The sequence below is a fragment of the Larkinella harenae genome (genome assembly GCF_054780515.1).
In genome coordinates, this window is the sequence record NZ_BAAGWE010000011.1 from 1 (window position 1) to 57,671 (window position 57,671).

37 protein-coding genes (1 of these 37 running past the window's edge) are annotated in these 57,671 nt (G+C 50.8%); 11 read left to right on the top strand and 26 right to left on the bottom strand.

Annotated features, from left to right (window positions below; genetic code table 11):
• Together ACYVH9_RS28065 and ACYVH9_RS28070 are read left to right on the top strand one after the other, a co-directional pair.
• A partial coding sequence (locus ACYVH9_RS28065; protein WP_460639851.1) for a fasciclin domain-containing protein occupies positions 1–154 on the top strand: 154 nt, incomplete at its 5' end.
• 64 nt (positions 155–218) lie between these two features.
• Complete coding sequence (locus ACYVH9_RS28070; protein ID WP_460639761.1) at positions 219–1,070, top strand: hypothetical protein; 852 nt, start codon at positions 219–221, stop codon at positions 1,068–1,070.
• A gap of 402 nt (positions 1,071–1,472) precedes the next feature.
• On the opposite strand, the gene ACYVH9_RS28075 is transcribed toward ACYVH9_RS28070, so the two are convergent.
• The 3 genes from ACYVH9_RS28075 to ACYVH9_RS28085 form a co-directional block, all read right to left on the bottom strand.
• Positions 1,473–2,648 (bottom strand): hypothetical protein, encoded by a 1,176-nt coding sequence (locus tag ACYVH9_RS28075; RefSeq protein ID WP_460639762.1) that lies wholly within the window; start codon positions 2,646–2,648, stop codon positions 1,473–1,475.
• A gap of 261 nt (positions 2,649–2,909) precedes the next feature.
• Entirely contained in the window at positions 2,910–6,935 is a 4,026-nt protein-coding gene (locus tag ACYVH9_RS28080) for a hybrid sensor histidine kinase/response regulator transcription factor (protein WP_460639763.1), read from the bottom strand.
• A 529-nt stretch (positions 6,936–7,464) separates the two neighbouring features.
• A complete protein-coding gene (locus tag ACYVH9_RS28085; protein ID WP_460639764.1) occupies positions 7,465–7,821 on the bottom strand; it encodes a winged helix-turn-helix transcriptional regulator in 357 nt (118 codons plus the stop codon).
• A gap of 158 nt (positions 7,822–7,979) precedes the next feature.
• Here ACYVH9_RS28085 and ACYVH9_RS28090 point away from each other — a divergent pair, with 158 nt between their 5' ends.
• On the top strand, positions 7,980–8,852 hold the full coding sequence (locus ACYVH9_RS28090) for a pirin family protein (protein WP_460639765.1): 873 nt from the start codon (positions 7,980–7,982) through the stop codon (positions 8,850–8,852).
• Positions 8,853–9,355: 503 nt separating this feature from the next.
• On the opposite strand, the gene ACYVH9_RS28095 is transcribed toward ACYVH9_RS28090, so the two are convergent.
• The 8 genes from ACYVH9_RS28095 to ACYVH9_RS28130 all read right to left on the bottom strand — a co-directional run bounded on the left by ACYVH9_RS28095 (position 9,356) and on the right by ACYVH9_RS28130 (position 21,107).
• Complete coding sequence (locus ACYVH9_RS28095) at positions 9,356–12,556, bottom strand: ATP-binding protein (RefSeq protein ID WP_460639766.1); 3,201 nt, start codon at positions 12,554–12,556, stop codon at positions 9,356–9,358.
• Positions 12,557–12,596: 40 nt separating this feature from the next.
• Positions 12,597–13,793: a hypothetical protein gene (locus tag ACYVH9_RS28100; RefSeq protein WP_460639767.1), complete on the bottom strand. Its 1,197-nt coding sequence runs from the start codon at positions 13,791–13,793 to the stop codon at positions 12,597–12,599.
• Positions 13,790–15,469: a dynamin family protein gene (locus ACYVH9_RS28105; protein WP_460639768.1), complete on the bottom strand. Its 1,680-nt coding sequence runs from the start codon at positions 15,467–15,469 to the stop codon at positions 13,790–13,792. Before ACYVH9_RS28105 ends, ACYVH9_RS28100 begins: the two co-directional genes overlap by 4 nt.
• A 28-nt stretch (positions 15,470–15,497) precedes the next feature.
• A complete protein-coding gene (locus ACYVH9_RS28110) occupies positions 15,498–17,483 on the bottom strand; it encodes a dynamin family protein (RefSeq protein ID WP_460639769.1) in 1,986 nt (661 codons plus the stop codon).
• A gap of 42 nt (positions 17,484–17,525) precedes the next feature.
• Complete coding sequence (locus tag ACYVH9_RS28115) at positions 17,526–19,046, bottom strand: hypothetical protein (protein WP_460639770.1); 1,521 nt, start codon at positions 19,044–19,046, stop codon at positions 17,526–17,528.
• A 1-nt stretch (position 19,047) separates the two neighbouring features.
• Entirely contained in the window at positions 19,048–19,593 is a 546-nt protein-coding gene (locus ACYVH9_RS28120; RefSeq protein WP_460639771.1) for a hypothetical protein, read from the bottom strand.
• A 26-nt stretch (positions 19,594–19,619) separates the two neighbouring features.
• A complete protein-coding gene (locus ACYVH9_RS28125) occupies positions 19,620–20,351 on the bottom strand; it encodes a hypothetical protein (RefSeq protein WP_460639772.1) in 732 nt (243 codons plus the stop codon).
• A 69-nt stretch (positions 20,352–20,420) separates the two neighbouring features.
• The gene (locus ACYVH9_RS28130) at positions 20,421–21,107 is read right to left on the bottom strand and encodes an RNA polymerase sigma factor (RefSeq protein ID WP_460639773.1); all 687 of its coding nucleotides are present in this window, start codon (positions 21,105–21,107) and stop codon (positions 20,421–20,423) included.
• A 1,084-nt stretch (positions 21,108–22,191) separates the two neighbouring features.
• Between ACYVH9_RS28130 and ACYVH9_RS28135 the strand changes: the two genes are divergently transcribed.
• Positions 22,192–22,458, top strand: coding sequence for a hypothetical protein (locus ACYVH9_RS28135; protein WP_460639774.1), 267 nt, complete (start codon positions 22,192–22,194; stop codon positions 22,456–22,458).
• Positions 22,445–24,226, top strand: coding sequence for a sensor histidine kinase (locus ACYVH9_RS28140; protein WP_460639775.1), 1,782 nt, complete (start codon positions 22,445–22,447; stop codon positions 24,224–24,226). Before ACYVH9_RS28135 ends, ACYVH9_RS28140 begins: the two co-directional genes overlap by 14 nt.
• Here ACYVH9_RS28140 and ACYVH9_RS28145 read toward each other — a convergent pair.
• Positions 24,221–24,880, bottom strand: a complete 660-nt coding sequence (locus ACYVH9_RS28145; RefSeq protein ID WP_460639776.1) for a response regulator — start codon at positions 24,878–24,880, stop codon at positions 24,221–24,223. The two genes, ACYVH9_RS28140 and ACYVH9_RS28145, sit on opposite strands and share 6 nt — an antisense overlap.
• Before the next feature lie 234 nt (positions 24,881–25,114).
• Between ACYVH9_RS28145 and ACYVH9_RS28150 the strand changes: the two genes are divergently transcribed.
• The gene (locus ACYVH9_RS28150) at positions 25,115–25,789 is read left to right on the top strand and encodes a hypothetical protein (RefSeq protein ID WP_460639777.1); all 675 of its coding nucleotides are present in this window, start codon (positions 25,115–25,117) and stop codon (positions 25,787–25,789) included.
• Between the two features lie 130 nt (positions 25,790–25,919).
• Positions 25,920–26,465, top strand: coding sequence for a hypothetical protein (locus ACYVH9_RS28155; RefSeq protein WP_460639778.1), 546 nt, complete (start codon positions 25,920–25,922; stop codon positions 26,463–26,465).
• A 507-nt stretch (positions 26,466–26,972) separates the two neighbouring features.
• On the opposite strand, the gene ACYVH9_RS28160 is transcribed toward ACYVH9_RS28155, so the two are convergent.
• The 3 genes from ACYVH9_RS28160 to ACYVH9_RS28170 form a co-directional block, all read right to left on the bottom strand.
• Positions 26,973–27,200 carry a helix-turn-helix domain-containing protein gene (locus tag ACYVH9_RS28160; RefSeq protein ID WP_460639779.1) on the bottom strand — a complete coding sequence of 76 codons (228 nt, stop codon included), beginning with the start codon at positions 27,198–27,200 and terminating at the stop codon, positions 26,973–26,975.
• Positions 27,201–27,203: 3 nt separating this feature from the next.
• The gene (locus ACYVH9_RS28165) at positions 27,204–27,683 is read right to left on the bottom strand and encodes a DUF2975 domain-containing protein (RefSeq protein ID WP_460639780.1); all 480 of its coding nucleotides are present in this window, start codon (positions 27,681–27,683) and stop codon (positions 27,204–27,206) included.
• Between the two features lie 205 nt (positions 27,684–27,888).
• Entirely contained in the window at positions 27,889–31,173 is a 3,285-nt protein-coding gene (locus tag ACYVH9_RS28170; RefSeq protein WP_460639781.1) for a family 78 glycoside hydrolase catalytic domain, read from the bottom strand.
• A 645-nt stretch (positions 31,174–31,818) separates the two neighbouring features.
• Between ACYVH9_RS28170 and ACYVH9_RS28175 the strand changes: the two genes are divergently transcribed.
• The 3 genes from ACYVH9_RS28175 (at position 31,819) to ACYVH9_RS28185 (ending at position 38,568) form a co-directional block, all read left to right on the top strand.
• Complete coding sequence (locus tag ACYVH9_RS28175) at positions 31,819–34,521, top strand: glucosidase family protein (RefSeq protein WP_460639782.1); 2,703 nt, start codon at positions 31,819–31,821, stop codon at positions 34,519–34,521.
• Between the two features lie 427 nt (positions 34,522–34,948).
• On the top strand, positions 34,949–36,766 hold the full coding sequence (locus tag ACYVH9_RS28180) for an alpha-amylase family glycosyl hydrolase (protein ID WP_460639783.1): 1,818 nt from the start codon (positions 34,949–34,951) through the stop codon (positions 36,764–36,766).
• 38 nt (positions 36,767–36,804) lie between these two features.
• A complete protein-coding gene (locus ACYVH9_RS28185) occupies positions 36,805–38,568 on the top strand; it encodes an FAD/NAD(P)-binding protein (protein ID WP_460639784.1) in 1,764 nt (587 codons plus the stop codon).
• A gap of 374 nt (positions 38,569–38,942) precedes the next feature.
• Here the strand turns inward: ACYVH9_RS28185 and ACYVH9_RS28190 are convergent, their stop codons facing one another.
• Entirely contained in the window at positions 38,943–39,281 is a 339-nt protein-coding gene (locus tag ACYVH9_RS28190; protein ID WP_460639785.1) for a cupin domain-containing protein, read from the bottom strand.
• Between the two features lie 132 nt (positions 39,282–39,413).
• Between ACYVH9_RS28190 and ACYVH9_RS28195 the strand changes: the two genes are divergently transcribed.
• On the top strand, positions 39,414–39,806 hold the full coding sequence (locus ACYVH9_RS28195) for a barstar family protein (protein ID WP_460639786.1): 393 nt from the start codon (positions 39,414–39,416) through the stop codon (positions 39,804–39,806).
• 101 nt (positions 39,807–39,907) lie between these two features.
• On the opposite strand, the gene ACYVH9_RS28200 is transcribed toward ACYVH9_RS28195, so the two are convergent.
• From ACYVH9_RS28200 to ACYVH9_RS28245, 10 genes are all read right to left on the bottom strand, one after another.
• On the bottom strand, positions 39,908–40,843 hold the full coding sequence (locus tag ACYVH9_RS28200) for a helix-turn-helix domain-containing protein (RefSeq protein ID WP_460639787.1): 936 nt from the start codon (positions 40,841–40,843) through the stop codon (positions 39,908–39,910).
• Between the two features lie 21 nt (positions 40,844–40,864).
• Positions 40,865–41,605 carry an SDR family oxidoreductase gene (locus ACYVH9_RS28205; protein WP_460639788.1) on the bottom strand — a complete coding sequence of 247 codons (741 nt, stop codon included), beginning with the start codon at positions 41,603–41,605 and terminating at the stop codon, positions 40,865–40,867.
• A 498-nt stretch (positions 41,606–42,103) separates the two neighbouring features.
• Positions 42,104–43,885 (bottom strand): glycoside hydrolase family 71/99 protein, encoded by a 1,782-nt coding sequence (locus tag ACYVH9_RS28210; RefSeq protein ID WP_460639789.1) that lies wholly within the window; start codon positions 43,883–43,885, stop codon positions 42,104–42,106.
• Positions 43,886–43,940: 55 nt separating this feature from the next.
• A complete protein-coding gene (locus tag ACYVH9_RS28215; RefSeq protein ID WP_460639790.1) occupies positions 43,941–45,677 on the bottom strand; it encodes a hypothetical protein in 1,737 nt (578 codons plus the stop codon).
• 11 nt (positions 45,678–45,688) lie between these two features.
• Complete coding sequence (locus tag ACYVH9_RS28220) at positions 45,689–47,458, bottom strand: RagB/SusD family nutrient uptake outer membrane protein (RefSeq protein WP_460639791.1); 1,770 nt, start codon at positions 47,456–47,458, stop codon at positions 45,689–45,691.
• 12 nt (positions 47,459–47,470) lie between these two features.
• Complete coding sequence (locus ACYVH9_RS28225) at positions 47,471–50,587, bottom strand: SusC/RagA family TonB-linked outer membrane protein (RefSeq protein WP_460639792.1); 3,117 nt, start codon at positions 50,585–50,587, stop codon at positions 47,471–47,473.
• A 30-nt stretch (positions 50,588–50,617) separates the two neighbouring features.
• Positions 50,618–52,516, bottom strand: coding sequence for a RagB/SusD family nutrient uptake outer membrane protein (locus ACYVH9_RS28230; RefSeq protein WP_460639793.1), 1,899 nt, complete (start codon positions 52,514–52,516; stop codon positions 50,618–50,620).
• Between the two features lie 9 nt (positions 52,517–52,525).
• On the bottom strand, positions 52,526–55,987 hold the full coding sequence (locus ACYVH9_RS28235) for a TonB-dependent receptor (protein WP_460639794.1): 3,462 nt from the start codon (positions 55,985–55,987) through the stop codon (positions 52,526–52,528).
• Between the two features lie 58 nt (positions 55,988–56,045).
• Complete coding sequence (locus tag ACYVH9_RS28240) at positions 56,046–57,122, bottom strand: FecR family protein (RefSeq protein ID WP_460639795.1); 1,077 nt, start codon at positions 57,120–57,122, stop codon at positions 56,046–56,048.
• A gap of 86 nt (positions 57,123–57,208) precedes the next feature.
• Positions 57,209–57,671, bottom strand: partial view of an RNA polymerase sigma factor gene (locus ACYVH9_RS28245; RefSeq protein ID WP_460639796.1) — the 3' portion only. 137 nt of this gene lie beyond the right edge of the window; only the last 463 of its 600 coding nucleotides appear in the window; the start codon falls outside the window, past its right edge; its stop codon occupies positions 57,209–57,211.

The following is a 57,671-nucleotide window of genomic DNA, read 5'->3' on the forward strand; positions in this document are numbered from 1 at the left end:
GGCGCAGGGGGGCAAGCTCCAGGCGAATGTGTCCAACAGCGGGGTGAGCTTTCTGGGGAGCGGCAACAACAATCAGGCGGCCAACGTCGTGAGTGCGAATTTGGTGGCGACCAATGGGGTGGTTCACGTCATTGACCGGGTCTTGCTGCCGTAAGGTGGTCGGGTAGCGCTGCCATTTTTGATTTGCTTTTTTTGTTCGACGTTTAAATTTCCTGACTATGTCCACTTTTCGATTAACCAGTTGCCTGCTGCTGTTTACGGTTTTCGGTTGTCAAACCGAACCCGAAACACTCCTGCCCCAGGGTACATCACCTTCCAACGCTCAGCGGATAGCCGCCACGATACCGGCAACCAATCTGCGGCTCAAACAAATGGTCGCCAGCGGGAATAATGGGGGCCTGGGGCCGCTTTTCACCACCACCTACTTTACCTATGGCCAGGGTCGCAATCTTCAGAAAGCTGTTGTTCCCGAACCCTCGCCAGGTGTTAGCGGGCTGACCTACGAATATACCTATGACCCGCAGGGCCGCTTAAGCGCCTACCGGATGCTGTCGGCGAAGCCCAATGATGCCGGTATCATCGGTAAGCAGAGTACCTTCTCCTTCGGCAATCGCACCGTGGAAGAAACCTTTGCCCAAGTGCGGGTGGATGGCCAACTCCTGCCCCCTTACCTGGAACCTAACCTGCTTACCATTTACCGGTTTAATGAGCAGGGCCAGATTACCGAGCAGATCCAGGAGGGCATTCTTCGCTTCGGTTCCGAGACTCGGCAGCGCTTTGTATATACCTATGAAAATGGCAACGTTGTGAAACAGACAATGCTGAATGCGGCTGATCAAGTAGAGTTCACCATTAGTTATGAGTACGATGACAAGGTGAATCCGTATTACCAATGGACGTATCTGCCCGATCCCGTCCTCTACAGCAGCCGCAATAACATTGTAAGCACCCGGGTCAATAATAATCAACCCCAACGAAGAGCGTACACTTACAATGAGCAGGGGCTGCCGCTGACCCAGACCTATGTGAGCTCAGGGGCTGTGTTGAACTACGAATACGAAACTTACTAAAGGTTTTTTCTCTGCCTAATCTATACCTTGGCAACCAGGATTGTGAAACAATAAACCGGCCGAGGCCCATAAGAACCCCAAAGGGTGACATTGCATGTCACCCTTTGGCGTATGGTACTTCAATCAATCTCCTTGATGTACCCGTTTTGACAGAAGAAGCGTCGATACAACTGGTGTAACCCTGCAATCTTTTCCCGGGCATCAGCGCGTGACCCGGGGCACCGGATCGATGAGGTTTAAATACGCGTCGCGAAAATCACCAAGGAAAGACTGCGCGGGCAGCCCCATATCGTTCCCGATTTTTGCGGCCGTCAACCAATCGATCAGCTACCATAGCCATGCCGGTACAACGGACCGTTCCAGTACGGCCGGGCCGCCCTATCGATGAACGGTAGACCACCTCTATTTCTGTTTAACTAGCATGGGAAAATCTCCTCCTGTGAACACTACGTTATCGGCTGTGGGATCAAAACCAAAGCTTTTATCTCCGGATGTAGATCCTTTCGTTTTAAGAAGGTCTTTTCTCAGTTCGTAGTACCCAAACCAATCCGGGCTTTCCTTATGAAATTGTTTAAATACGTAATCACGAGTAAACAAACCATCCGGATTGATGATGTGCCCCGGCGTGTCGTCCTTGAATAATTCTTTTGCAGCCTCAGGTGATAATTCGCGATCATCGAACTTAAAATAAAAATAACGGTAATAGAAAAGACCTCCCCACCAATCATACCAGCCCCGCAAATAAGTCGATTTATACCTGGAGTCGCTGTAATGTACATCTCGTGCGTATTGAGTGGGAGAATCGTAGGCGTCACCACTCCTTGACCATAGGGCACTATAGGTCATCGTGCCTGCTTTCATGATCATCACATTCCAGATGTATTTTCTGAATCTGTCGAATGCCGCGGTTCGTAAATCGGTATATTCGACTCCTTTATCTTTGGTTGGAAATTGTGAGTTTGCCAAATCGCGTAGGCTGTATTTTTGACCATTAAATTCAATATTTGTCTTAAATCCATCCCGCAAGTTCTTGTAATCGTCCGTTTCATCGGCCAGTTTTAGTAACATATCCGAGATTGCCTTTTGCATTTGGAGGTGTCCAAGCTTAAATTCTGCAAATTCAGCATCTAAATTTGCTGGGTTATCGCTGGAGGTCCAGTGCTTAATATTTTCACCCGCAATGGCAATTGCGGGGCCCGCTCCAGGGATTTCACCAGCCGCTACTTCTAAGATTCCAATGGCTATTTCAGTCAAGATGTCGATAACGAAATCTTTCCATTCCGTGGGCTTTTCGCCTGATTTTAAAATGGCTAATACATATTGTTCATAATTACCAGTGAAGAGGTACACGTCCTCTACCCATGCGTTCATATGCAGTAAATTTTGTGCCGCGCTATACAGCTCAAAATTTGTTAAGGGGACATCTCCTGGGCCGCCTGTTCCCACACCCGGAGGTATCCTATGATCGCTACAGCTGGTTAAAAAAGAGGGTAGCACCGTGATACTCGAAGCCGTAATGACGGCATCCCGCAGCCAGCTCCTTCTGCTAAATTTGTGCGGTGTGTGGGGTAACTCCATGGCAGTTTTGTTTAAAAGCTTCTCCTGTGAGCAGCAGATTTGTTATTTTTGTCATCGTTGGCTTCAGGCAATAGTCCATTATCCTTCAGCCCACCTTGCAAATAGACCACTGATATACAGCTAGTTAAAAGGAAATTAATTCGAACGAAGGCAAAACTAAGAAACTAGACCTCCAGGGAACAATAAAAAATGATCCATTTCCCATAAGGATTGGTCCAAGGGAGGCTGAAAACCAAAATGATGAGCGGGAAGGCTGCTTAATTAGCCTTGATTGACAAATTTACTGGGACTCATCTGATAAAGTTCCCGAAAACATTTACTGAAATAAGCCGGGCTCTCAAAGCCAACCCGATAGGCCGTTTCACTGACCGGGACGCCTGAACGAAGCAAGTGAGCCGCCTGTCTGAGCCGGTAATTGCGCAACAGTTCGTGGGCTGTCAGACCCGCCAGGGCTTTTACCTTCCGGAACAGGTTGGTGCGGCTCATGCCCAGCTCACTCATCATTTGCTCGAGGCCAAACTTGGAATCACCCAGGTTCGCTTCAAACAAGGCATACAAACGCGTGAGGAAAGGATCAGTAGAGTCAACGGGGGCTACGGAAGCTGAATCGGGATTCTTCAGGCTGGCTTGTACCCACTCCCGTTGGCGCTGTTTGCTAACAAGTTGGTTCCGAACTCTAAGTTGAAGTTCCGTTACCTGAAAAGGCTTGGTCAGGTAATCATCAGCTCCTAATGAGAGCCCTGCCAGCCGATTCTCAACGGAGGCTTTGGCCGTCAGCAAAATAATGGGAATATGACTGGAGCGCAGGTCGGTTTTCAATTGACTGCATAGTGTAAAGCCGTCCATCAAGGGCATCATGACATCCGAGATAATCAGATCTGGTAAATGTTCCAGCGCCTGTTCCAGGCCGTCGCGTCCGTTGACGGCTCGCCGAATGCGATAGGTTTGGGGCAGACTATCCGCAATAAAGCGAGCCAGTTCGTCATTATCTTCCACAACCAGCAACCGGGGCTCATCGGATTTATCGGTTGCAGTCCAAGCATCCGAGCTGGCTTCCCGGTTCCAATGAACCATTCCGTCCGGTGCCGCTTCCGGCGAAGATACCTTTCGGTACGGCAACTCAACCACGAACGTCGTGCCCTTATCCAACTGGCTCTCAACCGAAATTTGTCCACCCTGCAGGTGCACCAGTTCCTGAACCAAAGCCAAACCGATACCCGTTCCAGGTGTAGCGTTTGTATGACTAACTTGATAGAATCGGTCGAAAATATGGGGAAGGTGCTGAGCCGAAATGCCAATGCCTGTATCGGCAACCGTCAGCCGGGTACGTCCCGAAGCAGGGGTCAACGACACGGTAATCGTGCCAGTTTTCGTAAATTTCAGTGCGTTAGCCGTCAGATTATAGACAATACGCTCGAGCTTTTCTGCATCGAACCAGTAGTCACCAGTTACCTCGGAGGTAAACAGTAGATGGATACCTTGGGTTGTTGCCTGGTTACTTAAAGGATTCAGCCAGTGACTGATAAATTGGGTTAGATTCCCTCTGGATTCGTGAATGGGCATGACACTAGCTTCCAGTTTTGATAAATCCAGAAGCTGATTGATTAAGCCCAGAAGCTGATGAGCATTCTGTTCAATCGTTTGCAGCCGTTGCTGATTTTTAGGGTCTGGATTCTCACTCACCATCTGTTCGGTAGGGGCAAGAATGAGCGTCAGGGGTGTACGAAACTCATGGGTGATATTGGTAAAGAAGTTTGTCTTTATTGCATCCACGGCCCGGAGCTGGTCGGCTTCCTGCTGGCGGAGCCGAATAGTCTGATTTAGCCGAATCCGATTTAAATAAATCTGAAGCCCCCCCCAGGCAATGCCCAATCCTAGTAAACAATAGAGAATGATGGCCCACCAGCTCGCCCAAAGAGGGGGATGGATGGTTAAGTCTAGTTTGCGCACATGACGACTCCACTGCCCCATTGTGTTGGACGCATTGACAGCCAGCACATAATCACCCGGTGGCAGGTTGGTATAAATGGCTTCAGGTCGGACCGTTTCCGTCCAGATCGTTTCAAGTCCTTCCAATCGATAGCGATACCGATTTTTGGCCGGTCGATTGAATTGCAGGGCAGCAAACCGTACAGTCAGGTAATTCTGAGTATAATTCAAGGTAAGTTGATCAGTAGCCTGAATGGGCAACGTGCCTACTACAGATCGGTTGGCTGAGGTCGTTGTGTTTATGTGGTCAGCATCCGAAATCACCGGCTGAACAATTTGATTATCAATCAGGAGCTCGGTCAGTTCGACGACAGGTTCAAAGGCATCCTGACCGATCCGCTGGGGAGAAAAATAGGTAAACCCTTCCAGACCACCCATCAGGATTTTCTCGCCAGCGGTTCCATACGTTGGAAAATGGACATAGTGATACCGGTTAAATTCGTCTGCCATGATGCCGTCATCATGCGTAAAAGTCTGGGTCGCAAATGTCCGGCGATTCATGCGACATAATCCTTTATTGGTACCGATCCACAAATACCCATACTGGTCAGGTATTACGGAATAAACCACATTATTGGGCAAGCCATTAGCCTGATTAAACCGGCGGAATCGACCGGTTCGCTTGTCGAACAGACACAGGCCATTGCCAAAGGTGCCAATCCACAGCCGATTGGAGTCAGCCTGATCGGCCGATAGGCAGTATAGGATGTTACTGCTCAGTGAGCTCTTGTCGGTGGAGCGATTGACAAACTGTCGTCTTTGCCCGGTTTTACGATCGATACGCCACAACCCTCCTGCCTGACTAGCCAGCCAAAGAGCCTGACCATCTACCACAAACTCCATAACAGCATTTCCGGGTTGGTACGGTATTTCGAAGGGGATACGGGTCCAATCGCCTGTCTGTTCATCGTAGGAAAAGGCAGCAGGGCCATAGATGGCCCAAATACCGCCCTGTGGGTCAGTAGTTATTGGACAGGGAACATCACCCGATTTGTTCTTGACAAGTTGCGTCGGCAATGGGAAAGAGTCGGTCTTGTTCGTTTTACCATCCAGCCGGTACATCGTCAAGGTGCCTACGTTGAACCAGAATCGGCCCGAGGCATCGAAGGTTGAGCGAAAATTGTAGCTGCTTAAGCCACTCAGGGTGGCTTGGGTTGACTGAGAAACAGGCGGTAAATGAAGCGACAGTGACTTGTTAGCGAGTAGATCCTGATAAAATCCACGATGATACCGGAGCTTCTGGAAGGGATTTGGTTGTAGATCGTAAGTCCGGATACCAGCCCCGGCCGTGCCAACCCATAAGACATTGGTTCGATCAATAAGCAAACTGCTGCAACCTTCGTTAAGCTGATTCCAGCGGGTGACTATTTGGACGCCCCCCTGTTCTGTGAACCGAAACAGAATGTTGTTCTGGTCGAAATAGACGGTACCGGTCCGATCGATAGCCACTTTATGACCCAGCCATTCGTCACCCTGAGCCGGCAGCCGATAGGAGCGCAACTGGCCCGTCTTAGGCTGTAACAGGGTAAGGTATTGCCGAGAGAACAGCATGAGTTCCCCAGTCGGACGGAGGCATACTCGGGTTAAAAAGTCTTCCGGCAGCGACTGCGGATTGCCAGGTTGGTGTCGCAGGTGCTTAAAACTGCGGGTAGCTTCCTCAAATTGATTCAGCCCCTTGGCTGTAGCCAGCCAGATTGTCCCATCCGCCCCTTCCGACACATTGTATACGCTATCGGAGCTGATGGATGCGGCTTGCTGAGGCTGGTGACGAAACCAGTGCCCCTGTTGTTTCTTGGTGTCCCAACAAACAACGCCAACACCAATGATCGTTAGCCACAGTCGGTCCTGCCGGTCGATGAACAAACTGTAATACGTAGTGCTGGGTTTTACCAGTCGGCGAAAAGCCGCTTGGCGGGAAAAGTTTGAAAACGTTTCAGTCCGAGGATCAAACACATCAATTTCCCCACGCTCGGAAGCGATCCAGATCCGTCCGTGCCGGTCCAGTTCGATTTGGTTCAGTCCGGCAAAGGAAAGAGAAGGGCGACCATCGGGGTCGGGCTGGAAGACTTTAAATCGGTATCCATCGTATCGACATAGACCGTCACGGGTAGCCGCCCAGATGAAGCCTTGCTTATCCTGAAGGATAGCAGGTACAAAGGCCTGTGGTAAACCCTGCCGGTCAGTAATGAGTTCGGGCTGAGGAAAATGAACCGGCTGTGCTCTTAGGCATGCTGTTGAGGCTAGCAGGCTCAGCAAGCAGGCCAGAACGCGTATAAGGGACGGTATATACGTATTCATACCACAAGGAGGTGCTCAGTCCACTTCGTTTACACGGAAGTGCGGTTTGTAGCCATTGCCATTAATTGACAGATTGGTTGTGACAAGTTCATGGCAAAGCTAACTCTTTATTCTAAAATCGATCTCTCGCCTACAAAAATGTGTTGGATTCACCAACACGGTCGGGATCAACCCCAATAACTCCAGGAGAATCGTTTTAAAACCGTTTAGCGAGCTAAGCGGCTCCACCCGCTTCTCAAGCTGGTTCCTTCATCCGTTGTTCCGAGCGTGCTTTTGTGTTTACCTGTTATAGTAAAGCAGGGGGCTTGTTTTCAATTCCTTGATGAACCCGACGCTCATTGCAAAATGGTATGAAATTGTCAACAGCCATCTGGGCCGCGTCGGCCAGCTGATTCATCTTACCTGTTTTAAGGGTTCAGGAAACGTTAGCATTGCCTCCTGGCGATCACTTGATAAAATGGCAAGAAGGTCTACGCTCTAGCCTGAGCCAGATCGGCGTTACCTCAAGCTAGACGTACCAACTGGAAGCCTATATGCCGTTGGACCGGATCTTTTTGCGGTGCAATTCTCCCCAGCTACGCAGGGAGTCAATGACGCCCCCCAGGGTCTGGCTGTGGGGCGTTAAAGCGTAAGTCACTTTTACCGGATAGGTATCATGCACCGTTCGTTTTACTAACCCGTTGGCCTCCATATCCCGCAATTCTTTTGAAAGCATCCGGTCGGTAATGCCGTTTACTTCTTTCGAAATTTCGCCGAACCGTTTCTCCCCAAATGTCAAGGCGACAATAATGGGTAATTTCCATTTGCCGTTTAACACGTCCAGTGCATCCCGTACAGGACGCAGAATACGGATACATTCTCCGTGATTTAATTCACCCGTTTCCATTTTTATAGGCGCTACATGCTACTAACAAGGTTCCCGGCTTACTATACTAAAGTATATCTCTATACTTTAGTATAGTACTTACAAAAGTATAGCAAATAAAAGTAAGTTTGTAGCATCAACGAAAATAAAAATTCAAGGATTATTTAAATCAACTTGCCATGAATCCATTTAGGAAACTTCTCCACGTATATACTCCTCCTGTCCAACCCGGTTTTCTAGGCCCCGGTCATCTAGCCAGACCGGTCATCCAGGTCGACTACACTCAAAGTGATCCGTTCATTGTGCTGATGGATGATCAACTAAACAAACAAAACGAGCAACCGGTCGGCGGTCCGCATCCACACGCTGGTTTTGAAACAGTTTCCTTGCTGCTAGAAGGTGAAATGGGCGATGATGCACACCGGATGAAAGGGGGTGATTTACAACTGATGACCGCTGGAAGCGGTATTATTCATACCGAAACCATCGATCAGAAAGCGACGATGCGGCTGTTACAGCTTTGGCTTAACCTACCCAAAAAAGAGCGCTGGGCTACCCCGCGCGTACAGGATCTTTCTTCGGAGAAAGTGCCCACCATTACCCAGGACGGCGTAACCGTAAAGGTTTATAGCGGATCACTGGCGGGACTGACTTCACCCATTCATAATTATGTACCACTTATCATCGCCGATATCCAGTTAGAGCCGGGCGTATCCACGCTGCAACACATCCCAGGGTCGTATACTGCTTTTCTGTACGTTCTAGCCGGGAGTGTTCGGGTGGGCAACCAGGCTGGGGAGGTAGGCCAGAATCAGGTAGGCTGGCTAGATCGGCACTCGGATGAAACCCCAAGCGGGCTTGAACTTACCGCCGGTGAAACAGGAAGCCGATTCATTCTTTACGCTGGTGAACCACAGGGCGATGCCATCGTATCGCATGGACCCTTTATTGGCGATACGCAGGAGGATATTCGGCGGCTCTACCAAGAATACAGGCATGGTAAAATGAATCATATCGCCACCGTTGGGCCTTCACAGCGAATTTTCTGGTAAATCGATCTTAAAAGGTTTTACGAGCGGCATCGAAGGTTCGCCTGTTCAGCAGCGAATATTTGATGCCGCTCGCGACCTTTTGCAACCGATCGGCGGGCCGAAGCCCCTTGAACAGAAAATAGAATGGACTGGTGCCTGAGCAGCGATGCTACAGTGCGGTTATGACAAAATCAATTCGTACCCCCTGAGGTATGATAGTGAATCCTATAGCTCTTTTTTGGTGCTATTGGCCTTATCCCATATTATTTGGTGAGTCAAAACTGGAGAAATGGGATAGTCCGACGGCGCGCTGTATAATAAACGCTGAAATAGAATCACTGTACAAGCTCGCTGGGTAGTTCCCAATTGTCATTCATCAGGGCTTTCGCCAATTCTCGTTTCTGAACCGCACTGCGCCTGCAGCCCGGTCGTCGTTCGACTACCGAAACCCAAAAGAGTTAGAACGGGAGTCCTATTCTACGCTGACAAATTCATTGTGCCGCTCAATCAGACACTCAGGAGGCTTACGAAAGAGCTGGCAAACCAGATAGGGCCAGAGTTAAGGCATCCTGGCGTTTTTCATCGTCTGTTTCGAACAACCAACTATGAAATAGGGAGGACAAATGCCCCAGAATGTTTTCTACCACCAAGCGGGTAGCAGGAGGCAATGGTGGTTGAATATTCAGAATAGGAGAGGCATCCCGTGGGGAGTCTGTAGCATGTAGGCTGCCATCCTGCTGTCGCTTGCTGTTTTCCTTCTTGACCATTAGGTTATCTACTAAATAACTTTCTGCCTGCTGAATACTAAGGCAAAACAAATAATGTCGCTGGTGGCTACCAACGGCGGTTGGCACAGCCGCTTTCTGGTTATTTAACCAGGACATCCAATGCACGTTGAACGTTTTCTGGTAACTATCCTTCCTGATAATACTGAGCATTACCATTTCCAGCGCCTTGAATCTTTTGAGTGATTCACTTTCTTCTACCCGCTGATAATGCTGACATACTTCTTGGCAGACCAAGCATCCGGCATGGCGATGGAGGTATTGTTTGTCGGCCGGAATGGCCGAATGAAGGTAATAATTTTCATCCCGACGAGTAAGCGAAAATAAATTCTGTTGCTTAAACGGATGGACTTTGACCAGCAATCCATCCGTTATATTTTTATCCTGAACGACTGCAAAGCCGTCGGGGAGAACCGCCAATGAATGGATTTGATCGTCACTCAGATTGATTGAACGTCCAGCGGCTTGACGCTCATCGGGATCGGTCAATCGGTGAACAATTTTAAGATTTGTATTTTTGATCACTTCACGGGCAAGTTTGGTGGGAGTCTGATCAGCCACAATGATTCCTTCCCCATAGGCACGTAATTCGGCCAGCATATCGGTGAACATCGCCACGGCCTTACCTTTGGGATCCCCAACTTCCTCACTAGCAGCCTGGGGCTTAGCGGTCAGCAATTTATGGGCCTCTTCAATCAACAAGATGTGTTGCAGCTTTTCTTTCTGGCTGGGAGCCAGCAACCGTTGGCGAACTTCGGCGTATTCATAAATAAAAACATACATCAAAGCCGCTAAAAATGACTTTTCATCATCATTCCCAAGGTGCTGCATTTCTATGATACAGGGCCGATCCATTAATTCCCGAAAAGGAATTGAACGCCTGGTATTAAAAACCAACCCTTTATTACCGATGAGTAAGCTTTGAATCCGAGAGCGTAAGGCAGCACTAAGATTTTGGTGAATCTCGCGTCCGTAATTTTTGCGTTGCAGAACAACCTCAATCTTAAAAAGCAAATCCACCAACGTGGGCATCAGGGCCGAATAGGCTTCCTCTGTCGCGTCCTCCTGGAGAAATCGGTTTGATGAGTGATGTAAACTCCATCCTCTCTCATAGTATATTTCATAAATGGCATCTTCTAATACATAACTCATACCCCCAAACATGGGGAAAGTGGCATTAAATACACTTTTCAGTAAGTCAATATGGCGGGCGATCGTGATGCCGGGAACGGGCTCAAATGGGTTAATTCGCAGCGCGGGCGCATTGGGATTTCCGACCGCAAAAACCCGCAGGTGTTCTTTCAGCCCATCGACTTGCATCAGTCCCCGGTATTCTTCTTTGGCCGGCTCAATGACCATAAAGGGTATTTTGAAATTTCGGTAAGCCTCACTCAGAATCTGCATACAGGTGTTTGTCTTACCGGAGCCAGACTTTCCACTGATAAAAGCATGCGTATTAAGGCTCTCCAAAGGTATTTTCAACTCAAATAGCGGTTTATAGAGCCCTTGTTGTGCTTGACCAAGCCGCAAGGCCCGGCTTTCTACCGAACTGGCCGTTAAGGCAAATTGAAGCATTTTTCGGGTCTGGATACCCGGTAATGGCTGGTAAGGCAGGTGCATTAGAAGGGTCAGTTCATCAGAGCCGATGCAGGTACCTAATGTATCATATAACGATCCGAAGGGATGAGTTACCTGATCACGCGCGGGGTACAGGGTCAGTACCTGCCCGCTCCTTGCTGCCTGCCGAATCAAATGAGTAGAAACCCGAATTTCCCGTAAGGGATCGAGGTGAGTATCATCACCCGACGCTAAACTGCGGATCACGTTGCTTACCTTACGGAGTGTTGCCTGGTCATCTGCAACAAGGTAGGTAACGGTATTCCAGCAACCATAGCTCCTAGCCCGTCTCAGCCGGTGGAGATATTGATCGATCAACTGTTCACAGGATTCAGCATGGGCATTGAGTAAGTCCCTGGACTCGCCGCTCGACTCCCCTTCCCGAACCGAAGCCAGCGCCTGTCGGGATGTAGCTTGAGTGCTGTAGTTTTTTCTAAGTAATAAGTTGGATGCATTGTTTGCCAGCCCGGCTATTCCTAATACCGAAGAACTTGGGGTTAATAGGGCTAAAGCCTGAATGAATAAGGAGGTATTCGCTAAAAGCCCAGGCAATCGGTCGTCAAACGAGTGGGAGGTTTCGTGTTGTTGTTCAGCCAGTGATTTTGTTTTGTCAGAACTGGAGCCTACTTGCCGGTTAACCCGGACAAAACCATGTACATCACTTTTTAACCGTAAGCAGGCATCAATCGTCTGATCAATCTGAAAGGAAGAAACCGGTTCGGCCACCGTTACCACGGCAGCCCGCTGGGAGCCAATGGCCAGCGCAACCCGGTCTAAATCCCTCAGGTGCAATCCTAATTTTCCATGACGTGCAGAAGGAATACCGGTCAGTAGCGCTAAAGACGGTGCTTCCCTTAAAAAATTATCTAGATCCTGTAGTTTTTCGTGATCCAGACGCACCGGGTTGTCAAGCTTTACCTGATTATCAACCGCTTGTAATGCCCCCTCCAGGCTAAGTACATGCTCTTCGGTCGAACTTTCCGCAGAACCGGGCATTCGTTTTACCCCCCAGAACAACTTTTGTTGCCCTTCCTGGCTAAATTGTATAGTGACCAAGGCATGACCCGGTTGATGACAAGAGGACAAAAAGCCTGCCATGAGTTGGGTAAACTCCTCCGGATCGTCCTTTTTACCCGCCAGAAGTAACTCCCGCAATACCGGCAAGCCATTTCCTTCGTCCCTCAGACCCAAGTCCCACTTTGACGAATCAAAATTTGCCAGGTATCTGCGCTCCAGAAGTGAAATCAGCAATTGGGATAGTGCTTCCCCTTCCTCAAAAGGGCGGGATGGTTCAGTATCACGGCTTAGCCTGTTTTCTGCCATTCGTATAGTCTGTTCAAATAGAAATCTTATCCTGGGCTATTCACCGTTCCCAGGGAGGAATAAAATCTCCATTACGTGCTGGAGTCGGTGGCTCCTGGGTGTTAGAAGCTGGAAAACCGTTTTTTCCTTCGTCCAACGCTTCGTGGTAACGAAGCGTAATAAGTCGGTCAGCCATCAATGGGTTTTTTACGCGTAAGAGGGGCCACCAGGTTGCCCCAATCGCGACATCCTCTAATGGATTCTGGCTTCTCCAGACCCGGCCTCCCAAACGATCTGCCAGTTGCTGATCAATAACCGGAAACACGGAACCGGGTCCCCCAAACACGACATGAGTAGGGGTAGCTGCGCCAATACTTTTCATGGCAGCCTGAATCAACTGAGGCAAGGACTCCAGCACCTGGGCACTTGGCAGCACGGCTTTAAACTGGGCGGATCGCCAAAAGGGCAGTTTTCCCCTGAGCTTTAGCGACCGACCGCCTACGCCCCTCCAAATCGACGGCTGGGAGGCACCTTGAAAAGGAAAACTGGCGGCATACTCCAATACATTCTCAATCCAGGCATGTGCAAGGTCTTTTGGCTCAAAGTGACCATTCTCTATGAACCATTGTTTCAAATCAGCTAGCAAAAAAAGAAATCCAGCCTTGGGAATTTTAATCTGATCCCCAATGCGCAGTACGCGCACCGAATCACTTGTGGTTTCCAGGTCAAACGCACTGAGCAGAATCTCCCGTTCACCAATAAAACAAACCGCGACATTGCCGGAGATTTCCGGAACATGAGAATCTGCGGAATGTAGAAAACGGGCCAAAAGGGCATACGTGGCCGGAATGACTTCAATCGTGGTAAAGCCTGATTGCTGCAGTATTTGCCGGGCGTTATACCTGGATGAGCCTTGAGCATCCTGATCACTGACGAGCACTAATTCATAGCCATTCGTTGCGTCAGGCTCACTATACCCTAAATACGTATACAGGCGTTGGTACATACCACGCCAGAATACGCTGGCTTGACTCACCGACATGCCGGATATGGAGGAGGTATTACTTAAATATCGGCACCACTCAACCGCAGCCCCCGGTGCCTGTAAAGCCCGTGAACCCCACAAATGCTCATGCACTACATTCGGAATGATGGAACGAATCCCATCCCCGACTAAAACCGCCCCTCCGCTATTTTCCCGAACCGCTGCCTGGGTAAAAATAGCGTGATGGTCAAACCCTATTGCGTGGGGATTCATACAAAATATGGTAGGCTAGCCTTTATTTCTGTCAAAATCCGTTTCGTGGCCTTTAACTCTGAATCATCCGGCAAAGCCGGTAGTACCTTGCTGGTGGCATTAAAACTGAGGGCCTCTTGAAATTTTTTTTCGTAGCTCCCAAGGGTGCTTGCCACCGAATCAGCTTCTTTGGTAATGGCGTTCTGAACATTCTCTACATCTTTTTTGACAGCCTCTGTTGCCGCTTTCGCCACCCCAGCCGCTGCACCGGCCACGACTCCCCAAAGTGTCCCGATAATGGGTATGATAGACCCGGCAACCCCTCCAGCAGCGGCTCCACCGGCCACGGCCTCACCAAAGTTTGCCGGTGTGTCCGTCACCGGAATGGTAATCTGAAAGTGACTCCCCGTTTTCCCGGCGACTTGGGATAATTTAGTTTGAGTCAGTTCTAAATTGAGAACGCTACCGTAGGTATTGGAAAAGGCTTTCACCTCATTCGACAGGGTGGTAACCAATTGATTAAAGCTGGTGGTTACATAGGAAGTCAGGTCATTGGAATAGGTGGCGTCTCTTCGGATCGTTGACCCCGCAATTTTTTCAGCATACCCTTTAAAATACTGCCTGATTTGGGCCTGAGTGGCCTGGAGCCCATTCGCAACTACCTTTTCATAATCCGTTTGAATCCGATAAAACTGTTGATCCAACACATCATTGTCTTGAATGGCCTTTTGATAAGCATCCCATTGCCGATCCAACACGGTCTGATGATGGTTCACCCACCCCTGAAGCTGCTTTTGGATAGCATCCAGCTTGACACGTGCCCGGAAAAGACGCGGTCGTAGACTAAGCAGGTAACGGGTGGTGGTAATTTCGGTTAGATATTCCCGGGTTTTTTCCAGCAGGCTCTGGCTAATGGATGAATTTCCCATGGTCGCTGAAAAGCAGAAAAGGGGTGGTACAGGTATACCAGCTTCCTGGGCAAACTCATCCAAGGCCTGTTTCACCCGGGGCATTCTAATTTCAAAAAAATGCTGCCACTGATGGTCGCTGTCCTCCTCCAGATAACAGTTCAAGACAAAAACAACACTATCAGGTCCATTAGCGCTCATGTATTCCAGCAGAAACTGCTTTTCCGTTTGGGAAAGTACCTGCTTGGACGTCAACACCCATACCACCAAATCAGCACGCTCAGTAGCTTTTTGGGCACACTCGTCCATTTCATCCGTGTCCCCGATACCGGGTGTATCCATCCAGATTGTCTTTTCGGGAATCGGAACACGATCAAGTGTAATACGCAATTCATGAATTTCTTCGACTTCAATACGTCGTTTTCCCCAATCATTCAGCAACCGACTTTCCTGCGCAAGTCCCGTTTGAGTACAGAGAACCGGCCGACAGCTCCCATCCAGATAGTGAATTGTGGCCGTATCGGAATCGCCCAGAACAATGGGACAGAGGACCCCTGTTTCCGGATCATCACCAACCGGTAAGATAGGACGACCCAGCAGCGCATTTAGTGAGCTTGATTTTCCCGCTTTGAAATACCCTCCAAACATTAACGTAATATGCTCCCTGGAAAGTAGATTCCGGATTTCAACCAGTTGGGAATACACGGAGTCATTATTCAAAGAGACCTTAATTACGTCATTGACTGCCTGGTGGCATTGGTGAAACTGTTGATAGAGCATTTTATCCATGATTGGGTAAGACTTCAGCTTGCTTGCGTTAGATATTCAACTGGACTTCATTCAATACCTTTTGATTCACGAGGATATCCTCTCTGTTGCGTTCCAATAATTTAATTTTGAGGCTTTTTTCAGCCTGATCCCGTTCATTATCCGTCTCGATTTGCCGGATTTGCTCAATTTGTTGGTTGATTTGCCGCTGTAATTTATTCAGGAGAGGAGCCCGCATCTCTCGAAATTCCTTGACTACTTCATTTTCCAGGTTACTGAGGATTCCCGATAAGTTTTCCTGTAAGCCGTTAATAAAACCATCTGCTACCGACTTGCGGAGCCGCGTACCAAACGTTTCACTGCCCCATATGAACGAAACGATAGAACCCAGTAAGATAGCGGCAATCACGGCGACTGGTCCCGTGAGCCCCAGGAAAACGAAGCCAATGGCAGTAGCAATCCGACCGCCCAGGCTAATGGCCAAACCTCGCCAACCGAAGGTGGCTCCCATGAGGGCATGGCCCGGATCCAGCAAGATGGTACCCACAACCCCGGCGCCAATTGATTCTCCCTGACTGATCATCTTTTTTTCAGGGTTAGTATCCAGCGCAGCGTCAATGGCCAGGCGGATCGACTTAAAGTCTTTGTCTACTTTCTCGACGATGACTTCTACTTCCGCTCCCAACCGCTCCATGTGCGATTCGGTAATGGTGACAGCCTCCTGCTGGCCCCACTCCGCAATCTTACTTTTTATGTAATCATTGCAGGCTTTCTTGGCTTCTTCTTCACAACCGGTTCGGTTCGTTATTAAGTTACCGGTTTTTTTCAACAGTGGCAGATCAACCTTGTCCATATACTCTGGAATCGATTCGCGTAGGCTGCGAAGGAGGGTTTCGAAGGAATTTTTTAAATTATCCACCAGCAATCGCTCCCGAAAATCAAATACCCGTTCGAGTTCAGTGGGCCGCTTTTTCAACTTTTCAAGAACTGGCCGGGATTGATCAATTGCTTCCCTTATTCTGGCTACATCCGCCGACAGAACCTGTTGATTTTGCTGAAGGTCTTCGAGGAGTTTTTTCGTAATATTCTCCGCCAGTTTAATAAAGCGTAACAAGTGTACCTTAACACGGTCACGCGTCAGAAAGTCAGAAACTACCCTTTCAAACTGGCTTAAGCCAGAATCGACCATCAACGGTGGATTAGCGTTCCACTTTCCATCAAATCCTTTGAGGGCATCTACGAAATGGATTCCGTATTTGCCCAGATCCTGGCCGGTATAATCCTGATCCGTGGCATCGCCGATGAGACGGTACCAGGTCAGCCCCTTGAAGCGTTCATTTACCTCCCGGCCATTAAATAAATTGATAACCGAGAAAATTTTAACCCCCGAATATTTTAGCTGATCTTCCACGAAGCTGCGTTCCCCTTTGCCGGCAAGCGCATCGCTTCGGAACAGCACAATAGCCGCGTCAACTTTAGCGATGGCTTTCAGCGTGGTTTCTGTACGCTTATCGTCTTCATCCAGACCCGGAGAGTCGATAATGGTTAACCCTTCCTTCAGCAATGGTGAAGGATACCCCATCTCGAACTCCCGGATTTTACTAAAGGCGGCTTCCGTTTGCCGTTTGTTAATCCGAACCTGCGCTTCCTCCAGATAACGGTCTAGTGACCATTCTTCCCGGGTCCCGTCAAAGTGCCAGGCAAAAATATAGGGCTTTTCGGCATACCGAATTCGCGTGAGAATAGCCGTACAGGGATCCGGAGAGACCGGTATAGGGCCGAGTTCATTGGAAACGGCATACCCATTGGAAGGCTTCCCCAGCAGCGCATTGACGAAAGTCGATTTACCATTACTGAAGCGTCCAACGATAATGAGGTTAAACGTATCCGACTTAAGGCTCTCTTTTGTATCGCCCAATTCGCTGGCCATTTCAATTTTATCCAGTTTGACGGCAGCCGCCCGCAGGTTGTCGATTGCGCTTACCACTTTCTGAACTTTAGCACTGTACTCTTTAAGGTCTTTCTCGAGTGTCATAATCGGCAAAGGGAATGATGATGGTGTTGGTGAACACGAAAACTAAAGCAGCTGTTGCCGCATTTCCGATAACTGAGTTTGAATGAATTGCATCTCGGCATCCGACGCTGTTTCGTGCGCAAACCGTTGCCGTTCGAGCTCCGCTTCGAGTCCCTGCCTTAGCCTTTTGAATTCGGTATTGAAATGCTCTTCCAAGGGTTCAAAAATTTCCGGCATCCGGCGATTGACTTCATTGATTTGCCGCCGAATCGACTCTTCAATATATTTAGTTCCGATTGCGGTTCGATTATTTTCCGAAATGCGACGTTCATTCCACTCCAAGGCGGCAGAAGCTAAGCCACCGGCAAAGATGGTCGGTAAAATGGCCCGGGATATAAGACCGACCCCCGTAACGACGATCCCGGCGATCAGTATCCGCTGAAGTCGCCCGCTTGGCAATGCATCGGACTGGGTGGAAGAGCTTGAAGGACCCTGCGACGAACTTTTAACCCACTCCCGAAGGAGGTTCGATTCGCTGTTCGTCAGGTCGAACGCCTGTGGATAGGGACCGGTTTTACCCCCCAGCCATTTATTGACCAAATCCCAATCGGTTGATTCGATCGGTTCCAGTAAATCTTTTATTAACTGATCGATCCGGGCGTTCAGGCGAATGCTGTCGTTCCATTCCTTTAGGCCCCGGTGTAACAGGGCGTCGAGGTTACCTTTGGCATCTCGCGTTGTGTACGCTTCGTGGTGCCATTCCGTTTTCAATCGTTCCTCCAGTCGGTATAACGTGTTGGTGAGTTCCCGAACGGTATTCAACCGGGTCTCATCCATCCGGCGCATGACCCTGACCCGTAGATCGTTTATCTCTTGGATGCTTTCACTAAGTTCTACCGTCGACTGAGCCTGGGGTGACGAATGGAGGGTGACTAATTCCAATCTTTCTTCGGCCATATGCAGCAGGTTACTGACCTGCGCTTTACGCAATTCGTTCTGCGAACCGGATTCCGCCAGGTGTAACCAATGCTTAAGAGAAGCCTGATCGGCTTTTACCCGCTCCGCCAGGAAGGGTCGTCTTTCGGCAGGCCCCCATAGATAACAGCCGAAGTCGAGCGGGTTTAGGCTGGTATTGAAAGGATAGGCCGAACGGCTAAAAAGCCGTTGCATCCGTTCATCCAAATTATGCAGCTCCAGGTCATCATCAATGGCTTGGGTATTCCCAAAAACAATCGCGTAAGTTGTGAGCGGTCGCCACAGTACGGTGGCCCGGAGAAATTCCATATCCTCCCCCTGCAAAATATAGTCAGGTGTCAGGTAGACGAGGACCTTGGAGACCAACCGGGCATCCCGCCCTGCGGTTTCTCCCCCAAAATGATCTACCCGGTACGAGATGGCCATTTCCGCTAGCCATGCTCCGAAGTCAGCTGAATCAAGGGAAGCGGGAGTCAGTACCAATAGCGCGGGTTCAGCTTCATCGTGGAACAACTGACGTATCTGTTCGCCGATATCGGGCCATTTCATGCGCTGGGCGATTTGAGCAACAGAATCTAATACTTGTTGTTGCGAGGTTGCTAATGCCATACTAGTAGGATGTTAACCATTGAAAAAAGTCGGGAACCAAGGCATCATAGATGTGCAATTGCTGCGGAGGTATAAATTCCGTTAAAGCCTCATGAAGGTTTTTCTTTGTTTCTTCGGAAACAGGCGACTTTTCAAAGAAAGCGGGCACTATCGTTTCCAGGTACTGCTCAATCGTTTTGAGCAATTTTTGCACCTCGACCAGTGAACGGGTATCCGTGACACTGAAATGCTCGAATGAACGGTCGGTGAAATTCAGGAGTGAACACATGGTGTATTGAAGCAGGTATTGCCCCCTGGCCGATAACAGCCACCACCGATCGGGAGGGCTATAGGTGATTCGGATTGGGGTGTTGGAATCCGCTTCGGGGATCTCCCGGATAAATGCTGAAGCAAAGCAGGCGAATGCAGGTATCCCCGCCCGCAACGTTGGTAAAGGAAGCGAAACAAAATAGTCAGTCGGAACCTCAGCCTGCCGGATGTAATGCGTGCTTACTGTCCGACGAATGGTTTTATAGGTAAGCCAATTGGTAACTTGTGGGAGTTCCATGGAGGATTTCAGTTTGATTTTTACAACTAGACGACCAAATCGGTAACGACCATACTGCCGCCTGTATCGAGCCAGGCGGCATCAAGGACATCCATGGGCACGAAACGACCGGAATCGCTGGGATACCCGCGCCCACTGTCATTGATGTATACCCCCATCATGGATCCGGTTGCTGGGTCGCGGGCAATACCCGTGCACACAACCGCGTGGTTTCGGTCGCCGGTGCCATAGGCTGTTGCGTCATTCCACATGACGCCCGCATTTACGGATAGAATTACCCCACGCCCCTGTTCGATATTAGTCGCCAGGGTTTCGGCGTCATTCGCCATTTCAAAATGAGCCGGCACCCCGTTTTTCCGGAGGATTTCAATCTGACTAAAACTTGTCGTCGCCCCGTTCTCACCAGGGTTAAACCCTACGTGGCATAAGTCATTGGCCACGCCGTAGAGGATAAGAGTCGCTTCACTAACCTCCCGAACGGTTCCGTCTGCAAATTGAATTCCCGGCACCTGAAACTGCTGGAGAATATCTTCACAAGCCACCAGGCCGCAGGTTCCTTTGAAAAGGTCGCCATACTCGGTCTGACCCTGAAGATGATTATATGCCTTAAATTCATCCACATACCCAATCCGAATAACTTCACGACCATCCTGGAGCATATCGGTCACCACGGGTACATCCACGTAGCGATTAAAATCCGATAACCCGTCATGGAAGTCGCGGAAACTATCCCCAAACAGATCATTGTTGTTGTCCATAGCTTGAATTTTCGTTAATGACCCCACGCAGTAGCTATATCTTACAGGCGGAGCATCTTTTTTTATGGTTCAGAATAAAAAACTGTCCCGAATAGCAGGCACCTGGATCATTTTCTGGCAAGCTGCCTCAAATGCGTTACCGGTTGGCCGGTACTTTCGATTGCGCATAACCGCCAGTTGGGTAAAGGCTTCTTTCTCGGATCCGGTAAATTCGGGAGGGGGATTTTTAAGGACATGCTGAAAGATGGCCTCAATGTGAGCAGGCCCGCCTAAATACTTTGCAAACCGGGTAAAAAAAGCCAGGATTATTTTTCGGATTCCGCGCAGATACAGGACATCGCAGTTGGTTCGGGTAATACCAAGCTGATCTGCGATTTCCTGGCGGTCTTTGAAGAACCCACTCAGGTCGTATCGGATTACATCGTATTCGCGGTCGGAGATTACCTTTTTACGGAAGGCTTCCCTTAATAACAACGGCCCCTCCATCGGGCTGGCGGCCGATTCCTCCGGTAAAGCAACCTGAAGGCCGGGCTCGTGTTCCGGTAATAGGGATTCCAGACGGTGTCTATCCAGTAAATCAAGCCCCCTCTTTACCTCATTCCGGGCGATGGTATACACCCAGGCTTTAAAATTTTCAATTTTTTCATTAGCCGAAGTCTTTCTCAGGTAAGAACTACGGGTTCGCTCTTCAATCCGGATCAAAGCTTTCTCAACTTCAACTGGGTCTTTCAGGATCCGATAGCAGAACCTCTTCAATTCATTCGGTGAAAGATGCTTTTGCCAAAGGGGGTAGAAACTTTCCTCTATATTCATAATAGATTGTATACCTAACTAGTAATCACACTGTGATGGAAATTTGAACTACTTATAATTAGGAGATGAAGTTTCTTGTGAGCAGTCTACCGGAAATTACGGGTCCCGATATTAAGTATAATCACTGATATTTCGTAGCAGCGGGCGCTTTTTTTTGTGCCGTACCCTTTCTAGCTCCCATTCTTGCTTTTTAAGCTATTCTCATTCTGATCCTGTAAGAAATCCCGATGAAAAAAGGTCCTGTCATTGAATCCGCCAAGCAGGGCTGATCAGCCCTGAAAACGGACGGGGTTTCTCCTGGATGACCACCAGGACGACCCGGTTAGCCTAACAGTCTGCGCAGGAGGAATAGGGCCCATCCTCAATCACACATTTCGATAATCTTCCAAAAACGCGCCAGACGGCGCTAAAGATTTCTATTGCCTGAACGATGCTATCCTCCCGACTCATCACCCAGTTGGATGAACTGGCTATTTTTAGCACTACCTCGTACCGATTAAGTCTCGGAACACCCGCTGAAATCGATTACCTCAGCCGTAGTGCTGTACGAATTTTCTTTCAGGAAGGGGAGCCTACCACCTTCCTGGCCGGTTACGCCATTAACCAGCAGCCCCCTTTTCGTTACTTAACTGCTCTGGAGCAGCTTAAGCAACTTCAACGAGTCGAGTGCCCTACTAACCCGGGGCCCCACGATCTAGCCGAAATCAGTTGTCTATGGATGAATAAGTGTCGTATTCAACCGCATGATCGCATACGTATATATACTCAGTTACTAATCGACATGATACAGACCGACAAGTCTTTCTTCATAGCCGGAAGTTTGATCAAAAAGTACCAAGGCATGCTAGAATACTTTTTTCCAACTACCCTTTTCGAGGGTGCAATACGGATTGGAGACCAAATTCATGATGCCAAGATCTTTGCCATTCACCGCAGCGAGCTGGTCGGTCGTTTTCTAAAGACACTAATTCGGCTCCTAATCCTACCCCGCTCACGTCCTCAATAGTTCTTTTCGGCCCGCAACTGAATGCAGTATCCAGTAATTCAAATTTCGCCGGGAATGCAACCGAAAAAAATCAAAAATTTCTTGAATCACTCCAGAGTGATTGGAATTTTTACAGATGCCCAGCAAAATCTCTTTCTTTTTTGGCTTTTGACTTTTACAAACACTGATTACTTTTCTGTGTCTTTATTCCAGCAACTTCTCGATGCAGCAGTCAGTGGCCAGGCTATTAAACCCGTACCTTATTTTTATAGTAGTGCTTGCCCCAGCAAGCTTGATGGCCCAGATTGAGTTAACGGGTCAGGTTGAAAAGCTCCCAATCAGTCTACAGGCCGAATTTCTAGAAGATTCATCCTGTAGACTGACGCTGCGGGATGTTCAGCAAGCCCCTTATAGCCACCGCTTTGTACGGGTTTCTCAAAAAGCGCCAAATTTTGGATTTAATACCTCTCCTTTTTGGATACGGTTTTCCGTACACAATAACGCCCGGGATTCGTTGCGCCAATGGGTTTTCGAACAGGCCTTTCAGGGAATGGGGACAATTGATCTGTACCTGATCGATCAACAAGGGAAGATGATTCATAAAAGAGGAGGTGACTTAGCCGGTAGGAAAAGCCGTGAAATTGCCAGTGCCTCCTACTCGTTTCTGCTCCCGTTGAAACCAGGAAGTCGGACCACGGTCTATGTGCGAATGTGGCCTTACAGCGGGCAGGCTTTTTTTCCCATTTACATAAAAGAGCTGCTTTATTTCGAACACCATAACCAGTTATCCATTCTGATCTGGGGAGCTTACTATGGTTTGTTGTTAGCCGCTTTTTTGTACCATATTTTATTGTGGCTCTTTACCCGGCAAAAGGGTTTTTTGTTTCTGAGTGCCTATCTGGCCATTTATTTTATCTACGAAATCAATCGGGGTTTCAGCCTGGCGCAGCAATACCTGTGGCCGACGAATGAATGGATGATTGTGCATGGATTGGGCACCTTCTTTACGCTAATGGTCATGGCCTGTGTTTTGTTCTACACCTATGCCTTCAACTACCGCTCCTTATTTCCGTATTCAACGAGATTCCTCACCGGTTTGCTGGTCGTCATCGGGCTGTTACGGCTGATTCCTCTTCTTTACCCGACCGTTTCGCAGAACCTCATCGGAATCTGTCAATTCCTGCCCGCTTCCAGCTATTTGCTGTTTACCGGTATCTTGAGTTTAAGGCATCGGCACTTGCATACCCGGCTTTACTTTTACTCGCTCATCTGCATTATCGGCGGGGGAATGCTGTTTACGCTGAACCGATCCGGAATTCTGCCAGGTGATGATTTCCTGGTCCATTACACCCTGAATTTAGGTTCTATCCTCGAGATTATCTTCATGTCTTTTGGCGTTGCTTATGCCATGCGCCAGGAACAGCAGAACCGGCAGCTAACTGAGCACAAGGCACAAACAGCTTTCATGGATGGGAAAGCGGAAGAACACCATCTGGTTTCCATGATGCTCCACCATGAAGTAGGGAATAATTTGATTACCATGCAGCGTTCAATTGAAAAACTAGTAAACAAGCTAGACCGTCCCATCACCAAAAATGAAATTAAACGGCTGGACGCAAGCCTGCAGGAAACCTATAAAGTAGTCCGCGAATGGTCTTACTTCCTTACTCCGGAAACCGTGCTGAAACACGGATTGACCCAGGCGCTGAAAAGACTGGTTGAACGCCTGAATCAGAATCAGCCCGTTTCCTTTTTACTGCTGCTTTCGGACCGGGAAGATCAATTGCCCGTAACGACCCAGTTTGAACTATATTATATCTGCCTGGAGTTGACCAATAACATTATGAAACACGCCCAGGCAACCGAGGCCAGCATTCATTTCTTTTTTTCTAACCAGCATCTGAATATGGAAGTACGGGACGATGGCGTCGGCTTCACGGCCCAATCCGCAGCACAAACCCAAGGCGCCGGTTGGTCGTTGATAGAAAATCGAATAAATCGGATTAATGCGGTCTATACCATTCAGGCGTTGCCGGAGCAGGGCACCAAAATCACGATCAAACTACCCCTGTTATAGCAATTGGTGCTTATGGGCAAATAACGCAATGCCCACATCCCCTTTTACGTCAAGTTTCTCGGCAATTTTTTGGGTTTGAGAATAGATAGCGGCCGGAGAAAGCCCTAGTCGAATCGCAATCTCCTTTTTAGGCAAGTCCAGCCCGATCAGGCGAATAACTTCAAGTTCATGCCGGGTTAATGCCTTAATTGGATTCGGCTGTTCATCCGGCTGCTGCCGATTCTTTTCCAGCTTCGTCAATATGCGCACAATTAAAGGGGAAAAATAATCTTCACCGCTGAGAAGCTGGCTAATCGCCGTACGTAACTGGTTTTCGCTTTCATTTTTGGTAACGTAGCCATTAATGCTGACCAGCATACAGGACCGAATCGTCTCCGCATCGTCAAATTGCGTATATATGAGTGATTTGATGCGCTGGTTGATGGATTGAGCGGCAAGTAGAAGCTGAATACCGGCCTTTCGATCCTCTTTTAACTGGATATCGGAAATTAGCAAAAAAAAATCACGCTGCGAAAGCCTGATTTTAGCATCCTCTACACTACTGCTGCAAATTACCTCAATCGTTGAATCTAGGCTTTTCACCAGGTCAGCAATGGCACGCAGCATAATCGGGTGATCTTCAACAATCAGAACGGAGGTAGTAGAGCTGGACATGGGTTAGAAGAAACGACAATTCCTGCCAGGCTAAAATACCATAAGAAAGTAGAATTACAAAATAGAAGGGATGGGTTCTTTTTCCGGTTATGAAGCCGTAAAACCGCTAACACTTATCTTTATTTCACCCATTTAATTTTCAGGATGGCTGTAAGATTCCGAGTGTTCGAATGGTCAATACAATAGAAGCGACCAGGCTACCGATCAGTGGTCTTATCCCGCTCCCAACCCATCATGGAACCGATTCGTAATATCCAACTCATCCCTACGCACGACCCGGCTTATCAGATGTTTCTTAAAAACCGGATCGCCTTCAAACGAAAGAAGTTTCAACAGCCTCAAAAAGCAACCGCACCCATCCCGGCTTCCGTAACCGCTCCCACCGTACCGAATCCGCAGTGGCTTACGCAGCAATTGAGTCGCCAAGCAGAATGGCTAGTACGTCAATGGCTAGGCTCCTCCGTTGGGGTTCACAACGACCGGATCTTATCATACGAAAAGTATAATCCCACTCAGCAAGAATATATCCGTCAGTATCGGGAACTGGATGCAATCAGCCTGGAGGTGGCAACGAACACTTGGATTGTGACAGAAGTAAAGCTGTCTAGAAACCCCCAAGCAGTCGCTACGGCGGTGCAACAGGTTAGTCAATCCAGCCAAGTCTTAGAAACAGCGGGCTGGCAAACCTCGCCCCTAGTCGTCTGGCTAAATTATTCTCCTTCCGAGGCTAACCACCCCTACCCAATCAAACCGTTTCATCCTGATTTCTTCCGTGTGCCACGGAGCAACCTCAATCAGGTATCCATTCTTTCCATTTGCCCTAAATCTTTATTCCAGTGGGGAGCCTACAAAGGCTGGGTCTCGCCAAGGGTATTGAAAAGCATGGTTGCAAACTGGCCGAACGGATAATCTATAAAATTTAATAGGTATACAGAAGGGGATGAATATTCTCCATCACATAAAAAAAATCTTCCGCCTGTAAGATCGATGACCCATCGAGGGTCTTGTCAATAGTTTAACAATTTAAACCATCCAACTCATGCAATCAATCATTACACCTTCGGATCGTCAGGCACAAAATGGGGCCAGGCTTTCCGCCAAATCAATCCGGGTTATTAAGGTCGCTGTTGCCTTGCTGCTCATGAATAGCGTTGTTTGCAACGGGCAGAAACTAATGAATTATTTTAAATATCAGGCGGTCAAATCGCTTGCTGAGTTTGCGCATCCTACGAATGATTTCAAAAGCGGATCGTATCAGGTTTTTTCGAATTATTTTGGCGCTAATGACGACATGATTATTGTCGATATTTACTACCAGGGGAATATTTATACGCAGCTGGCACTCAGAAAACAATACGGAATGTTTACGAAAATAGCCGTGGTCAAAGACACTGACTTCATCGCTCCTTTTTCGGCCGTTGCGTTTTTAAAAGATCTCATGTTAGAGGCCATGAAATCGGTGGATAATACGTCAAAAAGTGAGGTAGAAATTCAACTGGAAAAGGCCTTACAGCGGCAGCTCCAATTCTCTAATGGGCTGGATATTGCACTGTATTCCCTGAACTTAAATTGGCTCATGTACTGAAGCGAAAGAATAACTAGGCCGGAAGACCATCTCTTGATGGGATGGTTCTCTGGCCTATTATTTTTAAGTGGGCCGCACAGAGTCGATAAACAACACACTGACTATCAATTTGACCCAGTAGAGCGATATTGCTTTGTGTCGTATACTAAAAGTAGATAACTGGGGCCGGCTGCGGTTAATACATTTAGAGAACGGTGTGGTCTAAAGTGGTGGTCCCCCACGGCGCGTTACATTCCTACCGAAAATCTTCTACCACATGTCTTGTTCTGCGGGGATGTCAATTTGGGTGAGGCTACGCTGGCCATTGATCAGAAAACGGTTTTACAAAAGCTAGTCTATCCAGCGATCAAAAACCTATTGGGCGCGTCGTCGTACTGTTGTGGAACGCCCCCCTACACGTGGAAAGAAGGAAAGAAATAATTCATCTATTGAACCTTTAGAGATCGGATTAAATCCCATCACTTCACTTACCCCCTACTGACACAGTTTTCCCCGCACTTCGGCTATTTAGCCGGTTGGTATTCTTTTTTCGTCATTTACATATTCCAAAATATCACCCGGTTGGCAGTCTAGCGCTTTACAAATTGCTTCTAAGGTGCTAAAACGAATCGCTTTAGCCTTCCCGGTCTTTAGGATGGATAGGTTCGATAATGTCAAATCAACTCTGTCAGAAAGTTCATTCAGCGAAATTTTTCGCTTTGCCATCATCACGTCTAAGTTTACGGTAATGGGCATCGCTTAAATTGTTAAGTCATTTTCAGATTTCATATCGACGGCCGTTTGCAGTAGTTTTTTAAATATGGCCGCAGCCGTTGCCACGACAATCGAAGCAAATGTGGCCACGATACACATGGCAATGAACCCTGCTGGATCATCCTCTTTGTGGTGTGCTACCCGTATGTATAGGCCTGCCGTCACGATGAAAATACTGAGGACAATTGCACAATACTTGATACTTGTTAAAGTCTTCACCGAGTTCGATGAGAATACTTTATTTTGTCCGATGTATCCCAGAAATTTGACGGCCTTGTAAAGCGCAACAAAAAAAGCGATGGATGCTGCGTATCCATACAGAATAAGCGGGTCAACGTAAATGCTGAACAAGTCTAAATTGGTGGCTCGACCCTCCGTTAAGGGAAATCGAATCAAAATGGCAAGTGCCACCATGCCTATAAGCACGATGACTGCCTGGAGAAATACGGTTGAAATTCTCTTCATGATAATTTTTTTGAATTTATACCATGTCGCAATAGTAACACATATTTATTGATTATCAATAAATATTTAGCGATTTTAGAAAATTTCACCCCCCAAGCGTTTGCCGATTCAACCAACCCTATTTGCGCTTTTACAGTATGACTTAGGGTCAGCAGTGAGACGACCCGTAAGGTTACTTTTCTTGATCCGATCGTTTTATCTTACTTCACAAGGCTACGCGAAACGTATAGCTACCGGATTGAACGAGTAAGGCCGTACCTGCATCCGTGGCCTCAATAATCCGAATCTCATGCGATCCCGTGATAGGTTGCCCGCTTTCGTGTATACTTTTCCCGGTTGGCAGGAACACGGTGGCCGTTGTGTTCGCCGGAATCTGAACGGCTAACTGGAAGGTGCCGTTGTCTACTTTCCAGTCTACGGCAATTTTCCCGGCAATGGAATGGTAAGACCCTTTGGCCCAGGTGAGGCTGCCTCCCAGGCGCGGTTTAATGGTAAAGTGCTTGTAACCGGCCGAATCCGCGTTGATGCCCAGAATGCTTCGGTACATCCATTCGCCTACGGCTCCGATGGCGTAATGGTTGAATGAATTCATGCCTACGTTCTGAAAACCACGGCCCTTGACGTAGCCGTCCCAGCGCTCCCAAATGGTGGTTGCGCCCTGATCGATCGAATAAATCCAGGAAGGAAACCGGCGGCTTTCAAGCAGTTTATAGGCCACATCGGCGTACCCATATTCCGACAACTGATTCATCAGCCGGATCGTCGATTGAATGCCGGTTGAGATCCGGTAATCATACGCCTTGATGGCCTGGACCATGTGAGCTGCGGCTTGTTTCTTCAGGTTCTCGGGCACCAGATCAAACTCCAGCGCCAGGGCGTAAGCCGCCTGCGTATTGCCGGCAATAGTACCGTCTTCAGCCACGTATTGGCCCACAAACCGGGTTTTGATCGCGTTGGCCAGCGAGTCATAGAATACATAATCGCGCTGATGGCCGAGCAGCTTAGCAACCTTGGCGACGACCCGGGTTGAATGGCCCCAAAAGGCCGTCGAATAGATATCGTTATCGACCTTCCCCCCTTCTTTCGGATAGTCATCCGCAACAATGGTGTTTCCGTTCAACCAATCGCCGTACATGTTCCCTCGCTCATTTTTCCACAACAAATCCGGATTGGTTTCGAGAATGTGCTGGATATACGCTTTCATCGACGTATACTGGCGGGCTAAGATGGCCGTATCGCCATAGTTTTCATAGAGTCGCCAGGGGACTAAAACACCCGCATCGCTCCAGCCGGGGGCATTACAATACCGATTCCATTTATCGAGCTGTGGTGTATAATCCGGGTACCGTCCGTCGGCTCGTTGACAATCGGCCATATCCCTCACCCACTTGGTGAAAAAGGCACCCATGTCTAGATTGAAGATAGAGGTCTGAGCAAACACCTGGGCATCGCCCATCCAGCCCGCCCGCTCATCGCGTTGCGGACAGTCGGTCGGTACCGAATGCATGTTTCCCCGCTGGGTCCATACAATATTGGTCCACAATTTATTAAGATCAGGCGACGAACTTTCAAATGTACCTGCTAATGGTGCAGCCGACGCAACCACCTTTCCCGTTACGTGGGTTAGTTTGGGCTCCTGGGTGAGGCCGGAAATCTCAACGTATCGGAAGCCATGATAGGTAAAGCGCGGTTCGTAGTCGATGGTTTTTTCCGACCCGGGTGTATAGACATCGATCTGTTTGGCGGCCCGCAGGTTACTAACGTAGAGCTGTCCCTGTTCATCCAGCACTTCACCGTGCCGGAACGTAATGGGTTGAGCCGGATTGTACGGAATTTTAAGATTTACCCAACCTGCCATGTTTTGCCCCAGGTCAAAGATGTACGTGCGGTCCTTTACCTTGAACACCTTCACCGGTGTAATCTCCTGGATCACTCGAATCGGTTCGTTGAGCTGGGCGTTGAGTGTTTTTGAGATGGTTTTGTCAACGGTAACCGATTTCCAGCCAGCGTCGTCAAAATCCGGTTCCATCCACTTGGCGGGCAAGAGTTTCGCATTGAAATTTTCACCGTCGAAGAGGGATGCCATCTGGATTGGCCCGTTTTCCAATAGCCGCCAGCTGGCATCGGTTACAATCTGCGTTCGGGTACCATCGTCAAACAGCAGTTCCAACTGCGCGATCAACCGCCTGTCGAATCCATACGAACCCCGATCAGGATGGGAGAAGAGGCCGCCTGCATACCAACCATCTGCCAGCATAGCACCCAGTACATTAATCCCTTTTTTCAGGGATTTGGTAACATCATAGGTCTGGTATTGAACGCGTTCGTGGTAGTCGGTCCACTCGGGTGCCAAAACCTGATTGCCGGCTTTTTTGCCGTTTATACTCATTTCATACAGCCCCAAAGCGCTCGCGTAGAGGATAGCCTGCTTAACTTTTTTCGTTACTGTAAAGGTCTTCCTTAACAAAGGCGAAGCGGGGATGGCCGATTTGAAGGGCTTACGCGTAGCCGAGCTGCCAATATAAGCTCCATCCGTTAGTTTGGCCGGAGTCCAGTTTGCGGCTGAAAAGGCAGGATAGGTAGCGTACGGAACGGAGGCAACAACCGGTTTTTTCAAAGCCACATTTTCGGAACGGGCATTGAAGGCTTCCAGCTCGGCGATGGCGTAAGCGTACTTTCCCTCGTCCGTTTTTTGGAGTTTGCTGACGACGACCCGAAGGTACCGGCCTGTAGTGGGCGCTAGTGATTTGCTGTACGGCTCCAGCCCCTTCTGGTCGTAATCCCGGGCACTTTCGTCTGCAACAACCGTTGCCTTTTTAAAGTCAGCCGTAGCCGACACCAAAATTTTGAACCGTTTGGGGAATAAGTATCCGTTGGCGTGGAGCTTATAATTGACGGGGTACAGTTTGATTTGACGAACTTCCTGCTGGGCACCCAAATCAACGGTAACCCATTGATCCACGGCCTCCTCCCTGGGGCTGGAACCCGACTGAAAACTGCGCCAGATGTCGAATTTGGCACTATCCGGTACGTTTTCGGCCGGCGCGCCAATCCAGTGTGCCTGCCAGTCCGCTTTATTGAGCAGCCCCATTGACCAGCTCGCGATAGCACTCCATTCACTCACGTTCTTGCTGGCATCCCAAACGCGGACTTTCCAGAAGTATTTGGTTCGGGAAACCAGCTTGCTGCCCGAATACCTCACTTGGCTGGCTTTGTCAGATTCCACTTTTCCCGAATTCCATACAGTCGCGGCATCGTTTACCAGGGATAGGGAGTCCGTACTAATTAAGATCTGGTAAGCCGATTGAGCCTGTGCTTTCTTCGCCGAAACCAATTCCCAGCTCAGGCGGGGCTGCATGACGTCAATCCCAACCGGATTGACGACATATTCTGTCCGCAGATTACCAATTTTCAGATCTGGATTTTGATGGCTACCGTAGGCCAAAAAGGTAGATAACAGAGCCAGGAAATTAAACCAAAAAATCCTCATAGGCACAGTTTGAAAAGTAGTGAATAGCCAATCAGTGTTACAAGCCGAAAAGTTACTGTTTCTAACCATCAGGGTTCTGTATGGGATACTTATTAAATTTTCTACAAAAATTGATAATTTTAGAATTCAAACGTACTACTTTGAAGAATTCGAAAATTCCGTTTTAATAGCAATAAATGATGCTTTTGTACCATTTTCGCTTTTTGTTACCACTTTTAGCGAACGATAAGTAGCTTTATGGGCAATAACTCACCCGAAGTGAACCCGTAAGTTCACTTCGCCCGAATTGAATATCCAACCAAGCCTGAACAGGTACGAGCCGATTCGGTGCATCCTGATGGGAGCGGATGGGTGATTTTGCTACTTAACATTTATTGCCCTAACCCACTTTCATAGTCCATGAACTACTTAAAAACCGCTTTGCTTCAGTTAGAGGCTGGTCTGAGCGAGCACTCCAACGTTTACCCAGCGTCGCTTATGGGCGTTTATTCGGGGTACTGCACTCAACACGCATGTTAGTTCGTACACTTTCACGTAGCTTCATTCAAATGGGAACGAACGGCTGGTGCTCGGGTGAATCGGAATGGATCACAACCCCAATTATTGAACGTTTTACCATCAAATTGTCACCAATAAATTCAGTTTATGAATTACAAATGGGTTTTTAGTGCCTTTATTTTTTTGCTGGCGGTTTTGGGTTCAAAGGCCTTTTCTCAAAAAACAGTACAGGTCCGGGTCGAATGGAAAGAAGGTACATCGCTCTCCGGTACGGTTCAGTTGCAGCACGGCGTTCTGCGTAAACTCGAACGACCAGGCGGAAAAGGGAAGATAAAAGCCCACGCATTTCAGGTGGGGCCAAGCAATCGTCCGGGCATCCTGGTATCGATTGATAGCGCCCGGATCGAACACGGAACCGGAGCTACCGTTGTGTCAATTAAAACCACTAAAAACCCTTTCTCATTTTTTCTTCGGGATGTTACGGCCCGTTCTCCCATCTACATGCCGGATTATGGCGTCGTGGTACTGCCTGCTACGGATAAACGGTCTTACCAGGAGGTCGAGACCACCATACGTTCCCGAAAAACAATGACCAAGCTCCAACGCATTGAAAAGGAGACAGAAGTGTCCTTTTCCTCGGTTGAGAAGAAGGTCCGGAACATGACCGTACCCACCTGGCTGGGTACCAGCAGGGATTTTAGAATCTTTCAGATTACCGAAAACCTTTCGGACGCATCCCAGGGAGAAGCCTCTATTATCTCACCCAAACTGTCGTCGACGGCTTTGCGGCTGGCCGAGACAAAAAATGAACCGGTAAATTATCTGTACACCTATGGCCGGGGGGTTGGCGTAAAGGAGAATGTCTCGCGCCAGCTGGAACAGGGAACGTTACCGATTTTACACTCAACGCTGACCGACGATGAGGTTGTCTATAAATCGACCTTGTTTGTAGCCCTCGAAAAATCACCCCTGACGGAACTGAAAGGAACCGATTTTTGGGTAGCCGACAAGTACAGTGGCGGTCATATGTTTACCAAAGAGCAGCAGGAAATAGTGAAAAACAGAACGGAGAAAGCACTCAATCCGGACGAGGAAACCGTTTTATTTTTCAGATCCGAGGTGGTGAATACTGGCTCCGTACCCCGTTACGCCTGGTTCAAGACGCCACGTCCGGGCACCGCCTGGTGGCAGAAATTTCCGTATCGTTTCGATCCCCAGACCGGCTTTTCAGCCTTTTCGGAAAAAAAGGTGTTCTGTATTTCAAAGCTAAACGGGAAACCGCTGCCCGGTGAAGAAATTTCTATTTTGCTGCAACCCGGTGAGAAAGCGCTATTTGACTTTTTTATTCCCCATAGTCCCGTTTCCCAAGAACGGGCCGCGGAACTGGCGATGCTGACCTTTGATCAGCGGTACGACGAAAGCAAGGGTTTTTGGCGCGCCAAATTAGGGAAAGCTGCACAAATCCGTGTCCCCGAAAAGCGGGTTGACGAAATGATCCAGGCCGGATTGTTACACCTCGACCTGATTACGTATGGCCATGAGCCCAACGCCACACTCGCCCCAACCATTGGCGTTTACTCCCCAATCGGAACGGAAAGTGCGCCCATCATTCAGTTTTATGCCTCCATGGGCTGGGATGATGTGGCAAAGCGCTCGTTGGATTATTTCCTTGATAAGCAGCATGAGGATGGCTTTATCCAGAATTTCAACGGGTATATGGTGGAAACCGGCGCGGCCTTGTGGAGTATGGGCGAATACTTCCGGTATACGAACGACCGGGAATGGCTCGAGAAAATAAAAACAAAGCTCGTCAAATCCTGTGATTACCTGATGGCCTGGCGCAACCGGAACAAGAAGGAAGAACTACGCGGACGGGGGTACGGAATGATCGAAGGAAAAGTAGCGGATCCCGAAGATCATTTTCACCAGTTTATGCTCAACGGCTATGCCTACCTCGGAATGAGCCGCAGTGCCGAAATGCTGGCCAGTATTGACCCCACCCAATCCGAGCGGATCCGAAAGGAAGCGGACGCCTGGAAAGAAGATATCCGTCAGTCGTTTTTTAACGCGATGGCCTTGTCCCCGGTTGTTCCCTTAGGCGATGGCACCTGGTGTCCAACGGCCCCGCCCTGGACGGAAGGAGCCGGGTTGAGAGGTATGTACCAGAAGCGTGAGACGTTCTGGTCGCATGGCACGTTCACGGCACCGGACGCCATGCTTGGGCCGATGTATCTGGTTTTTTGCGAAGTACTGGACCCCCGTGAACCCGCAGCGAAAATGCTGCTGAACTACCACAGTGAGCTTTTCTACCAGGAAAATACAGCCTTTAGTCAACCATATTACAGCCGCCATAACTGGATGCAGGCGAAGCTGGGTATGACCAAACCGTTTTTGAGCACTTACTACAATACGTTTGCCGCCCACGCCGATCGGGAAACCTACACCTTCTGGGAGCATTTATTCAAAGTCAGTCCGCATAAGACGCACGAGGAAGCCTGGTTTTTGATGGAAACCCGCTGGATGCTCTATCTGGAAGACGGGCCCACTCTCAGACTGTTCAATACGGTACCGCGCCAATGGCTGGAGCAAGGCAATGCAATAACGTTGAATAATGTCAGGAGCTATTTCGGCCCGATTACGGTGAATGTACGTTCGGAAGTAGAAAAGGGGTACATTACCGCTACCGTGCGCTGCACGGATCAGCGTAAACCGAAAGACGTGTTGATCCGGATACCACATCCTGCCGGTAAAAAGCCAGTGAACGTGACAGGAGGTATCTATAACGAACAGACGGAAACCGTCTCCATAAAATCCTTTACGGGCCAGGCAGAAATCCGGCTCGACTACTGATTCCCTCAAAACTGTTATCCTGGAAATCGTTACCCGGGTAAAGTGACTAGGCTGTTTATGTGGAAAGTACGAACAGGCCAGCCTAGTTATCAGCTGTTTATGTTCCTCTACTCAATCTGAATCACGTCCCTCAACAGCAACTAGAGGATAAGTATTAGAGTACACTTGTTTTCAGGCTGGTTCTGCTGGTCACTAGGGAAGAGAGGAACTGGCGTTGAACGGTTTCCTAAAAAGACCCTCTGGATTTCCAGAGGGTCTTTTTAGGAAAAACTTAGTTCTGATTTTTCTTTTATCAGTCGTTGAATACTTCCCCTATACAGCCCTCTGAAAGGCATTTTACGATGATGTTTAAATTTTCTTAAACAAAAATGATTCACTTGACTTTACATGAAGAATGTAGTTTAAACCAGTCACTACTAAATTACAAATGGAAGCTGTACAAGATCAGGACTTTGATGCTAAAGAATATGAAGGAATGGGGGCTATCTGCGGTCCCGATGGGGTGTTTTACCGCGTTTGGGCTCCGCATGCCGAGCAGGTTTTTGTCCAGGGGAGCTTCAATAATTGGGAAGCCCCGGGGATCCAGCTGGCCAGTGAGGGAGAGGGAAAATGGTCTGGTTTAGTAGCCGAATCACAGGAAGGTGATGAATACAAATTCGTATTGACGACGCCGTACGGCGAGTTTTCCCGCAACGACCCTTATGCGTTGAAAGTGACGAACTCATCGGGGAACAGTGTCGTCTACAACCACGATGTTTTCGATTGGGAAGACACCCGTTTTTGCATCCCGACGTGGCAGCAACTAGTGATCTATGAGATGCACGTGGGAACATTCCACGTTACGAAAAAAGACCAGGTAGGAACATTTTATACCGCCATCGAGAAAATCCCCTATTTGAAAGAGATGGGGTTCAATGCAGTCGAGTTGATGCCCTGTAGTGAATTTCCGGGTTCCCGCTCCTGGGGTTACAACCCCTCCAACCCCTTCGCTATTGAGTCCGATTACGGAGGACCAGACGGTTTGAAATCATTCATCAAAGCGGCCCATCAGGCGGGCATTGCCGTCATTCTGGATGTGGTTTATAACCATTTTGGTCCATCGGATCTGGATCTTTGGCAGTTTGATGGGTGGAGCGAAAACGAGGGAGGAGGTATTTACTTTTACAATGACTGGAAGGCCAAAACACCTTGGGGGGATACCCGGCCCGATTACGGGCGTAACGAAGTCCGGCAGTACATTCATGACAACGCCTTGATGTGGCTCAGGGAGTACCGCATCGACGGGTTGCGGATGGACATGGTACCCTACATCCGAAATGTGAACGCGGACGGTAATCCTGGCAACGACATTGAAGAAGGCATGACATTGATTCAATGGATCAACGCCGATATCCGTCAGCAATATCCAAACTGCATCACGATTGCGGAGGACATGCATTCATTGGACTTTATTACCGAATCAGTCCAGCAAGGTGGATTAGGATACGGTTCGCAGTGGGATGCCAAATTTGTCCATACGATTCGTGAGGCCATCATTACCGCCAATGACCAGGATCGAGACATGGAGCAAGTTGTATCGGCGCTGCTGCATCAGTATAACGGTGACGCTTTTCAACGAATCGTGTATACCGAATCGCACGATGAGGTAGCCAACGGACAAGCGCGCGTAGCGGAAGAAATTGCGGACGGCGATGTTAACAATTGGTATTCGAAAAAACGGGCCGCTCTGGGAGTGGCTTTGGTCATGACTGCGCCGGGAATTCCCATGCTTTTTCAGGGGCAGCCTCTGCTGGAAGACAAGTGGTTTTCGGATACGGATCCGATTGACTGGTCGCGACTGGAAAAATTTAAAGGGTTTGTCAACCTTCACCGTGATTTGATTCACCAACGTCGAAACTGGTTTGGCGTCACCGGAGGGCTACAAGGCCAAAAAACACACATCCTGCGTTGTGATCAGGACAAAAAGGTATTGGCTTATCACCGTTTTGAGCAGGGCGGGCCAAAAGATAGTGTGGTTATTGTCATGAATCTATCCCATGAAACCTATTACGACTACAAGATTGGGATGCCTGCCGAAGGGCACTGGGTACTGCGTCTAAATAGCGACGATACCCAATACGATGCCACTTTTGCCGGGCAGGGCATGGTAGACGCCCATACGGCCGAAGGAGAGATGGATGGTTATTCCGTCCATGCCAACTTTCTTCTTCCGGCCTATTCCGTTTTAATTTTTTCTCAGGAATAAGCGGCCCACCGATGCATTCTAAGATAGAGAACAGCCCAATGACTGGAAAAAAAGCCGACAAACGCCTTGCCATCCTGGGAGCCGGGCCGAGTGGCCTGTTTATTTTTAAACAATTGGTGGAAGCCCGCCAAGCTGGCTGGGAAATCCACATTTTTGAAGCTCACCAGCAATTAGGCGCCGGCATGCCTTACAGCAAAGAAGGCGCTTGTCGAGAGCATGTCACCAATGTGTCTGGCAATGAAGTGCCGCCCCTGGTGACTTCCCTTCAAGAGTGGCTCCCCACCCTACCCGAGGAGACCCTCAAGCAATTTAACATCGACCCGACGCGGTTTACCGAATATAAAGTTGTGCCGCGTTTGTTGTTTGGACAGTACCTGGCTGCTCAGTTCGAGCTCGTACTTGGTCTGGCCGCTCGGGCGGGTTTGACCACGCGGGTCCATTCGGGCCACGCTGTGACGGATATTCAGGACGATCCACGCCAACACCAGGTGAACGTAATCGTCGACGACCAGAAAACGATGGGCTTTGACTGCGTCATTCTGTGCACCGGGCATTACTGGCCGAAAAAGCACGAAGGGCGAATCCCCCATTATTTTGATTCTCCCTATCCGCCGTCCAAACTGGCTTTTCGGGCCAATCACCCTGTCGCCATCAAAGGAGCCTCCTTAACGGCCATTGATGCCATTCGGACGCTGGCACGCCAAAATGGCCAGTTTACCCACCAGGCCGACGGCACCTTATCGTTTCAGACGGACCCAGAAAGTCCGGATTTCAAATTGATCCTGCACTCCCGAAATGGTCTTTTGCCCGCCATTCGGTTTCACCTGGAAGAACCGTTGTTGTCGGAGGATGATTTATTGACCGCCGAACAAATCGCTACGCAGCGAGCCGCCCATGACGGCTTTCTGCCGCTGGATTATGTGTTCGAAACCGCATTCAAGGCCCCTTTTCGGCAAAGCGATCCAGGATTCTACGAACGGATCAGGACCATGAATCTGGAAACGTTTGTGGAATCGGTGATGGAGCAGCGGGAGCGGCAGGATCCATTCGAGTTATTTACAGCCGAATACGCCCAAGCCGAGCAATCGATTCGCCGTCATCAGTCGATGCCCTGGAAGGAGCAGCTTGCGGTGCTCAGCTACGTGATGAATTATCCGGCCAAGTATTTTTCGGCGGAGGACAACCAGCGCTTACAAAACGTCATCATGCCACTGATTTCCCTGGTGATTGCTTTTGTCCCCCAAAGTTCCGCCCAGGAATTGCTGGCGCTGCACCAGGCGGGTGTCTTAACCATTCGTTCGGTGGGAGCCGACAGTTCGGTCGAACCCCAAGAAAGCGGAGGAGCTATCTATCGGTATAGCGATGAGTCCAACCATCCGCAAGCCGATTTCTACGCTACCTTTGTGGACTGCACCGGTCAGGCTCATCTGTCTTATGAGGACTTTCCCTTCAAAAGCCTACTGGCCGCTCACACCGTGAGTCCCGCTTTCTTAAAGTTTCGGTCGGCCCAAAAAGGGGCTGCTGCGCTGAAAGAGGACCACGAACGGGTTAGCCAGGATGCCCACGGAGCGTACTGGCTGAAAGTACCCGGTGTGGCTATCAATGATAATTTTCAAATCCTGGCGCCGGATGGCACACCCAATCCCCGGCTTTTTATTATGGCAGTACCCTTCATCGGAGGCTATAATCCCGATTACTCCGGGTTGGATTTTTGCCAAACCGCTTCGAAGTACATTCTGGAAAAATTGCTCGAAGAGAAGGTCGTTGACCCGGTCATTGCCTTACCGCAGGAGATGGACTGAAAGTAGCCGAACACAGATGTGGTGTTCGGCTATTCTTATCGGTTTTTATTGGTTCCGGGCCACGGCAAGCCACCCGTCCGTGGGAATAAATCAACTCGGATAGCCAGTGTCGACCGGCCGTCTTTGCCATTTCCTCGCCCAAAGCTTACGAAAAAAGGCATTTTATGCGGCTCAGGCGCGTTGTCCCTGGCTTGGCAATATGGTCGTAGCCTGTAGCAATGCGTAGTTGCTCTAAAGAAATAGCCGGACACAAATGCAGCGTCCGGCTATCAAAAAGTAGTCCATTGATTCACCGCTGTCTTCTCCACGTCCGGTAGCTTAACCAACGACTGGTCGAAGGGTTGCGGAAGCTTATTGAATGGATTCGTTTTTACCTAAACCTTTACGGTTTCTATTTGATCCTGTTCAAAAGTGATATTCACCGACCGCTCCCCCTGGGGCCGGGTTCGATGAACGATATTTTTAGGAATTGTAAAGAGCTGACCCGGAAACAAAGCAATGGTTTGTGTTTCCAGATCAATCAAGAGGACGCCTTCAAGGGTCATAAAGGTTTCATCCGAGTTGGGATGATAGTGCCAGTCATAGCTTTCAGTCATCACACTCACTTTTACCACATGGTCATTCACGGATGCCAACGAGAAATTGGCGTAACTGGCTTTGACAGCGCTAGTCAACTCTTTAATGTCTATAACCGTAAGCGGGCTGGTTTCCATCCGAACGAGTAGATTAAAAATAAGCAGGATTAAAAGTAAACAGGAATCCGTTTCAATCGGGAGAACCAGCTTCAGAAAAAGAGGTACATTGGACGTAGAACAATATAGGCTATACCGGCCAAAGAATGAACGATGGTTAAACAGATCGAAATTGACGGAAGCGCAATCAATGACATTGCCTCCTTTTACGAGGAGATTAACCGGGTATTTATGGGATCAGAAAGCTGGCGGATCGGCCATAGCCTTGACGCATTTCATGATTTACTTTTTGGGGGTTATGGAGCCCTGCAAGGAGCCCAATCCGTTGAGCTTCACTGGCATCATATGGACCATAGCCGGAAGGCGTTGGGCTACCAAACGACCCGAGCTTATTATCTGGATAAGCTTAGACCCGGATCACCTTACAATAAAAAACTAGTTGAAGAAAAGCTGGAAGCGCTGGAAAGTGGCCGTGGCGAAACGTATTTTGACAGTATACTGGCCATTATTGCCGAGCACCCAAGCATTAGGGTGATTAGTCAGTGACGTAACCCGAGTTACGTCAGGTGCGACGGTTAACAAGACCGAAATAAAACGGAAGAAGCTGCCAGAAGAAGTGATATCTTAAAGGTTATTCTTTTTCAATGTCAATTCTTGGATAGACTTTGCCGAAAGTCAGCGGGCGAAACATGGGTGCGCTTCTTAAATAATTTATTAAACGACTGCGGGTGTTCAAATCCCAATTGATAAGCAATTTCTGCAGTACTCAACGTAGTTTGACTCAATAAGATCTTTGCTTTTTCTATCAACGCCAGATGGATATGCTGCTGCGTAGTGTGACCGGTCAACGTCTTTAGCATATCGGACAGATACCGTTGGGAAATGTTCAGGTAAGCGGCAATATCCTGTGGTGAGGGCAGCCCGTCAAGCACCGTATCAGCCCGATCAAAGCGATCCTGTAACCAGGTATTCATCCGATGGATCAACTCATGATTCACGTTTTTCCTCGTTAGAAATTGCCGGTTGTAAAAACGATTGCTATGGTTGAGCAATAACTCAAGCTGCGATACCAGAACGTCATCACTGAACGGATCAATATGGTTATCCAATTCTGTACGAATCGCCTGAAAGAGCTGAACCACGGTTTGTTTCTCTTTGTCCGACAAAAACAAAGCTTCGTTAACGGCATAGGAGAAAAATCCGAACTCATGAATACGCTGTGCCAGGGAATAGCCCCGCAGCAGATCCGGATGAAAGTAAAGGGCATACCCTTGGTAATCATTCGGATCTGCTGTTTTTTGCACGGGTTGCCGGGGACCTACAAAAGCCATCCCGCCTTCTTTGAAATCGTAGTGCCCCGGGCCGTACCGCACACTTCCAGTAAACTCCTCTTTGAAGGTAATCTTATAAAATTCTAATTCATACCAACTACCGGCATCGCTTAGGTCGATTTTCGTCCTGTCATAATGAACCAGTGCTATAAGGGGATGGCTAAGCGGGCCTAACCCCATTTTTTGGAACAGGTCAGAAATGCTTTTGTGTTTTATCGCCCCTTCAGACTGATGCTTCATTTTATGGATCATAGAACGTATGAATAGATGCTTTTACCCCTGGGCTGTCGGCCGTATCACCACATCGCCAACATCAACGTTATCCGGCTGGCTGATGGCGTACACGACGGCCTGTGCAATGGAGTCCGCGGGGATTGATAGGTGATCAGCAATTTGCTGACTGGCATTCCTGATGGCGTCATTTTTTAGATGGCTAACAAACTCTGTCGACACATAACCCGGAGAGATACCGGTTACTCGCCAGCGCCCTTCCGACTCCTGGCGAAGCCCTTCGCTGATGGTGCGAATCGCATTTTTGGTGCCGGCATAAACGCCCATGGTGGGGACAATGGAAATTCCGGCTGTTGACAGGATGTTAATGAAATGCCCTGAGCCGCTTTTCTTAAAAACCGGAAGTGCTGCCGCTAGGCCATACAAAGTACCTTTTACATTGACATCAATCATCTGTTCCCAACCTTGAACGTCCAGTTCTTCCATAGGGTCCAATTGGGCGATACCTGCATTATTGATCATTACGTCCAACCTGCCGAATTGTTCCAGGGCCAGAGCAACTAAATTTTCCAGGTCCTCTCGTTTGGTCACATTCGTTTCCGTATAACACGCCTGTCCGCCGTTTTGGCGAATTGTATTTGTAATTGTTGTTAACCGCTCGGTTCGACGAGCACCTAAAACCACTTTGGCGCCCAGGGCGGCAAGCAATTCCGCCGTGGCCTTGCCAATTCCGCTGCTGGCACCAGTGATGACCACGACTTTTCCTTCAACTCCGTTATCCATCCTTTGTATTTTTTATACAAAGGTTGTTAACGGGAATGTTTCAGATGTAGCCTATGTAGTCAACTATGTAGTCGTTTTGGTTGACACACCAACGAGCCAACTGTAATTTGGGCAACATACTGCACTATTCACCGGTGTAGCCGTCAGCTAAACCCAGTAGCCGTATCATTTCATTGAAGGCCCATCCCGCTGGCATCAGGATTTAACGGTGTTCGTAGCGACCAGGTGCCCTGTGAAAGGTTTACAAAGCTAGCGTAGCCCTAAGAACGAAACATTATAGTCTATTTTTTCAAAATCTGGATCATCACATTCTGGCAACTCGCTTCCCTGTCGCTATTGACGATCGATCATTCCCACATAAACTGCACCATCAATTAGGGCGAGAATTTATAGCTTTCCCGCAACTAGTGCAACACCGTTTACCATTCAGCCCGGCCATTCGATTCGGTAAAAAAGCGATGAATAGAGATTCACTAGATTGGGATAACTTTCCCAACATTACTGACCCGCCGAGTAATGGTAATTGGCCCGGCCAGCGGGGGCGGTATCTCCGCTGAGCCAGAAATCCATCACATCGCCTTCCTGACGAAGGTTATCGCTCCACTTAAACTCAAAATCCGGCTCCCCATTCCGGCCCAGCAGGGATTTAGGCACCTTAATTTCCAGCTTGTTCTGGCTCACTGCGTAATCCACTTCCCCAGCGGGCTGCCAGTTCCAGCCCGCGTCGGTTTTCTCGACGGTCGCCTTCTGCCCGGGATTCACCCGGTTGATCACCAGATCGTAGCCTTCCCAGCCGGTGTTTTTATCCCGGTCGGTATTGATAAAAAGCCGCATCCAGCCTGGGTCCGTTTTGGGCGTCAGCGGTTTCGATGTTTCGACGTAGAAGTAGATATAGTCCTGGTCACGGGCCACTTTGGAGAGAACGATGTCATTGCGACCACTGTCGTTGCGGTACACGAAACTTCCCCAGCCGGGGCTGTTGCGTGGAAGGGTGTTGCCCTTGTGCGCCGAAAATGCCGGAGTCACGGCAGCCCATTCTTCAAATTTGCCGTCGATGCGAATCGTGACCGGCGCGGAAACGGGCTGCTTGGGTGGCAAGCCTTTAAACCGGCGGATGTTGGCGGCCATTTGATAATAGTAATTATCGCCGTGCCCGCCCTTCATCGGCTCGATGTCCCGGCTGCCTTCCTGGTCAAATTCGTCGGGAAAGGCATTGGTTTGCTGTTGCCACACGTCGTAGCGCCCCGCAATCCATTCGTTCCAGCCGGTGATGAAGACCAGTTCGGGGTTGATTTCCAGGGCGCGGTCCCACTGTTCCTGGAAATTGTACCCGTAGTTCACGGCCCCCGGCTCGGTGATCTGTCCTTTCTGGTGGGTGTAGCTCCGCCCGAAGGAGCCGGGCGCATTCAGGGCGGTCAGGCCGCGTTCTTTGGTCCAGTTCTGGGCCACCCCGACGGTTGCCTGTTCGAAGGTACCGTCGGCATTCTTCTTAAAACCGTGTTGCGGATAAATTTCCAGCCAGCCCCAGTGATCGGGCTTTTCGGGTCCTTTGTTGTACACCGGCTGTCCGGGCCGGAAGGTGAAAAATTCGCGTATTTCGTTTTCCAGGGCGGGGTTGGCGGGCTGGCCTTTGATGGGTTCGGTAAAGGCGGGGTCGGCCATGATAAACGGCTTTCCTTTCCACCTGAACCACAAATCCTTATAGTTACCCGGCTTGTACAGATCACGGTAAATTTCGCGAATGATTTCCTTGCCCCCGTCGCCCACCCAAAACGGCAGCATAAAGGCAATCTGCGGGGTTTTGACCCCGTCCTTGCGCGCCTGGGTCCACACTTCGCACAGCTTCAGATACGATTCTTTCCAGGTGAGGTTGCCGTTGGTACAGTCGAAAATGACCATATCAACGCCCGCGTCGGCCAGCATTTCCGCGTGTTTGCGCAGCACCCAGGCATCGGTATCGAGGTAATACCCAAACAACGGCTCGGCCCAGAACCACGGGCTTTTCCGCTTCGGCCAGATCGGATTGTTGTAGTCCTGCACCGCCTTCGGATCGCGGGCCAGGTACTCGGTCACGTTCAGGGCGGGGTTGTTTTTAGCCTGCTGGGTGTGCCACGTCCAGTAGAAAAGACCCACGTACTTGTCCGTTTTCAAAGGGCCCGCCTGCCGGTGCTCCGGCCACTTTCGGCCCACGGCATCAGTGACGGTAACTTCAGCGGAGTAGTTCTGAGCGTTGAGGGTCAGTGTGGCTAGTGTTAAAAGAAAAGTCAGGTTGTATTTCATAAAATCAGGCTTGGAAGTAAGAGTCGTTTCCGGTTTCAAACCGGCTGGTGGCCTCCTATTGGCTCACGATGAAGTTAAACCGGCCACCCGGAGCAACGTCTCCGTTCACGTACCAGTCCAGCGGATCGGTATCCACCTGCATGTTGTCCGACCATTTGAATTCCAGGTTCAGGGGCGATTTCAGGTTGACCAGATTGGCGCGTGGGACGGTGATCATCAGCTGATTGCCCCGCACTTGATGCGTCACCTTCCTGACGTTGTGCCAGCCGCTGTCGCGGTACTGTTGCAGGGTGCTGCAGCCCACCACGCGGTAGTCGTAACCTTTCCAGCCGGTGGCCGCGCTGCGGTCGGTGTCGAGGTAAAGACGCATCCAGTTGTCGCCGGAGTTGGGGGTAATATCAGCGGTGGTCTGGGCGTAGAAATAGAGGTTCCGGGCGTCCTGGGCGACTTTGAGCTGGTCGAAATCGTTCCGGCCGGTTTTGTTCACGTAGGTGTGCGCGGGCTCGGTCTGCGCGCCCGGGTGGTTTCGTTCCTGCGTATCGCCCGTGTAATCGCGGTAGGTGAGCGGTACGCCTTTCCAGTCGTTGAGCCGGGTAATGGTTTTGGATGGCCCCAAAGTAGGATTTGCTTCCACGCCCTTATACCGGCGCACATTGCTGACGAGCTGCATGTAATAATGGTCTTTCAACCCCGCCGTCAGGGAAGGCTCGATGTCGCGGCTGTATTCCGGGCTCGCCTGGTCGCAGAACCACGAATGCTCCGGGTTCGAGTCGTGGCTTTTAAACTTCCCGGCAATCCATTCATTCCAGCCGGTCACGTACACAAACGGCACGTTTTGCTTGAGGGCATAATCCCACTGCTCCTGCACATTGTAGCCGTAAACAATGTCCTTCTTCGGGTCGCCGGGAGAGCCGTTGCGGTAGCTGCGGCCCCAGTTGTCTTTGTTTCCGTAAAAGGCCGAACCGCCCATACCGGCCGTCGGGTTGGGATGCTGGGCAACCGAAACGTTGATGATTTCCCCCTCGCCTTTGCTATTGTAGTGGACCTTCTGCGGCCGGGTGAACGAAATCCACGGCCAGCCGTTCACTTTCTGCTTTTCGGTTGGCCACTGCGATTCGCGAAAGGTGAAGAAAGACTGGAAGTTCTTACCCTCCGCTTCTTTGGAAATACCGATGATCAGCGGTTTGCCGTCGAGCGTATACCAGCAGTCGGGATGCCGGTAGGGTGCGCCTTCCTTGTAAAACAGGTCATAGGCTTCCTGCATCGTCGCGCCGGATTCGGTATTGGTGTAAAAAACGATCTTCGGCGCTTTGCGACCCTGGGCGCGAACGGCATCCATGGCTTTCATGAGTACGTCGGCCTGCTTGCCGTAGGTGAGCCGATTGGTCGCGTCGATGACCAGGAAATCCACCCCGGCGTCGGTCAGGAGCTGGATGCTGCGGAGATGGACCCAGTAGTCATCACCTTTGTAATAACCGTAAATGGGCTGGCCCCAGTAATACATGCCGACGGAATTGTTCGGATCGCCCCCCCAGTGCGGATGGTCGAAATCGTCGAGCACTTCGGGGTGTCTGGACACAATCTCGTTCAAATCCCACGCCCGGGCCGGAGCCACGTCATGCCACAAAAAGTAGAACATCCCGACCTGCCGGTTGACTTTCGGAGCGCCCACGGCGTCGTGCTGTGGCAGCGTCCGGCCCAGATCGTCGGTTCCGGCCAGGGGCTGGGCCCCGGCGATCCGGGCTAGGGCGAAAAGAAGGATGGTGAAGGATAGGGTTTGGTACAGTCTCATAAACGAAAGGGTTAGTCCAGCCAGCCCGGATTTTGCCAGTCCGTTTTGGAGAGGCCGATGATTTTGTCCACCTCGTTCTGGTCAATGGGGTACATCAGGTATTTTTCGGAGAACGCATTGCGGCTAGGAAATTTAAAACGCTTGTAGACGAAGTTCGTCCCGCTCCGGGTGATGCGCATCCCCGTCACGAACCGGTCGGTCTGGTCGAGGATTTTCCAGCGACGCACGTCGAAAAAGCGGTGTTCCTCGAAGGCCAGTTCAATACGACGTTCGTTGCGGTATTTCTTCTCAAAAGCCTCTTTAGCCATGCCTGCCGGAAAGCCCGGCATCCCCGCCCGCGCCCGAACCGCATTCACCGCGTCCCGCGCCGACAGCGTGAGGTTGCCCACCGTCACTGCAGCATCTGGCCCCACCGATTGGTAGGCCGCTTCCGCAAAATTCAGGTACAACTCGGCCAGCCGCAGCAGCCGGACTGCCCCGTCGGCATCGTTGTTCTGCCCCGACCGGTAGTTGTTGAATTTCCGCAGGTAATAGCCCGTGCGCGTGTGTTTGCGGTTTATTTCCGAAATTTCTTCCGCCCCACCCACAAAGGTCTCTACCTTCTTGCCAGTAGGCTGATTAAGGTTACGGACCGCGCCGTTGTAGTAAATGGACGCATAAAACCGGGGGTCGCGGCCAGTATAGGGGTCATCCTCCTTGTACCCGGATTTGGCATTGATCAGGGGCACCGTCCGGTTTGGGTCAGAATAGCCGGTGATGGGTGCTTCGCCGTTGGCCATTTCGTAGGCATCCACCAGGTCCTGCGTCGGGCAGGGGCCCGTACGATCCATGCCCGGATTGGTGGGCAAACCAGCGTAGCGCCACACCTGCATTTTGTCGCCCACGTGGTAAATGGTCTCCTTGTCGGTGGCGCGCTGGTCGTTGGAGGTGGTGAAGAAATAAAGTGCGTAGGTGTTTTGGGCAATGTCGGTGGAGGTTTTATCATCGAACAGCCGGTAACCATTAGCCAGGCACTGGCCTAGCGCTTCGGCATTGATTTCCGTCGCTTTCTGCCAGGTATAAGTCCCATTCGACCAGAGTGGGCTGGCCGCGTAGGTCACCGCCTGCGATTTAATGGCGTAGGCGACGGCCCGCGTCATGATACCGTATTGGTTATCGTAAATCTCCCAAGGCAGGCCGTCGCGTGTGGCCGGGTACGAGAGCGCCTTGTCGCAGTCCGCGAGAATGAACGTGACCACTTCGGAAAACGACGCGCGTTTGTCCTGCGAAAAGTCGTGGTTGATCGGCAGCGGCTTATCGAAAATGGGCACACCCCCGTACCGTTTCACCAATTGCAGGTAATACAGGGCGCGCAGGGTATGGGCCTGAGCCGTCCAGGCAGTCTTCTCCCCTTCGCTGGCGTAAACCGGCGCGGTTTTGATGTTCTCGATAAAAACATTGCACTTGCGAATACCTTCATAAAGCTTGCCCCACGGGCTCCCATCGGCAGAATTATCCTTGTAATTAGTCGATGTGACGTTGCCACCGTACCACACGATGTACCGCGAGCCGGGTGTGATGTCGTCGGCGTCCTGCGCTTCGTCCGTGAAGGAGGCCCGGTCCATGTATGGTTTGGGGACGTAGCCATAGCACGAATTGAGGTAGCCCCGCGTGCGGTTATAATCGCTGAAAACCTGGTCCATCGTAATGCGACCGTCGGTTGGCAGGTCGAGTTGCTCGTTGCAGGACAGCAGCAGGCCTGGGAGCAGGAAGGTCAGGAGAAGGATCTGATGCTTTCTCATGGATTCAAACGGTTAAAAAATGACACTGATGCCCGCATTGAAGACCCGGTACACCGGAAACGCCCGGAAGCCATTGCCTTCCGGCCCAAAATCGTCCGACTTCATGTTGTCCCACGTCAGCAGGTTCTGACCGCTCAGAAGCACACGCGCCCGGTCGGCACGGATCGTGCGGGCGAGCATCGGAGGGAGCGTGTACGAAAGCTCGGCATTCTTCAACCGGAGGTAAGCCCGGTTGTACAGGTAATAATCGCTTGGCTGGTGGTTCACGGTCTGCGCCAGCGACAGGGCCGGTGCCGTAATTGGTTCGCCGGCTGCGTAGCGCTCGGGCGTCCAGGCATTGCGGTGCAGCGCGCCGAATACGCCATCGAAATCGGTTTCCCACACGCCCGTACCCGAGTACATTGTCGCGTAGTTACCGACGCCCTGGAACAGGATACTCAGTTCGAAGTTTTTGTAGGTAACTCCCCCGGTAATACCGTAGATTACACTCGGAATCAGGCCGGTACCCACCGGGGCTTTGTCGCGTTCGTCGATCTTGCCGTCGCCGTTCAGGTCCTGGTAGCGCAGGTCACCGGGGCGGGGTTTGCCGAAGCTGTATTCGAGGTTACGGTTGTTGATTTCCTCCTGCGAGTTGAAAAATCCGTTGCCGTTGCTGTAATCCACTTTGTAGCCAAACATCTGTCCAAAGGAGTAGCCTTCCTGCCAGTTTCGGTAGGCATAATCCTCGGTTTTCCGGGCCTCATTCCAACTGATGATCTTGTTGTTGGCGTAGCTAAGCATCAGGCCCGCGTGCACCGTGAAATCTTTAGTCAGCCGATTGGTATATCCCACGTTCAGATCCACCCCTTTGTTCTCGAAAATGCCCGTGTTTAGCTTCGGATAGTTATCCAGCGGAATGCCCTGGTAAAGTGGGATCGTCGACAAGGCACCCACGACCATGTTGTCCATCCGCTCCCGGAAGACATCCACCGAAACCGTCAGCGCGTTAAACAGGCCCAGATCGAACCCGAAATTCTGCTTTTTCGAAATCTCGGCGCGGATGTTTGGGTTGCCCACCTGGCCTTCGGTGACCAGGTATTGCAGCGACCCGATCGGCCCGCCCCCCTGTACGGTGACGTTGTCGAGGTAGGCGTACCGCGCCAGACCGCTCTGGTCGTTGGCGGTCAGGCCGTAGGCCGCGCGGAGCTTGAGCTTGGTCAGAAATGGCTTGTTTTTCAGAAAGGGTTCCTCCGAAAGTACCCAGGCCGCTGATACCGCCGGGGTGCTGGTGTAACGCACATTCCGGGCGTATTGCTCCGAACCCGAATAGCCCAGGTCGAACTTCAGGAAGTAGCGGTTGGCAAAGCCGTAGGAAGCTTCAAAGCCGCTGCTCACGCGGTTGTAGGGCAACAGGGCGGGGGAAGCATTGTCCGCTTTTGTCAGGTTCTGGTAAAACAGATACGCCATGGCGCCCACCTGGTGCTGGCCGAAGCTGCGCCGGTAGTTCGTGGCCAGGTTGTAGGTCAAATGGTAATAGTACGAATGCGACTTGGAATAAGCCAGGGGCGTGTTGTTCTGCGCCCCTTTTTTGATGAAGGTCAAGGCCGTATCGCTGCTCTGCACCCAGCGTTCGTAGTCCTGCCGGGTGGAAAGGCTACCCACCGAATTGGTCTGGTAGGCCAGCGTTCCAGTCAGATTCAAACCTTTGGTGAGAAAGCCCAGGTCCAGATCAAGGCCAAACTGCGAAACGATGTTGGTCACCGTGTGCCGGGTGTAGCCGGTGCGGTTGAGCATCCCATAGGTCGGCGATTCCACGCGTTCGGTGGTGACTACTTTTCCGCCGGGATCAATCACCTCACCCGACGCGTTTACCACCGGCTGCGTCACGGGGCCGTAGAGGGTCGGCGGAAGCTGGAACAGGCTCGAATACACATCCGCATTGCCCGCGCCCCCGGGGGTCCGCTCGCGTTTCACGTTGCCCGCCAGACGGATAAAGGCTTTCAGGTAGCGGTTCAGGCTCATATCAATGTTCGAGCGGTAATTTACCCAAAGGTTATTTGCATTCGGGTTGTAGCGGGGCTGGTCGGTTTTGAAATAGCCGCCCTGGTGCATGAGGTTGATGTTGGAGAAAAACTGCACCTTGTCGTTGCCGCCAGTCACGTTCACGCTGGCGCGCTGCATGGCGGCAACGTCCTTCACAAAGCGGTTGTACCAGTTATTATTGGGGTACAAATCGCGGTTTTGACCGGAACGGTAGCCCGCAATCTGCTGCGGACTAAACAGGTAATTACGGCCTAGCCCGTCGTTGAAAGCCGCCTGGTTGCGCAGTTCGGCGTAGTCAGCGGCATTGTAAAACGTGGGCCGGGTGGTGACCTGCTGAAACGACTGATCAAACCGTGTTTTAATCTGCAGGGGGCCTTTCCGGCCGCGTTTGGTCGTCACCACTAGCAGACCGTTCGCACCCTGAATGCCGTACAGCGCCTGGGTGGAAGCGTCTTTGAGCACGGTTATGGACTCAATTTCGTTGGCCGTAATGTATTCCAGTGTCTGGCTGCTGTTGTAGGCGTTAATAATGCCGTCAATAATCACGAGCGGACCATTGCCACGGGCAGCCGACAGGCCACGAACGTACAGATTGGTGGTGGCGCGGGAGAGTTCCGAGAACGTTTCCTGCGTGGTCAGCCCCGACAGCCGACCGGCCAGGGTTTGCGTCAGGTTAGCCACCGGCGATTTTTCCAGCTCCTCTCCTTTCACGGTCGAAACCGCGCCCGAGAGTTCGTTACGAGTCTGAGCGGTATAGCCCAACTGGATCACTTCATCCTTATGGTGGGGGTCAAATTCGAGCTGAATGGCGAGATTCTGCTTGTCGGAAACCGCCAGTTTCTGGTTTCGAAACCCATACAAAGAACACACGATTGCTTTGCTGCCGTCGTCAATATTCATGGCAAATTCGCCCTGGGCATTGGTGGACGTGCCGTTTCGGCCGTTTTCTGTGGTGATGAGTACGTCAGCCACCGGCTGTCCCCAGGGATTGCGCACCACGCCGTTGATGGTTGTGGTGGGGTCCTGCGCCACCAATGGACCGGCCAGCAGACCAGCCACAAGCAGGGGAAGGAGCCGGGTTAGTTTCGTTAGGATAAAATCTAGCATGGTGATGTTCGTCTGAGTCCTGGATATTTTTTACCAACCCTGGTTCTGCCAGTCGACGCCGGTAATGGAGCGAAGGCGGTTGGCCTCGTTGAGCGGAATGGGCACCCACAGGAATTTGTTGGTGTAATTCTTCCGCTCGGTCGTGCGCACGGGCCGGCGGTTGTAGGTGAATGTACCGTCGGCATTGCGGGTAATTTCCATGGCGGTTACCCAGCGGTCGGTTTTGGCAAGGTCGTCGGTCGGTTTCGACCAGCGACGGAGGTCGAAATAGCGGTTTTCTTCCATGGCCAGTTCCACCCGGCGCTCGGCGCGAATGCGTTTGATGAGGTCCATTTTGGAAAGCGACGCGGGCAGGGCGGGCATTCCAGCGCGGGCGCGGATTTCGTTGACCGCCCCGATGGCGTCAGTGAGCTGACCGGCCTCGGCGGCCGCTTCGGCAAAGTTCAGGATCACTTCCCCGAGCCGGAAAAGCTTCCAGTTGGCACCGGCAATGGGGTTGTCATTGCCCGAGTTGGGGTGTAGAAACTTGCGCTCGTAATAGCCCGTGCGCGTCGCTTTGCGCGTGCTTGGGTGGATGCCCGTCTGCGGCTCGTTCTTGTAGGTGGCAATCACGCGCGTACGGTTCCCGATGGGGGCGGGATAGTTTTCGAACGATTCTTGTGATTCGGCGAAATTCCACAACGCCTTGCGTTTCGAACCGTTGTAATAAATGGACGCGTAAAACCGTGGGTCGCGGTTGGCGTACGGATTCTTCGGGTCGTAGAGCTTGTTGGCCGAGTTGTAGTTGGGCTGGGTATGCTGATCGTCGAGGTAGGGTTTGTCCAGATCGAGTACCGGCTGGCCGTCCTTCGTTTCGTAGGCATCCACGAGTTCCTGCGAAGGACAAGTACCTGACTTATAGCCATCCTGCGAACCAATGCCGTCGATATTCCAGATGTTGCCCTGATTGTCACGGCTCTGGTAAATCGTCTCGCGGTCCACTGGATTGGGGGTGTACTTCATCGTTTGGGTGAAATATTCGTTGTAGAGGGCGGTTTTTTCGTTCTTATCCGGGCCGAGAAACGCCACGTCCGAGAGGTAAGTCTGCGGTAGATTCACCCGGTTGTAGAGCTCGTAGCCGTTGGCCCGCAGGTTTTCGAGCGACGTTTTATTGACCTGGTAAGCCTCCTGCCAGTAGTCCTGCCCCCCGTTGTTGAGCGGACTGGCCGCGAACAGAATCATCTTGGATTTAAGGGCCTCAGCCAGCGCCTTGTTCACGCGGCCGCCTTCGCTGTCGGTGGTAATGCGCCAGGGAAGCTCGGCGGTGTTCAGCGCCACGTTGCAGTCTTCCATGATGAACTTCACCAGCTCGTAATAACTGGCCCGCTTGACGGTCGAGAAATCTTGTTGAAAATCGTAAGGCTCTTTTTCAATCGGCAGCACGGGTCCGAACCATTTCAGCAGTTCCGAATAGTAGTAGGCCCGCAGCAGATGGGCTTCAGCTTTCCAGCGGGCGCGGTCGGCGGCATTGCGCACGGTGGCCTGGTCGATGCGGCTGAGAAACAGGGTACAGTTGCGGATTGCACTCCAGTATCGGGCCCAGTAGTCGCCATTCCCGCCTTCGGCGCTGATGTTGGTGATCGGGTGATTGCCCGGGGAAGCGTCCCCATTGTACATCCGTCCCGCCATGAGCCCCGATTCGGCCTCGGCGTCGGTGTCCCAGGCTTCGTCACTCCAGGCCACCGGCCCACGGCTCCAGAAAAAGTAGCGCGTACCCTTCACGGGCATGTTGGCGTAGCAACTGTTAAGAAACGCGCCGGTTTTATCGTTGTCGGCGAAAATTTCGTCCATCGTCAGCTTGCCGTCGGGCGCCATATCGAGCGCGTCCTTGCAGGAAGTCACCGTGAAGGATGCGAGCATACATGCATAGAGTAGCTGTTTGAGTTTCATGTTTCGCCGTTAAAAAGTGAGGTTCAAACCGAAGTTGGCCATTTTAGTAACTGGATAACCGAGCGAGCTATCATTTTCCGGATCCAGGTGGCTCAATCTCAGGTGGTCCCAGGTGAAATAGTTTTGCGCGCTCACATACACCCGCAACTTGCTGATGCCGACTCCTTTGAGCATGCCCGCCGGGACGGTATACCCCAATACCAGGTTTTTGAGCCGGGTAAACGACCGGTTCATGATGAAAAAGTCATTGGCCGTGTGGTTGGTGTTGCTGCGGGTACTGAGAGCGGGATAGGTAATCTCCTCCCCAGCCGCGTAGCGCTCGGGCGTCCAGGCGCTTTTGTGGTAATCGAAATAGGTCCCCCGAATGATGTACTCGTACACGCCCTGCTGTTGGTAATTGCTGGAATAGTTCCCCACCCCCTGAAAGAAGGTAGTCAGATCGAACCCCTTGTATTCGAAGGTGAGCGAGAGGCCGTAGGTCACACGGGGAATGTTGGAATAACCGATGGGGGCCTGGTCCTTGTCGTTGATCACACCGTCGCCGTTCAGGTCCACGTATTTGAAATCCCCGACCCGGGGTTCGCCAAAGCCGTAGGTGGTGGTTTTGAGGTAGGTGTCGAGTTCCTCTTTGGAGTTAAAAAAACCGTTGCCGTTGCTGTAGTCAATTTTGTAACCCCACGATTGGTTGAGCGGAAAGCCCGTCGCCCGGTAACGGTAGGTATACGTCTCATCCCGCACCGATTCATCGAGAAACTTCACGGTATTGTGGTTGTAGCCGTAGTTCCCGGAAATCATTATTCGAAAATCCCGGTTGAAAGCTTTGTTGTACGACAACTCCAGTTCGTAGCCCTGGTTATCCACCAGCCCCATGTTCACTTTCGGGATATTGCCCAGGGGCACACCCTGAAATTCGGGCACGGTACCGCGGGAGATCAGGATGTTGCTCCGGCGCTCTTTAAACACATCCACCGATAGGCTCAGATTGCCCAGCAATTGGGCGTCAAGCCCGTAATTCTGTTTCTGGGCAATCTCCCAGGTGATGTTTGGGTTGCCGAGTAGGCCCTGATTAATGGTTTGCCCCAGGCCCAGGCTACCCAGTGGCCCGCTCCCGCCAAGCGTGATGTCACTCTGGTACAGAAACCGCGCGCTACCCATTTTATCATTACCCACTTTCCCATAGGAAGCGCGGAGCTTCAGGTTGGTCAGCAGGCGGTTGTTTTTTAGAAACCGTTCGTTGCTGATCACCCATCCCGCCGAAACGGCCGGAAAAAAACCGTAGCGGTGGCCCGGCGCAAACTGCTCCGAACCATTATACCCCATGTTCACCTCCGCCAGGTAGCGCTCGTCATACCCATAGGTAGCGCGCGCGGCCACGCCGAGGACATTATAGGGAATTTCGCCCGCCGTGGACTCCCAGGTATCGCGCTGGCCGAGAATCATTCCGGTGACATCGTGCCGGCCGAACGTCCGCGCGTAATTGATCGAGCCCTGCATGTTAATGTTATAGCGCGAATCGGCGCCCTTGCTTAGGCTCAGCAGGGTTTCATCCGAGCGTTTGACCGCGTACGTCAGCTCGTCCTTCGCGGGGTTGACTTCCGCCAGGTACAGCCGCTCCGATTTTCTACCCTGCATGGCCGTAGTGGCCCGGGAATCGTAAGAAAGCATTCCTTTGATGCTCAATCCTTTTGTAACGGTGTTGCTCAGATCCCACTCCATGCCAAATGAGGCATTGAGGTTGGAACGGACCTCGTTGCGGTAGCCCATCCGGTTCATGATCTCAAACGCGGAACGGTCCATGTAGCCCGGATCCACAATCTGACCCGGAGCCACCCCGAAGCCGTCGATCGTAACGGGGCCGGGGGTAATGGGAAGAATGGTCTGGGCCTGGTAGATTAGGTCGCTCATCATCCAGCCGGTATCGCTATTGCCGTAGAGCCAGGCGGCTGGCATGTTCACCTGCTCAATATAGCTGCCGATGTTCAGAAACGACTTCAGGGAGTTGGTCACCTTGTAATCGAGGTTGGCGCGGAAGCTGTAGCGATCCATTTTGGACGATGGATCGTAGCCCAGCACCGACCTCGGCTCGGTATTGAGGTTGCCGCCCTGGTGCAGGAAGCCCCCGTTCACGAAGTAAGAAACCTTGTCGGTACCGCCGGTTACGTTCATGTTGACGCGCGTCTGCGGGGCGTAGCGCGAAATGTACTCCCGGTAATAATCGTGGTCGGGGTATATGTACCGGCGGACCCTGGCCTTTCGGGCGTAATCCGGGTCATTGGGATCCAGACCGGCGAGCGGGTTGGCATACTTGGCCATGATGGCGTCGTCGAAGGGCAATGGGCTGATGCCATCATTTTTGGAAGCCTCGTTGCGCAGGGCCATGTATTCCAGCGAATGCAGGCGCTCGGGCTCGCGCGTGAAGGATGAAAAACTTTGTTCTGCATTGATCGTCAGTTCATTCTTCCCCGCGCTGCCACGTTTGGTGGTAATCAGAATCACCCCATTGGCGCCCCTTACCCCGAAAACGGCCGTGGCCGACGCATCTTTCAAAATAGAAACGGAAGCAACCTCGTTGGCATCGAGCGTGCGAATGTTGTCGCGGGGCACCCCGTCGATGAGGATCAGGGGACTGCGGCCGTTCGTGGTTGCCGCCCCACGCAGGTACATCGTCGCATCATCGCGTCCTGGCTGACCGCCCCCCGACTGGATGGAGGTCAGGCCCGGCAAGCGACCTGACAACGAGTTGGCCAGGCTGGCCGATGAACTCTGTTGCAAGACTTCCGACGTAACCGACGCCACCGCCCCCGTTACGGAGACTTTTTTCTGCTCACCGAAGCCCACCACCACCACTTCTTCCAAGGCTTTTTCGTCGACTTTCAGGGTTACCACCAGGTTCGTCATCGTGCCCACGAGCACCTCCTGAGGCACATAACCCACAAAACTGAAAATGATAGCGTTCTTATCGTCCGGCAGCGACAGGATGTATTCCCCTTCGGCGTTAGTCGAGGTACCCAGGGTCGTGCCTTTCACAATCACACTGGCACCGGGAATCGGCTGACCCGTTTCGTCCAGCACTTTACCGGTAATTTCGCGGTTGGTTTCCTTCGGGGCGAGGATTTCGACCGGCTCGGCTTTGAGGGACGTTTTCTTTTCGGCCGCCTTCCGAAGCAGGATCGTTTTCCGGGAAACCTTGTATTCGATGCCCAGCGGTCCAAGCAAGGTTTCGAGCACAGTATCAAGGCGTTGGTTCTGGCTGTCAAGGCTCACCTTGCGATCGGCGCGGATTACCTCGGCGCTGTAGATAAACCGTACCCGCGTCTGCCCCTCGATTTTTTCGAGAACTTTATCCACCCCTAAATAACTAACGCTTATTGTTATACGTTGACTTAAGATTTCCTGGGCGCGCAGGTCTTTTGCCAGCGAAAGGTGGATACCAAGAAGCCAGAGTAAGCAGGGGGTAATGCTGATTTTCATGATCCGTAAAATGATCTTTCTGTACTGATTGCCCATATGTGAAAAGAATTGATAAAAGCTATTCGCAACCCTGGGCCGTGACAACCACTACCCTTCCGTGCGTTTCATACCGCGCGTTCACGACCGCGCAGATCATGTCCAGCTTCTCATTGACCGGCTCATCGCCCAGCCAGGCTGTGAGCGTACAATGCGCGATGGCGTCCTGATCGACCCGAACATCAATGCCATACGTTTTTTCCAGGGCGGCAAACACCTCCGCCAGGGGCGTGCGACTGAATTCAAACTGCTGAACTTCGGCCGGAATGTTCAGCAAAGCTGGTCGTTTCACCGTTCTGGTAACCATGCGCCGGCTTTGGCGGTTAAACGTCACTTGCTCGTTCGGTTTCAGGAGGATTTTGCGGGGCGCGGTGGTCAGCACATCCTGATCGGCGTACACTTCGACCAGGCCCGTTTTTACGACAAGCTCCACCTCCTGGTCTCCATCGTTGGCGCGAATGCTGAAACTGGTACCTTTAACCTTCGTCACCATTGCCCCCGAATACACCAGAAACGGTTGTGCCGGATTTTTTACGACCTCAAAAAAGGCCTCACCCCGCAGGCTTACTTCCCGTTGTTCCGGATGAAATTTAGCTGGATAAGTGATGCGGCCTTTCCTTTTAAGGACCACGGAACTGCCGTCAGGCAGCGTAACCAACTGAATGTCCCGCGTTGTATTGACCACCTCGATGATTTCTGGCCGGGGAGAATCCGTGAGGGCAGCGACGAGTGTTTGCATCTTTGTCAGGCTCCGCTCCTGACTCATCATCGTGATTGCCATCCCGAGGATCAACAGCAGCATCGCGGCCAGTTTCAGCCCGTTGCTGCGCCACCACGGCAGCGGACGGATGGCAGGTTCATCGGGAATAGCGTCCAGGATTTCCCCCACCAGCGACCTCACTTCCGTTTGCGATAACCCATCGAGCGATCCGGATACGGTCAGCAGGATTTCGCGAGCCTGGTCCATCTCAGCGAGTTGATCGGGGTGCTGCTGCCGGAATCGGTTCCAGAAGTCATCCTGTTCGCCGTGGTATACCCACCGACGAAACGGACCGTCTTCCAACCAATCCTTCACCTGAAAGTTCACATAACTATTCATGGATTTTCTTTCACTCTTGTCTTTGATACGATGAGTACATTCGCTCGAATTAGTACCCATGCCCTTTCAAAAAAAATGAAACTTTTTCAATGCCAGTGGAGATCTGCGCACAGGATGAGGATGATAGCCGAATGCGACCAGTACTCGCGCAGTTTCTGGATGCCGTATTGCAGATAATTCGCGACTGCCTGGCGCTGCAACCCCATGACGGTTGCTATCTCTTCATACGAAAGATCTTCGTAGTAGCGGAGGTAAAGGGCTTCTCTCTGGCGTTTGGGGAGGGAGTCAATGGCCTGTTTCAGGCGGTCGCTGGTGAGTTGGTCCGTTTCCTGGAGAATCCAGTTTGACTCCGGGGAAATTTCGTCCGGCAAATCATCATCTTGAAGGTCAGAGAAACAGGATTGTTTTCTGACCCGCCGAATGAGGTTGTTGCGCAATGACTGAAACAGGTAAGGCTTAATGGCAATAATGGAGGAGAGCGACTGCCGTTTTTCCCAAATTTCCAGAAAAAGGTCCTGTAGGCAGTCTTTGATTAAATCCCGATCAGGC

Bases quoted from the DNA above. Each gene is read 5' to 3' on its own strand.
- ACYVH9_RS28070 (WP_460639761.1), top strand. From the start codon at position 219: ATGTCCACTTTTCGATTAACCAGTTGCCTGCTGCTGTTTACGGTTTTC.
- ACYVH9_RS28075 (WP_460639762.1), bottom strand. From the start codon at position 2,648: ATGGAGTTACCCCACACACCGCACAAATTTAGCAGAAGGAGCTGGCTG.
- ACYVH9_RS28080 (WP_460639763.1), bottom strand. From the start codon at position 6,935: ATGAATACGTATATACCGTCCCTTATACGCGTTCTGGCCTGCTTGCTG.
- ACYVH9_RS28085 (WP_460639764.1), bottom strand. From the start codon at position 7,821: ATGGAAACGGGTGAATTAAATCACGGAGAATGTATCCGTATTCTGCGT.
- ACYVH9_RS28090 (WP_460639765.1), top strand. From the start codon at position 7,980: ATGAATCCATTTAGGAAACTTCTCCACGTATATACTCCTCCTGTCCAA.
- ACYVH9_RS28095 (WP_460639766.1), bottom strand. From the start codon at position 12,556: ATGGCAGAAAACAGGCTAAGCCGTGATACTGAACCATCCCGCCCTTTT.
- ACYVH9_RS28100 (WP_460639767.1), bottom strand. From the start codon at position 13,793: ATGAATCCCCACGCAATAGGGTTTGACCATCACGCTATTTTTACCCAG.
- ACYVH9_RS28105 (WP_460639768.1), bottom strand. From the start codon at position 15,469: ATGGATAAAATGCTCTATCAACAGTTTCACCAATGCCACCAGGCAGTC.
- ACYVH9_RS28110 (WP_460639769.1), bottom strand. From the start codon at position 17,483: ATGACACTCGAGAAAGACCTTAAAGAGTACAGTGCTAAAGTTCAGAAA.
- ACYVH9_RS28115 (WP_460639770.1), bottom strand. From the start codon at position 19,046: ATGGCATTAGCAACCTCGCAACAACAAGTATTAGATTCTGTTGCTCAA.
- ACYVH9_RS28120 (WP_460639771.1), bottom strand. From the start codon at position 19,593: ATGGAACTCCCACAAGTTACCAATTGGCTTACCTATAAAACCATTCGT.
- ACYVH9_RS28125 (WP_460639772.1), bottom strand. From the start codon at position 20,351: ATGGACAACAACAATGATCTGTTTGGGGATAGTTTCCGCGACTTCCAT.
- ACYVH9_RS28135 (WP_460639774.1), top strand. From the start codon at position 22,192: ATGCAGTATCCAGTAATTCAAATTTCGCCGGGAATGCAACCGAAAAAA.
- ACYVH9_RS28140 (WP_460639775.1), top strand. From the start codon at position 22,445: ATGGCCCAGATTGAGTTAACGGGTCAGGTTGAAAAGCTCCCAATCAGT.
- ACYVH9_RS28145 (WP_460639776.1), bottom strand. From the start codon at position 24,880: ATGTCCAGCTCTACTACCTCCGTTCTGATTGTTGAAGATCACCCGATT.
- ACYVH9_RS28150 (WP_460639777.1), top strand. From the start codon at position 25,115: ATGGAACCGATTCGTAATATCCAACTCATCCCTACGCACGACCCGGCT.
- ACYVH9_RS28155 (WP_460639778.1), top strand. From the start codon at position 25,920: ATGCAATCAATCATTACACCTTCGGATCGTCAGGCACAAAATGGGGCC.
- ACYVH9_RS28160 (WP_460639779.1), bottom strand. From the start codon at position 27,200: ATGCCCATTACCGTAAACTTAGACGTGATGATGGCAAAGCGAAAAATT.
- ACYVH9_RS28165 (WP_460639780.1), bottom strand. From the start codon at position 27,683: ATGAAGAGAATTTCAACCGTATTTCTCCAGGCAGTCATCGTGCTTATA.
- ACYVH9_RS28170 (WP_460639781.1), bottom strand. From the start codon at position 31,173: ATGAGGATTTTTTGGTTTAATTTCCTGGCTCTGTTATCTACCTTTTTG.
- ACYVH9_RS28175 (WP_460639782.1), top strand. From the start codon at position 31,819: ATGAATTACAAATGGGTTTTTAGTGCCTTTATTTTTTTGCTGGCGGTT.
- ACYVH9_RS28180 (WP_460639783.1), top strand. From the start codon at position 34,949: ATGGAAGCTGTACAAGATCAGGACTTTGATGCTAAAGAATATGAAGGA.
- ACYVH9_RS28185 (WP_460639784.1), top strand. From the start codon at position 36,805: ATGACTGGAAAAAAAGCCGACAAACGCCTTGCCATCCTGGGAGCCGGG.
- ACYVH9_RS28190 (WP_460639785.1), bottom strand. From the start codon at position 39,281: ATGGAAACCAGCCCGCTTACGGTTATAGACATTAAAGAGTTGACTAGC.
- ACYVH9_RS28195 (WP_460639786.1), top strand. From the start codon at position 39,414: ATGGTTAAACAGATCGAAATTGACGGAAGCGCAATCAATGACATTGCC.
- ACYVH9_RS28200 (WP_460639787.1), bottom strand. From the start codon at position 40,843: ATGATCCATAAAATGAAGCATCAGTCTGAAGGGGCGATAAAACACAAA.
- ACYVH9_RS28205 (WP_460639788.1), bottom strand. From the start codon at position 41,605: ATGGATAACGGAGTTGAAGGAAAAGTCGTGGTCATCACTGGTGCCAGC.
- ACYVH9_RS28210 (WP_460639789.1), bottom strand. From the start codon at position 43,885: ATGAAATACAACCTGACTTTTCTTTTAACACTAGCCACACTGACCCTC.
- ACYVH9_RS28215 (WP_460639790.1), bottom strand. From the start codon at position 45,677: ATGAGACTGTACCAAACCCTATCCTTCACCATCCTTCTTTTCGCCCTA.
- ACYVH9_RS28220 (WP_460639791.1), bottom strand. From the start codon at position 47,458: ATGAGAAAGCATCAGATCCTTCTCCTGACCTTCCTGCTCCCAGGCCTG.
- ACYVH9_RS28225 (WP_460639792.1), bottom strand. From the start codon at position 50,587: ATGCTAGATTTTATCCTAACGAAACTAACCCGGCTCCTTCCCCTGCTT.
- ACYVH9_RS28230 (WP_460639793.1), bottom strand. From the start codon at position 52,516: ATGAAACTCAAACAGCTACTCTATGCATGTATGCTCGCATCCTTCACG.
- ACYVH9_RS28235 (WP_460639794.1), bottom strand. From the start codon at position 55,987: ATGAAAATCAGCATTACCCCCTGCTTACTCTGGCTTCTTGGTATCCAC.
- ACYVH9_RS28240 (WP_460639795.1), bottom strand. From the start codon at position 57,122: ATGAATAGTTATGTGAACTTTCAGGTGAAGGATTGGTTGGAAGACGGT.